The organism is Kribbella sp. NPDC056951 (genome assembly GCF_042674205.1).
Taxonomy (GTDB): domain Bacteria; phylum Actinomycetota; class Actinomycetes; order Propionibacteriales; family Kribbellaceae; genus Kribbella; species Kribbella yunnanensis.
Map to the genome: position 1 here is coordinate 85,820 of NZ_JBHUQZ010000019.1, position 56,770 is coordinate 142,589.

A 56,770-nucleotide genomic window follows, 5' to 3' on the forward strand; every position below is an offset into this window, starting at 1 on the left:
GGCGGTGGGTGTGGCGTCGAGTCGGCTGGGGGTGGGCTGGGTCAGGGGAGTTGCGCTCGGTGTCGACTCGGTCCGGGGGGACCCGAGGGAGGCGGATTCGCTCCAGGTGGAGGCGGTGGGTGTGGCGTCGAGTCGGCTGGGGGTGGGCTGGGTTAGGGGAGTTGCGCTCGGTGTCGACTCGGTCCGGGGGGACCCGAGGGAGGCGGACTCGCTCCAGGTGGAAGCGGTTTGCGCGGGGTTGGCGGTTGGGCGCTCGGGGGGTGTGGTGGCCCAGGCGCCTAGACCTGCGAGGTCCTCGGCCGGCGTCGATTGGCGGGATCGACGGGTCGGGGCGGGCTCGGGGGCCGGTGCCGGCGTGGGGGCGGCGGACTGGGTGACCCAGCCGCGTGAGCTTGTGCTGTCCGCTGCACTCGTCCCGAGCGGCTCGGTGCCGGCACCAGAACGCGTGGGACCGGCGAAGGCGTCATCACTCCCGAGCCGGCTCGTGCCGCCGAACGCGTCCCCACCGCGAGGTGCGTACTGCGGGGTGGAGTCGGTGCGGGTGCGGGCCTCCAGGTGGGCTTGGGTGTCGGCCCAGGCTTGGCTGTCGGTGCGGGGCTGGGCGTTGGCCCAGAAGGGGGACTCGCCGCCTCGCGGGGCGTAGCGGGGTGGTTCGGGTGGGGGCGTGGGTGCCGGTTCCGGGGCGTTCGGCCGGGAGCCCCGGGCACGCGTCGCCTTCCTGCGTGGTTTCTGCCGGCCACTGCCGGAATCGGACGACATTATGTCGTTGTTCCCTTCACTGTCTCGCCCCCAAGACGTGCCTCATCAGTCGTCGCGTCCGGCTCGGTAGAGCGTGGACGGTGCGACAAGGACGGATCTACCCGCCGTGACCGGCCGGAAATCTGCCGGACGTTGTGGCATTCGAACAACGTCTTCGCCACTGTCGGTGCCTTCGACACAATGACAACCTGTACGACGGCCTAGCTGCGGCCGAAGTCCTGCACCCAGCTTCCGGGGCCCCAGTCGGACTTGACGCGTCCGGGGTCGTAGCCGACGCCGAGCAGGTTGAACTTGCAGTTCAGGATGTTCGCCCGGTGGCCTTCGCTCTTCATCCAGGCAGCGACCACCTTCTGTGCGGTCGGGTATCCGGCCGCGATGTTCTCGCCCCAGCTGCCACCGTCGTACCCGGCGGCGCGCATCCGGTCGCCCGGGTCCTGGCCTTCGGGGTTGGTGTGGTCCATGTAGTGCCGGCGGACCATGTCGGAGGCGTGCCGGCCGGCTGCCTCGACGAGGGCGCTGTTCAGCCGCAGCGGGCCGCAGCCGTTCTGCTGGCGGACCTGGTTGGTCAGCTCGAGCACCTCGCGCTCCTGCGCGTTGGTCCCACCACCGTCGTTCGTGGGCGGCGGCTCAGGCGTGTTGCTCGGCGGCTTGCTGGTCGTGGTCTTCGTCGGGGTCGGCCGGGGCGGCGGCTTCGGCTTACCCGGCTTCCCTTCGGTCGTCCGCGGCTTGCCCGGGGTGACGGTGACCGTGGTGACGCCGGTGGTCGGCGCGGTCGGCGTCGTCAGCGTGTTCGACGGTGTACCGGTCGGGGTGACTCCCGGCGTACCGGTGGTGCCCGGCGTCGAGGTCGTCGACGTGCCGTTCGCACCGGCGCCGATGACGGCGGTGGTGACCTTGCCGTTGGCCAGCGTCTTGGTGACGGTCTTCAGCGGGACGCTGTGCGCGCCGTCGACGAGTGAAGCACCGGAGTCGTCCCGGGTGTCCTCGGAGACGTTCAGAACCTTGGTCGCGTCGCTGACGGTCGAGTTGTCCCGCGACATCAGATAGATCACCGGGCCGATGGCAACGAGCACCGACAATGCGCTGACGATCGGGCCGACCAGGCCGCGTTTGTTCTTCTGCGCGCGTCGGGTACCGCGGTGCCGCCGGGGGGTTGGCGCATCCGTCATGGGTGGGCGAATCCTCTTCGTGTGCGTCGTGCCGAGTACTGCGTCGTTCCCCTCGGTCCTTCCAGGTCCCCCCTGGTTACCGAACAGCGACCTTAACCGATACGCCGGGTCACCGTTACAGTTCCGCGACCCGCCTTAACCATCTCTGAAGATTCACAGCACACTCCCCGAAGGTTGCGGTCAGCCACCGAAGTCCTGGACCCAGGATCCCTTGCCCCATTCGGGTTTCACCTGTCCCGAGGAGTAACCGACACCGAGCATTGTGTAGTCACAGTTCAGGATGTTGGCCCGGTGTCCCGGGCTGTTCATCCAGCCCTTAACGACCGCCGCCGGACTGGTGTAACCGACAGCGATGTTCTCGGCCATCGCGCCGCCCTGGAAGCCGGCGGCCTTCATCCGGGCGAACGGCGTCCGCCCGTCCTGGCTGTTGTGCGCGAAGTAGTGGTTGACCACCATGTCCGACGCATGCGCCTCGGCGGCCTTCGCCAACGCGCTGTTCGTCCGCAGTGCACCGCATCCGTTCTTCTTCCGCTCGGCGTTGGTCAACGTGAGCACCTGAGCCTCGGGACTACCGGAGGCGATCGTCGTGGTCGACTTCGTCGGCTTCGACGCCCGCGGGGTCGCGGTGTGGCTCGGCGTAGTGGTCGGCTTCCGCGTGCCTTCGCGACTCGGCGCCGTACTCGACCGGGTCGGTGTCGGCTTGACCGTTTTCGCGGGAGTCGGCGTGGGGGTGACAGACGCCGTACGGCGTGGTGTCGCGGACGGACTGGTCGGCCGGATCGGGGTCGGAGTGACCGATGCGTCATCGACCGGCGTGGAGACCGCAGTCAGCGGCTCCTCCTGGCCCGTCACCTTCTGACCGTCCACATCCCGCAGTACGAACCACCCGATCCCTGTGAGCACGACCAGCGCGGACAGGGAAGCGAGCAGTGGACCGGCCACACGGGAACGCCGCGACCGTCGGGGGTTCGTCATGGTGAGCAGCCTTGCCCACCCGATCGTTGCCTGACTCCTCCGGAGACCGGCCTTAACGGATGTCTGACAATCAGAACTGGTCTAGCAGCGTGCCGTGACCACGTCGGCAATGACCTTCCAGCCCAGGCTGCGATACAGCCGGAGACCGTCGATCGACGCGATCAGGATGCCGCGCTTGGCGCCCTGGGCCGCGGCGGTCTCGACCAGCGAGGCCATCACCGCACTGCCGAGTCCGCGCCGCCGGTGCGCCGGGTCGGTCTCGATCCGGTCCGCGACGGCATCCGGCCCTACGACCGCCATCCGGCCGCTCGACACGACCCCGCCGTGCAACGTGGCACGGGTGATGATCAGGTCGTCCTCGAGCTCGGTGTGCAGCGCGTACCGCTCGTGCAGCTTGAGGGCAGGCTGCTCCGACAACTGGATCGTCATCAACCAGTCCTGGTCGCGCTGCACCTCCAGACCGAGGTCCTCGAGCTGCTCGATCCGGGCTTCCTTGTCGTCGGTCGCCAGGGTGATCCAGCCGGCCCCGCGACCACCGGGCGCGGCCAAGGCCAGCTCGGCGGCTCGCTCGACCCGCTCGGGTTTGTCGTCCGCGTCCAGGACGACGTACTCCATGGCGCGGTTCTCCTCACCCGCGCGGACGGTCAATATGCCGTCCAGATCATCCTCAACCGTCGTCCAGCCCCTCGAGACGGACCACCCGGCCTGCCAGCGGCGGACGAGCTCCTCACGATCTCTCACCAGTCGATTCAACCAGCCGAATGCCGAGACGGCGAGGGGAACGGTGTCGCATGACACAAACTCGCCGTCCCGAACCGGTCACGGACGGGGGTCGGTGGGCAGCAGATCGAAGATGTAGTCGTCGTCCCAGCGCCCGTCCCGGCCGGGTGCCCCGGCGCGCCCGATGCCGACCTTGTTGAAGCCGTTGGCCTCGGCAACATGGGCGGACGCGGTGTTCTCGACCGCGGCGAGCAGGGTCAGCCGACGGCGTCCGAGACCACCCTTCTCGATCGGTGTGAAGGCGTGTTCGATCACCAGCCGGACCGCGTTCGTCATCACGTTCTTGCCGCGGCCAGATGGGTGCATCCAGTACCCGATCTCGCCGGGTCGCGTGTTCAGCCGGTCGTTCATGCCGAAGATGCTGACGTTGCCGATCAGCTCGTCGGTGCCCGGATCCGCGATCACCCACGACACGCCTTCACCCGAAGCCCGTGCTTCGTTCCGGCTCTCGATGAACCCTTCCGCGTGGTGCAACTCGTACGGCGACGGGAGGCCCGCCAGCCAGTACTGCGTCCGCTCGTCGCTGCAGGCTTCCTGGACCCGCTTGGCGTCATCGGGCCGAGGCGCCCGCATGCGGAACGTGCCACCGCCGAACTCCGGTACCGTCCACCAGTTGCCCTGCGGCTCCAGTTCGTCATCGCGGCCGACGGTTGCCACCCATTCGTCGTACCGGACGCCACGCGCCTGGGCAGCACCCGGTACGACGACCAGTCCGCGGAACCCGGCCTTCCAGGCGACCCGGCGTGAACCCCAGTTGCCGACGTGAGCCCGCCAGATCACCCGGTCCCAGTTCAGGTCGTCGAAGACGTGTCGCACGACCAGCTTGACCGCACGCGTCATCGCGCCCGCGCCGCGTGCCCACGGAGCGATCGCGAAACCGATCTCGCCGACACCACCGGAGATGTCGTGCAGGCTGATCGTCCCGGCGAACCGCCCGTCCACGTCGATCGCCCAGTGCCGCGAGCCGTTCTCGTCGCGCCAGCCATTAGGGACCAGTTCGGTGAGGAAGGAGACGGCGTCGGCGTGCGAGTACGGCACCGGAATCGTGGTCCAGCGCTGCATGACCGGGTCCTGGCACATCTCGTAGACCGCGTCGGCGTCAGCAGGCGTGTGCGCACGCAAAGTGATCGAATCGGCGGTCAGCACGGGCACGTCGTCGGGGAATCGCATGCTTCAGGGTGACAAGCTGCCACCGCCGCGGCAACGTCATTTCCCTGACAGCGCGCCGAACTCCGTTTAGTCTTGGCACGTGAATGCAGCCGGAGCGGAGCCGCAACGCGGCCGGGGTGGACAGCTGGCCGCGCAACGACAGGCCACAATCGTTGCCGAGGTCAACAGTCGCGGCGCGATCACGGTCGCCGAACTGGTCGAACGCTTCGGCGTGTCGGACATGACGATCCGGCGCGACCTGGACGCCCTCGACTCCAGCGGCCTCCTCCACAAGGTCCACGGCGGCGCGACCTCAGTCGGCCTCCGCAGCGCCCACGAGCCCGGGTTCGACGCCAAACTCACCCAGGAGTCCGCCGCCAAACAAGCCATCGCCGCCGAAGCAGCCGGCCGCGTCCAACCCGACAGCGCCATCGGCATCGGCGCCGGTACGACGACCTACGCGCTCGCCCGGCAGTTGCTCCGCGTCGAGAACTTGACGGTTGTCACGAACTCGGCCCGCATCGCCGACGTCTTCCACGGCAACTCGCGCTCCGACCGAACCGTCGTACTGATCGGCGGCATCCGCACACCATCGGACGCTTTGGTCGGCCCGATCGCCACCGCCGCCCTAGGCTCCCTCCACCTAGACCTACTCTTCCTCGGCGCCCACGGCGTAGACGCCGAACACGGCCTCAGCACCCCGAACCTGATGGAAGCCGAAACCAACCGCTCCTTCATCGCCGCCAGCCGCGAAGTCGTCGTAGTAGCCGACCACACCAAGTGGGGCACCGTAGGCCTCAGCACCTTCGCCACCTGGGCCGACCTGGACGTCATAGTCACCGACGGCGGTCTGTCGGCCGGCGCCCGCAAAGCCATGCGAGACACAGGCTGCGAACTAGTAATCACCTCCTGACCGAACCCGCATCCCCGTCCAACCGCGGTTGAAGAGGCGGTCGCTGGCGGTCCACCCCTCGCTCCGAGCACGCGCGCTCCTACGTCGCGTGCTCCGCTCGTGCGCCCCACCCACCCCTCCCACGCGGCTACCGCCGCTTCCTGCGAGAACACTTCCGCCGACCGCACATTCGCAACCGCCGCCGCTAAGCCCGCTCCTGCGTCGCGTGCACGCGGCTTGCTGAACTGGATGGCGTGGAGACTGCGACCCGGCATCGACCTGCGGATTCGGGCAATCGCGTTGCGGGGCAAACGGGTTGATCCTCAGCCGCAGGCGGACCGCCCCCACTCATCAACCCCCTTGCATCGGCGAGCTCCACGCTTGGAGCCACTCGAAAACCGCAGTTGATGAGTGGCGCACGTCCGCGCCACCCACACATTGCGTCCGTTCGATTCAGGGACGGGCGATCCGAATCCCGAGGTCGGCCACCAATGCCGCGGTCAAGTCGGCCAACTGATCTGCCGTCAAGGTGACGCCGCGCAGCGAGCCGACACCTCGGACCGTCGCCAGCGAATTACCCCGCAGGTCGGACCCCCGCAGATCGCAATGATCCAGTTCCAGCCCCGACAATCGGCAGCCGTCGATGACAGCCTTGTCCCACCGACAGCCAACCAGGCTTGTTTCGCGCATCGAGCAGTTCACGAACCCCAGTGCACCGGCCGTCCGCACCGTGTCGAACGTCGCGTAGTCGAGCCTGCAATCCTCGAAGATCACGTTCTCGCAGGCAACTCCACTCAGCGACTGCTCTCCCGAGACATCTGGCGGATCTACTTGTGCCTTGTCCAGTTGTTCCACGAAGGACGGTTGCCCCCACGTACACAACGATGGGCGTGTCTTAAAGCGGCGCGCGCCAAACCCACGCAATCCGGTTCAGCAAGCCGCGTGCACGCGACGTAGGAGCGGGCTTAGCGGCGGCGGTTGCGAATGTGCGGTCGGCGGAAGTGTTCTCGCAGGGAAGCGGCGGTAGCCGCGTGGGAGGGGCGCACGAGCGGAGCACGCGACGTAGGAGTGGGCGTGCTCGGAGCGAGGGCTAGGCGCGCGCGAGTGTGCCCGCAGCGAGGGGGGATCGCTGCGGGCTGGGTGAGGGCTGTTAGGAGTGCGCCTTCAGGATGTATTGCGGGCCGAAGAGTTTTTCGGCTTGTTTGGGGCCGATGTTGCCGTCGGCGGCTGGGGTGCCGGGTTTGCACTTGTCGATTTGGATCTGCCACTTGGTGGCTTCGTTCTTGGTGTTGATGTCGTAGTTGCCGCTGACGGCGAGGGTGCGGCCGCTGACCAGTTTGATGTGGTTCAGGACGAATTGCAGGCGCTTCACGCTGTCGGACTGTTTGACGCCGAACTTGAGCTTGTCCAGGAAGACATCGCCGCCGGCGAACGGGTTTCGCTCGGCTGGTTTGCCGGTGTAGACCTGGTCGGGCGGGAAGATGCAGATCTCGTTGGCTGCGGTGCCCTTCTTGGGGGCTTTTTCGTTCGCGCCGATGTTGATCAGGTAGTCGTAGCGGCTGTTGGCTGTGCGGTGGCCCCACATGGCTGCCAGGTGCAGGTGGGGGCCGGTGGCGTTGCCTGAGGAGCCGGACTTGCCGAGCGGGTCGCCGGCTTTGACCTGTTCGCCCTTCTTCACCTGCAATCCGGGTGACAGGTGCTGGTACAGGACGCTGGCCTTCTTGCCGGCGTGCCTGATGCCCAGCAGGACCCAGTTCGAATCTGCGCCCTGGACGCCCGGTTGCGGTTTGTTCGTCACGCCGTCGTTGCAGGCCAGGACGATACCGTCCTGGACCGCGAAGACCGTCGTACCGGTCGCCACCGGGTAGTCGAAGGCGGCGTGCTTACCGCCGCTGGAATAACGCCAACCGGTTCCTACCTTGAGTTTTCCGGCAGGCAAAGGCAGCGCCATCGCCCCCACCCCACTTCCCCCAAATTGTACTTTCCCCTTAAGGGAAAAGTACGCCTGGAGGCAAGGGCTGCACAGTCCTCAAAGGCAGTTCTGCACCTTGGGGCAGGAGGTCAATCAGTTGATTCTCGACGCACCGTCAGAAGGCGTTGCGGCGAGTGCACTAGGGGCCGTGAAACCCTTCTCAGCAAAGGCTTTCTCGATGGCGGACAGTACGGCGTCGGCCTCATCGGAAGCGGTCAGCGCGATGATGCAACCGCCGAAACCACCACCGGTCATCCGGGCTCCAACAGCACCTGCGGCGAGTGCGGTGTCGACGGCGACGTCGAGTTCCGGAACGGTGATCTCGAAGTCGTCGCGCAGCGATGCATGCGAGGCGTTGAACAGCGGTCCGACGTCACGCAGTCGGCCGGCCTTCATCAACGCGATCGCGTCCTCGGTCCGCTTGATCTCCGTCACCACGTGCCGAACCCGGCGACGATCCACTTCGTCGTCGAGCTTCGCCAGCGCAGCATCCAGCTCATCAACAGAAACCGAACGCAGAGCCGGTACGCCGAGTTGGGCCGCCGCGCGTTCGCAGCTCTGCCGACGTGCGGCGTACTCACCATCGGCGTGCCGATGCGGCGCCTTCACGTCGACCACGAGCAGCGTCAGCCCGTCAGCCGAAGGGTCGAACGGGATCTGGTCCAACGAGCCGGAGCGGATGTCGAACGCCAGCGCGTGCCCGGCCGTGCAGCACATCGAGGCGGTCTGATCCATCAGGCCGACCGGCGCACCGACGTACTGGTTCTCGGCGCGCTGCGCGAGTCGCGCAACCTCGGCCGGCTCGACCTCGACCTCGGCCAGACCCAGCAAAGCAACAAACGTGGCACACAGCAGTGCCGCCGACGACGACAGGCCCGCGCCGGTCGGGACGTCGGAATCGAAGAGCAGGTTCGCGCCGCCGATCGGGTAGCCCGACTCGCGCAGGATCCAGGCCGCGCCGGCCGGGTACGCCGCCCAGCCGTCGACGGAGTGCGGCGCCAGCTCGTCAATTGCGAACTCGATGACCGCATCGTGCCCGACGGATGACACCGCGATCCGGCCGTCAGCTCGCGCCGAAGCGTGCACCACGACCTCGACCGGCAGGGCGATCGGGAGGACGACACCGTCGTTGTAGTCGGTGTGTTCGCCGATCAGGTTGACCCGTCCGGGAGCACGCCAGGAACCGTCCGGCGCAGTACCGAAGATATCCGCGAAGCTCACGAGCTGGTCACCTTCCGAAGAGTCTCGGCCACGTCTTCCGGACGGGTGTCGCTGATGAAAGCGCCCATCCCGGATTCCGAACCGGCCAGGTACTTGATCTTGTCGGCCGCCCGTCGGATGGACAGCACTTCCAGGTGAAGGTAGCCGAGTTCGCGGTCGATCCGGACCGGGGCCTGGTGCCAGGCGGCGATGTAGGGCAACGGATCGCCGTACAGGCTGTCGAAACGGTTCAGTACGTCGAGGTAGAGCTGGGCGAAGTCGTCGCGCTCACCGATCGACAGGTCGTCGATCCCGGCCACCTGGCGGTGCGGGTAGAGGTGCACCTCGACCGGCCAGCGGGCGGCCTCGGGGACGAACGCCGTCCAGTTGCCGTTCTCGGCGACGACCCGGGTGCCTTCCTTGCGCTCGGCGGCCAGGACGTCGGCGAACAGGTTGCTACCGGCAACTTCCTGGTGCTCGCGGGCGCGGGCCATCAGGGTCCGGATCCGCGGCGGGAGGAACGGGTAGCCGTAGATCTGGCCGTGCGGATGGCTGAGCGTGACGCCGATCTCGCGGCCGCGGTTCTCGAACGGGAAGACGTACTCGATGTCGTCGCGGGCGCTGAGGTCGGCGTTCCGGTCGGCCCAGGCGTCCACGACCAGCCGCGCCTGACCCTGGGAGAGCTGGGTGAACGAGCTGTTGTGGTCGCTGGTGAAGCACAGCACCTCGGTCCGGCCGGGACCGGCGAACGACGGGAACCGGTTCTCGAAGACGGCCACGTTGTAGTCGTGGTCCGGGATCTCGGTCGGGTTGCCGGGCTTGCTGGCGCACAGCGGGCACTGGTCGGCCGGCGGCAGGTAGGTGCGGGTGTTGCGGTGCGTCGCGTAGGTGATCACGTCACCGGTCAGCGGGTCGGTCCGTAGGTCGACCTGCGGCTGCGGAGCGGGCAGGCCACGGGTGTCCTCGAGCGGAACCCGGGCCGGCGTGTCGGCCGGGTCGTAGTAGATCAGCTCTCGGCCGTCGGACAGGTGGGTGTCCGTCCGGCGCGCACCACGGGGTGTCTTCACGCTAATCATCGTAAACCAACAAACTCGAACATGCATCGTGGTGCGTCCCACCGGTACGCTGAGGAGATGGACGACCACGCCCAACGCCCGCCCTCTCGACATACGACGAGAGGGCTTTAGGACCTCCCCGACATGAACGAAACGCTCCTCAATATCGTTTTGATCCTGGTCTTCGTGCTGATCGGTGGGGTGTTCGCCGCCGCCGAGATGGCACTGGTCTCCCTGCGCGAGTCGCAGGTGAAGGCACTCGCCCACCGCGGTAAGCGGGGCGAAACGGTGGCCCGGGTGGCCGCCAACCCGAACCGGTTCCTGTCCGCCGTACAGATCGGCGTGACCCTGATGGGCTTCCTGTCCGCCGCCTTCGGTGGCGCGACGCTGGCCGACGCCTTGTCGCCGCACCTGGTGGACCTCGGGCTGCCCGAGGGCGTGGCCGGGACGGTCGCGCTGGTCCTGATCACGGTGCTCATCTCGTATGTCTCGATCGTGATCGGTGAGCTCGCGGCCAAGCGGCTCGCCCTGCAGCGGGCCGAGACGTTCGCGCTCGGCCTCGCCCCGCTGGTGGACCGGATCGCCTCCGGCGCCCGCCCGGTGATCTGGCTGCTCTCGAAGTCCACCGACCTCGTGGTCCGCGCGCTCGGCGGTGATCCGAACGCGAACCGCGAGGTGATGACCGACGAGGAGCTGCGCGATGTCATCTCCGCGCACGAGTCGCTCGGCGAGGAGGAGCGGCGGATCGTCGACGACGTGTTCGAGGCGGGCAGCCGGCAACTGCGGGAGCTGATGCTGCCCCGGACCGAGGTCGACTTCGTGGACGCGGAGATGCCGGCGTACAAGGCGGTCAAGTTCGCCGCCGAGCGCCCGCACTCGCGGTACCCGGTGATGAACGGCTCGGCCGACGACATCGTCGGGTTCGTGCACGTCCGGGACCTGTTCGACCCGGCGGTGGCGTCGCGTTCGGTCCGGGTCGGCGACCTGGCGCGTGAGGTGCTGATGCTGCCGGACACCGCCAAGCTGCTGCCGACGCTGACCGAGATGCGCCGCCGCAGCACCCACCTCGCGATCGTGCTGGACGAGTACGGCGGTACGGCGGGCATCGTCACGCTCGAGGATCTCGTCGAGGAGCTGATCGGCGACATCAAGGACGAGTACGACGAGGAGTCCACCGAGACCACGCGGTTCCGCAGCGGCGACATGGAGGTCGACGGGCTGTTGAACCTGGACGACTTCGCCGACGAGACCGGTCTTGAGCTGCCAGACGGGCCTTACGAAACCGTCGGTGGATTCCTCGCCGCCCAGCTCGGCAAGGTGCCTGCGGTCGGTGAGGAGGCCCAGGTCGACCACCACACGCTCACCGTGACCGAGATGGACGGTCGCCGGGTCGCGCGGGTCCGGGTGCACCGGGTCAGACCGGCAGGGGAGCAGCCGGTTCCGGACGAGGCTCCAGCACCCGTCGGCGACTGAGGATTACCGCGCCACCGACGACGTACCCGAGGCCCTGGAAGACCAGGAGCGGGATGATGCCGACCACCTCGCCGAGCAGGCCGGCGGCGGCGATACCGAGCAGGACGGTCACGCCTTCGGCGGCCATGATGGCGCCGAAGATGCGGCCGCGGGTGCCGTCGGTGGTCAGGCGCTGGAGGGTGGTCATCATGCCGGCGATCGCGAAGGCGCCGGGCAGGCCGACGACGATCATGCAGGCGAAAGCTGGGATCAGGCTGTCCCAGAAGAGTGGGTAGCAGAACAGCGTGAGGTCGATCAGGCCGAAGAGGAGCGCGCCCACTCCCCACATGGTTGCCGCAGGCAACCGTGAGCCGACGGCGGCGGCGACCAGACCGCCGACGATGCCGCCGATTGCTTGTGAGGACACGATCAAGCCGTAGGCCTTGCCGTCGCCGCCTAGTTCGGTGGAGACGAAGGGTGCGAAGAGGGTGCTCATCACGCCTTCGCCGAGCCCGGTCACCAGGCAGAACACGAACAGCAGTCGCATGCCGGATCCGCTGACGCAGAGCTTCAAGCCCTCGGTCCACTCTGTCTTCAGCCGGCGGATCGCGCCGCCGGCGGCCTCGGTGATCTCGCGGATCCGTTCGGTCCGATGCCGTACGGCGGCGAGTAGGGCGATCGCGATGAGGAAGGTGACCGCATCGGCGATCGCGAGCAGTGTCAGACCGCCGGTCGCGGCGAGGACACCGCCGATCGCGGCGCCGATCAACCGGGACAGGTCGCGGATCTGACTGTTCAATGCGTTGGCGGTGACGAGTTGCTTCGAGTCCACGAGAAGCGGGATCAGCGACTGCTCGGCCGGTTGGAAGAACTGTTGCAAACACGCTTGGGCGAGCACTACGCCGTACACGATCCAGATGGTGCCGGCGCCGCGAACCGCTAGCAGGGGAAGGAGAACTGCGGCGTTCAGGAGGTTCGCCACGATCATCGTTTTGCGCTGATCCCAGCGGTCGACGAAGACGCCGGCGAGCGAGCCGAGCAGGACGGTCGGGGCGAACGACGCCAGGAGTAGACCGCCCGAGGCGAGTGTTGATCCGGTCAGTACGTAGATCTGGAAGGCGAGGCCGGTGCGGAGTAGCCAGTCGCCGGTCATGGAGATCAGGCCGGCGCTGAGCACCAGCCGGTAGTCGCGCTGCCGCGCGAGGACGCCCCACAGGTCCTTCATTCCGTCTCCTCCGGGTCCACGGTGACGATCTGGGTGATGGAGACATAGCGGCTGCCGACCGGGCGGGTCGACTGATCGTCGATCGGGCGTTCCTCGACGTACCGCTCGACGAGGCTGTTGATCTGCTGGACGAGCTCGGCCAGCTCGTCACCGGTCAGGTAGATGCCGCTGCGGCCGATCCCGGCGTGATCGCGCCAGATCGGCTCCTCGTCGTTGCGTTGCTGCTGCCACTGAGCCAGCGACTCCAACGCTCGCTCAGCCAACAACTGCTCCAGTACGTCGGCCGCCGCCGCCCCCTCGGGAGTTCGGGCAGCATCCCGCCACGACTGCGAAGTCGACACCAACCGCCACGGCCGCTCGCGGTTGTCCTTCCCCGGCGCCGGCTCCACGAAGTCGTACTTCGCCAACTGCCGCAGATGATGCGAAGCCAGCGCCTGACTGATCCCCAACCGCCGAGCCGCATCAGCCGCCGTCATCGGCCCTTCCCGCCCCAGCAAGCTCTGCAGATCCAGCCGCACCGGATGCGCCATCGCCCGAATAGCCAACGGATCATCCAGCAACCGAGTCCGCTTCTCCAAAGACATGCTTGGAATATCCGCCGTACCCGACCCCCATGTCAAGCCATTGCTTGGAATACCCCACCTTGAGCACCGCTCAACCGTCGTACGAGCCGAAAGGTGGTTGGTGCGCGCTCCAAGTGGCGCCGACTGGTTGACCCGTGCCCAAAGGTGGGTCGGCTGCTCCTTGTGCACCGATCAGCACCTTGAGCACCGCCCAACCATCGTGCGGGCGGCAGAGCGGTTGGTGGGCGCTCAAGGTGCCGCTCGCCTACCACGTTGAGCACGGTTCAGTCGCGCGTGTGGGCGGATCGTGGTTGAGGGGTGCTCAAGGTGGGGGTCAGCCGGTGTGGTCTCGGATCCATTCGAGGGCTGGTTCGGACTGGGTGAGGATCGTGGTGTGGTCGAGGTGGGGGTGGAGGTCGAGGGTGGGGAGGGCCAGGCGGGTGGCTAGCCAGCGGCTGTTGGCGGGTGGGACGACTGTGTCGTTTAGGCCGTGACACAGGAGGACGGGACCGTCGACTGCGGTGAGGACGAACTCGGCGGGGAGGGTGCTGGCGAAGGTGACTACGGCTTCGACGCGGTCGCCGAGGAGGGCGGCGGTGCGGAGGGCTAAAGCGCCGCCTTCGGCGTGGCCCATCAGGGCGAAGCCTTCTACGCAGGCTGCGTCGACGACTGCGGCCAGGTCGGCGGCGGTGGTGGACGCGAGGTCGCAGGAGATCCAGCGGATGCCGAGCCACTCGCCGGCCTCGTACAGGTCGTCGGTCGGGACGCCGAGCGTGACGACGGCCAGGCGGCCGTCGTCGCAGGGCGCGCTGTCGTAGACGTGCAGCGCGCGGCCGTCCGTCAGCCGGAGGTCGGTCTCGAACATGTCACTCACCTTAAGAAGAGGAAGCTGCCCAGGTGAGCGATACGTCGGAGCCGACCCTTTCGGCTCGACAGGTTGTCCCTAACTGACCAAGCGGGTGTGGTTCGCCTCGTTCGCCAATGCGGGGTCGAGGGCGCCGAGGGCCAGCCAGGTGGCGCCGCTGACACCGTCGCGGGCGGTCAGGATCTCGCCTTCGAACTGCTCGTGAAAGGCCTCCCGGAGCAGGCGTCCGACCGGAGATTGTTCACCGGCGACACTGCCCGCGAGGATCAACGGGGTCGTGTCCTTCGTTGTCCTGATCCGGCCGACCGTCTCAATGAGCAGGTCGGCTGCGCGTTTCACCAAGGCGTGCGCGGTCTTGTCGCCTTGCTCGTACGACGAGACCACCGTGCGGGCCAGTTCGGCCAGCAGTACCGGTGGACGGTTGTTCACCACCCGAATCACGTCGTTACGCACGATTTCGTACCCATCACGCTGCGCAAAGATCGCCGAATCGTGGCCCGGCAGCAAAGCCTGCAGGACCGATTCGCCGAGCAGCCCGAGCGGCTCCTCCAGATCGAACGCGAGCAACACACTGCGAACGGCTTCGCGGCCCAGCCAGAAGCCGGAACCCTCGTCGCCGAGCAGCCAACCGTGCCCGCCGGCGGTCCGGACCAGTCGGTGGTCCACGACGAGCCCGGCATTGCTTCCCGTGCCCGAAATCAGCACGTGTCCGTCCGGTTCCGGCGTACCGGATGCGAAAGCGACCTCCAGATCGCCGAGGAACTGGGCCTCGGTGGCCAGTCCGGCACCTGACCAGGCCGCGTCGAACTGGGCCTTCACCTCCGGTACGGCGAGGGCCGAGCCGCCCGCGGCCCCGATCACGGCGGCCCCGACGCGGGCCGGGTCGAGCCCGGTCAGGGCGGTGTGAAGGGCCTGTCCGAAGTTGGCCGCGGCCGTCGTCGGGTGGCTGGTGGGGTTTCCGCCGGCAGCGGCCCCTCGGCCGACTACGTTGCCCTCAGGGTCGGCGATCACGATCCGGGTCGAGGTGCCACCGAGGTCACCGCCCAGGACCAGTGTCGAGGCTGGCATCAAGACCACTGAGTCCGCAGGTTCCGGCAGCGGGCGTTCAACCGACATACGCAATGCTCCAAACTGCTCGAAAGAGGCCTCAATGAACATCCATGGACAAGGTCACACAACGGTCCCGATCTGGGGGTCGTAGCGAGATGAGCCTTGACTTTAGCTGCCACTTGAGAAAAGTTCTGTCCAGCAAACCGCAAACTTGCGCAGTTGTCGGCATCAAGAGTGTCGCGATGAACAGATTGTTGAGGGGTGGGCCGGAAGATGGCCAGCAGTGACCAGGGCGGACCAGGGGAGAGCACCGCAGTGAGCGCGCAGAGTTTTGTTCACGCGCTGACTCCGATCCTCGCCGCCGTGACCGAGCAGATCGACGGCCCGATCCAGCAGGCGGCCGAACTGTTCGTCACCTCATTGCGCGCGAACGGCGTCATCCAGGCCTTCGGCTCCGGACACTCCGAAGCACTCGCGATGGAGATCGCCGGCCGCGCCGGCGGCCTGATCGCCACCAACCGGATCGCGCTGCGGGACCTCGTCCTGCTCGGCGGTGAACCGGCCGAGCTGCTGCGCAGTGCCGAGCTCGAGCGCGACCCGTCGTACAGCCGCAAGCTCTACGAACTGTCCGCCGCCCGCGAAGGCGACGTGTTCGTCATCGCCTCCAACTCCGGCGTGAACGGCTCGATCGTCGAACTCGCCAACGTGGTCAAGGAAAACGGCCACCCGCTGATCGCAATCACCTCGCTGCAGCACACCGCCGGAGTGGACTCGCGCCACCCGTCCGGCAAGAAACTCATCGACTTCGCGGACGTCGTCCTGGACAACCAGGCTCCGTACGGCGACTCCGTGCTGGACCTGCCCGGGGGTGGCAAGGTCTGTGCCGTGTCTTCGATCACGGCGGCGCTGATCGCGCAAATGCTGGTCGCAGAGGTTCTGCGCCGGCTCACGGCGGCGGGTGAGACCCCTCCGGTCTACCTGTCCGCAAACATCCCGGGCGGCGACGAGCACAACAACGCCCTCGAAGCACAGTACGCCGGCCGGATCCGGCGTACTGCCTGAAACACTCTCGGAAGGCGGGACCCATGACCACTCCCAACCCTCTGTCGCGGCGGCTGTTCCTGCAGCGCGCGGCGGTCGGCACCCTGCTGGCCACTGGCGGCAGCACGCTGCTGGCAGCATGTGCCAGCGGTGGTGGCGACGAAAACACTGGCGGCGGCGGCGCCAGCAAGACGGCGGAGAACCCCTTCGGCGTCAAGGCCGAGGACCCGCTCGACGTCGTCATCTTCAAGGGCGGCTACGGCGACGACTACGCGAAGTTCCACGAGTCGCTGTACAAGGAGAAGTTCGCCGCTTCGGCGATCAAGCACACCGGCACCACCGAGATCACGCCGCAGCTGCAGCCGCGCTTCAACGGCGGTAACCCGCCGGACGTGATCGACAACTCCGGCGCCAAGCTGCTGCCGGTCTCGACCCTGGCCAGCACCAACCAGCTCGCCGACCTGACCCCGCTGTTCGACGCGGCGTCGATCGACGACCCGAACATCAAGGTCAAGGACTCCGTCGAGCCGATCACCCTCGAGGCGGCCGAGCTCAACGGCAAGCCGCTGATCCTGAACTACGTCCTGACGGTCTACGGACTCTGGTACAACAAGGCGCTGTTCGAGAAGAACGGCTGGCAGCCGGCCAAGACCTGGGCCGAGTTCCTCACCCTGTGCGACACGATCCAGAAGGCCGGCATCGCGCCGCTGGCCCACCAGGGCAAGTACCCGTACTACATCGGTCAGGTCCTGCTGGACATGGCCGTCAAGCACGGTGGTGTCGAGGTCATCAAGGCCATCGACAGCCTGCAGCCGAACGCCTGGATGCACCCGTCGATCAAGGCTGCGGCCGAGGCGCTGCTCGAGCTGAAGAAGAAGGGCTACATCCTCAAGGGCACCGAGGGCCTGGACCACATCCAGTCCCAGACCGCCTGGAACCAGGGCAAGGCGGCCTTCATCCCGTCCGGTTCGTGGCTCGAGAACGAGCAGAAGCCGGTCGCGCCGAAGGACTTCCTCACCACGGTCACCTACACGCCGCTGCTCGACGGCGCCAAGCTCCCGGTCGACTGCACCGAGATCGCGGCCGGCGAGGGCTTCATCGTGCCGGAGAAGGCGAAGAACCGGGCCGGTGGCCTGGAGTACCTGCGCCTGATGCTGTCGAAGAAGGGCGCCGGCAAGTTCACCGAGCTGACCGGTTCGCCGACCGTCGTCAAGGGCGCCGCCGAGGGCCTGAAGCTGTCCCCGGGCGCCGAGTCGTCCAGCGCGCTGATCAAGTCCGGTGGCGAGAACAACTGGTCGACGTACTTCGCGACCTGGTACGCGCCGATGAACGACCCGCTGTACGCGATCGTCGGCGAGCTGGTGGCCGACCGGATCACGTCCGACGAGTTCCAGAAGCGGGCCCAGAAGCTGGCCGACGACACGGCCAAGGACCCGAAGACCGTCAAGCGCACCCGGAGCTGATGCTCCACCCCCGCCAGCAGTTGGCGTGAGCCCGTGGGGCATCCTCAAAGCAGAGGATGCCCCATCGGCTCGTAACACCAAGGAGAAAGATGCGGCACGGCAGCTACCGCTTCGTCGCGAGTTTCCTCGCGATCCCGCTCGCGTTGTACCTGATCTTCGTGATCTCGCCCTTCGGGCAGGCCTTCTACTACTCGTTGACGAACTGGACGGGCATCTCCCCGAAGTTCGACTTCGTCGGCCTGGACAACTTCAAGACCCTCGCGCACGACGCGACCTTCCGCACCGCGCTCGGTCACAACATCATCCTGCTGATCCTGATCCCGGTGATCGTGATCTTCCTGGCCCTGCTGTTCGCCTACCTGCTGAACGTCGGCGGCCGGTCGAACAGCGCCGGCGTCCAGGGTGTTCGCGGCAACGGCTTCTACAAGCTGGCGTTCTTCCTGCCGCAGGTGCTGTCGGTCCCGGTCATCGCGGTGATCTGGTCGGTGGTGATGACGTCCACCGACAACGGCCTGGCCAACACCGTCACCAAGAAGCTCGGACTCGGTACGTCGCAGTACCTGGCCAGCCCGGACATCGCCCTGTACTGCGTGATGTGGGTACTGATCTGGGGCAGCGTCGGGTTCTACCTGGTGATGTTCAACGCCGCCATGTCGGGCATCCCGAAGGACATCTTCGAGGCCGCGATCATCGACGGCGCGACCCGGTTCACGACGTTCTTCCGGATCACGCTGCCGCTGCTGTGGGACACCATCCAGACCGCCTGGGTCTACCTGGCCATCCTGGCCCTGGACGCCTACGCGCTGGTCGCCGTGATGACCGCCGGACCGGGCGGGCCGGACAACTCCACCCAGGTGATGGCACTGCAGATCGCCGACAACGGCTTCAAGTTCGGCCGCTCCGGCTACGCCTCGGCGATGGGCGTCGTGCTGTTCTTCCTGACCTTGCTGATCGCCGCCGTCATGCTCCGGGCCACGCGCCGCGAGCGGATCGAATACTGAGGGCCGTCTCATGACTGTGAACATCGACGTCAAGGGCGAGACCGCCGACGCACCCGCACCGATCCAGCCGGCCGGACCCAACGACCGCTCCTTCAGCCCCGTGAACGTGTTCTCGCACACGGTGCTGATCGGCTGGAGCGTCCTGGTCGTGGTCCCGTTCGTCTGGTCGCTGATCGCCTCGCTGAAGAGCACCGGCGAGATCTTCGGCGACAGCCCGTGGGCACTACCCAAGAAGCTGCTCTGGGGCAACTTCTCCAAGGCCTGGGAGAAGGGCGTCGGCGACTACCTCGGCAACAGCATCGTGGTCGTCGTCTTCGGCGTCCTCGGCACCATGCTGTTCGGCTCGATGGTGGCCTACGTCCTGGCCCGCTACGAGTTCCCCGGCAACCGCTTCATCTACTACCTGTTCGCGGCCGGGATGATGTTCCCGACGTTCCTCGCGATCGTCCCGCTGTTCTTCGTCGTCCAGAACTTCGGCATGATCTCGACGTACCAGGGCCTGATCCTGGTCTACATCGCGTACTCACTCCCGTTCACCGTGTTCTTCATGCACGCCTTCTTCCGAACCCTGCCCACCTCGATCGCCGAGGCGGCTCTGGTCGACGGCGCCGGCCACGCGACCACGTTCTTCCGCGTGATGCTCCCGATGGCCAAGCCCGGCCTGATCAGCGTCGGCATCTTCAACGTGCTCGGCCAGTGGAACCAGTTCGTGCTCCCGTCCTTCCTGTCCCCGGAGAAGCCGGTCCTGTCCCAGGGCATCGCGACCCTCCTGGGCAGCCAGCGCTACGAGAACGACTGGGGCACCCTGTTCGCCGCCCTGACCATCGCCATGGTCCCGGTAGTGGTCGTCTACCTGATCTTCTACCGCCAGGTCCAGGCCGGCCTCACCGGAGCGACCCTGAAGTAGTCCTGAGATCCCCGTGAAACGGTCAGGCACCACGCTGGGTGCCTGACCGAAACGGGGGTTCTGGTGGACTACGAACACGACGTACAAGCCCAGCCAGCACCCGCGGCCCGCCGTCCCGACGGCCCTGGGCCCGACCACCCGATGCTCGATCTCCAACGCAAGGCCGGCAACCGCGCGGTCGGCACCTTGGAGAACGACGCCGGCCGCCCAGGTCACCGGCCGAACCTGGGCCTGGGTGACAAAGGCCCCGCGGTGATGGTCCTGCAGCAGTTGATGAGTAGCCAAGGCGTCCCGCTACCCATCAACGGCAACTTCGACCCCACCACCGAAGCAGCCGTAGTCGCCTACCAAATGCGCCGCCCCGAACTCGGCGCCGCCACCGGCGGCGTGGGCGCAGGCACCTGGGCGGCACTCGATGCAGGCGTCACCCAGGCCCCGGTGGGCGTCGAACCCGCTGCGACCCAGACGGCTGCAGAGACGCCGCTGACCGATCCCGGCGCACCCGCCACGCGGCCGTCAACCATCAATCCACCCGGCGTAACCACCACGTCCAGCACAGTGGTCCAGGTCGAGACACGCTGGGTGGAGGACGCCGTCGGAACGTGGCCAGGCTGGGCGCGCGCACCCGTGATCGCGTTGCCGAGGTTCATCCTCCGGGTCTTGGCACAGAGTCCTCTGGGCCTGCAGGTGCAGGCGGTCGCACTGGCGTACGAGATGGTCAAGTCGGGTGAGTGGGAGGCTCTGAAGGCCGCCGACAAGTCGCCGATCATGACCTGGGCGGTGAGATGTGAGGTGAACACGACGATCGGGGGCATCGTCGACATCCTGGCTCCGGAGATCACGGACCTCGCGCGCCGGCACCTCGCCGACCTTCCGCATGCCCGGGACAGTCTCGAGCACTACCTGGCCGGAACTGGCGCGCCGAAGCGGTACTCGATGCAGGACTTCCATGACCAGTCGAAGTTTTCGTCGTTCGTGCACGACTACACACCGCTGAGCGGCGAGCCCTATGTGACCAGCTATGAAACCGAAGGCGTTGGGTTCGACTGGCAATACACCTTCGGCGGGATCGACTACCTCTCACTGCAGTTGGTCGACAAGAGCGATCCGGCCCGGGCAAAGGTGCGAGTGACCCTCAACGATCCGTACCAGTGGCACCCGGACGATCTGACGCGGGTGACGATGCCGGTGCACCTGGCGCTGGAGGTGATGAAGCAGTACGGCGCCAAGGAGTTCATGCAGTACGACGACGGCAAGTTGGTGGTGACCGACCTGTCGGACCGGATAAAGCACTAGTCTGCCGGGGTGCTGACTCGGAGGACCGTTCTGCAGGGTGCGCTGGCGGGTGCTGTCTTGTCCGGATGCTCGACCGGTACGCCGAAGAGTGTGCCGACCGTTGATCCCGGGGCGTTGCCGCTTGAGGTGGTGGCGGGGGCTGAGTATGGCGGGTTTGCGGCGGCGGCTTATCGGAAGAAGTATCCGAATGCGACGGTGACGTCGGTGGTGGAGCCGTTGTTGCGGGACAAGGTGCTGGCGCGGTTCCAGGCTGGTGGGCCGCCGGACGTCGTACTGAATGCTGGTGACAAGGCACTGGAGTTGCCACGGCTGGTGGCGCAGGGGCAGGTGGCGGATCTGCGGAGCGTGCTGGATGCGCCGGCTTGGGACAACGCGAAGGCCAAGGTCTCGGACGCGATTCTGCCGGGGATGTTGGAGTCCGGGCAGTACGACGGGACGCAGCGGACGATCAACTATGTCGCGACGGTGTACGGGCTCTGGTATTCGTCCGGCCTCTTTCAGCGGCGTGGTTGGGATGTGCCGCGGACGTGGCCGGAGTTGCTTGCCCTCGGCACCGAAATGAAGGGTGCCGGGTTGCCGGCGTTCGTGTATCCCGGCAACCATCCGTACTACGTGCTCGAGCTGATCCTCACGTTGGCGGCTAAGACCGGCGGGCATGACGTGGTGAAGCGGATCGACAACTTGGAGGACGGTGCCTGGCGCGACTCCAGTGTCGTGCGGGCGATCTCTGCGGTTGGTGAGCTGGTGAAGCGCGGGCTGATGGCTCCGGGTAGTGCGAAGTTCGACCATATCGCTGCCCAGAAACGCTTCCTGGCAAGCAAAGCCGGGATGCTCCCATGCGGGAACTGGCTCGAGAACGAGATGAAGACCTCGATCCCCGCCAACTTCGCGCTGACGATGTTCGCCGTACCGCCGCTGGACGGCTCGCCAGCGCTTCCGCGCGGGCTCCATGTCGCCGCGACCGCGCCGTACCTGGTGGGTGCGAAGGCTAAGAACAAGGCCGGTGGGCTGGAGTTCCTGCGTGCCGCGCTGTCGCGGGATGTCGCCGCGCAGGTGACGACGGAGGCCAATCAGCTCACGATCGTGCGTGGTGCGGCGGACGGGCTGGAGATCGGAACGGCGTTGCGGTCCGCTCGCGATCTGCTCGGTGCGGCGGGGGATCAGGCGATCACGTGGTACTTCGACAGCTGGTACCCGGCGTTCGCGACCGCCGCGGCTGAGGCGACTGGCGAGTTCCTGGCCGGCGGCGTACCGGTGTCGGACTGGAGCGGCAAGATCCAGGTCGCGGCGGACGATCTGAAGAAGGACAAGGCAGTCACGAAGTATCACCGAGCGTGAATAGGTTAGGTTAGGGCAACCTAATCGAATCACTCCCTGTGAGGTTCCGATGCGCCTGCTGCGCCCGCTCGTGCTGCTTGTCGTTCCCCTGCTCGTCCTGACCGCCTGCGGTGCCGAAACCAAGGAACCCGCGGCGGCCGGCGGCGGCCAGACGCAGGGTGGCGCGGAGGCGGGGGCATACCCCGTCACGATCAAGAACAAGTACGGGAACGCCGTGATCAAGGAGACGCCGAAGCGCGTCGTCGCGGTCGGTCTGGTCGAGCAGGACGCGCTGCTCGCGCTCGGCGTCGTACCGGTCGGGACCACCGAGTGGTTCGGCGAGAAGCCGGGCGCGATCTTCCCGTGGGCCAAGGACAAGCTGGGCTCGGCCGCGGTGCCGACGGTGCTGAGCGACAAGGACGGCATCCAGTTCGAGAAGATCGCCGGGCTGGCGCCGGACCTGATCATCGGCCTGTACTCCGGGATGACGGCCGCCGACTACAAGAAGCTCGAGGCGATCGCCCCGACCGTGGCCCAGCCGGCTGACGGCAGCGCGGACTACAGCGTCACCTGGCAGACCGTCACCAAGACGGTCGGGCAGGCGGTCGGCAAGCCGAAGGCCGCCGCCGTGCTGGTGGCCGAGGTCGAGAGGAAGTTCGCCGACGCGCGCGCCGCACACCCCGAGTTCCAGGGCAAGACCGGGCTGATGGCGTCGCCGTACGAGGGCTATTTCGTCTACGGACCGCAGGACCCGCGGGAGAAGCTGCTCACCGACCTCGGCTTCGTGCTGCCGGCCAACCTGGAGAAGGTCATCGGCGACAAGTTCGGCGCCAACATCAGCGCCGAGAAGATCGGCCTGCTCGACCAGCAGTTGCTCGTCTGGTTCCCGGAGAAGAACGGCACCGCCAAGCTCAAGGCCGACCCGCTCTACAAGAGCATGAAGGTCCGCACCGAGGGCCGCGACGTCTTCATCGAGGAAGACAACAACAGCGAGCTGTACGGCGCAACCAGCTTCGTCTCCGTCCTCAGCCTCTCGATCGTCCTCGACCAGCTGGTCCCCAAGCTCTCCGCCGCCGTAGACGGCAACCCAGCCACCAACGCCTAAGCGGGCCAGACAACCTCATCCAGGAAGTCCTCGACGGCCGTCGCCACCTGCCCCAGTACGGCGGCCGACGCCGCGAGCCGGCCCGGGACATACATCCCGTGGCCGGCTCCCGGCACCTCCAGCACGTACGGCGTGAGTTCGTGCGCAACCGCGGAGTCCCACGCAGAGTCCGCCGTACCGCCGACCAGCAGGAACGGTGCGGTGGATCTGGGCGCCGCGTGCCTCGGCTGCGTCGGCGGCGTACAGGGGTAGTGGGGCGGCTGGGCCGTACTGGCCGCCTGGGAAGACGACCGCGGTGCGTGAAGTCATAACGCGGACTGTATGACCGCCGAGGGTGACCCGGTGTGAACGAGGACCGGGGCGCTGGCAGAATCGGGGGTATGTCCCTCGCTGCCCCTGACCCCTCCGCAGCCGGAACCGAGCGGCGCCCCCGGGTGCTGTCCGGGATCCAGCCGACGGCGGACTCCTTCCACTTCGGCAACTACCTCGGGGCGGTGCGGCAGTGGGTGGCGCTGCAGGACGACCACGAGGCGTTCTACTGCGTGGTCGATCTGCATGCGATCACGGTGGAGTACGAGCCGAAGGCGTTGCGGGAGCGGACCCGGCGGTCGGTGGCTCAGTTGCTGGCGGCGGGGATCGACCCGGAGCGGTCGACGCTGTTCGTGCAGTCGCATGTGCCTGAGCACGCGCAGCTGGGGTGGGTGCTGGGGTGTATCACCGGGTTCGGTGAGGCCAGCCGGATGACGCAGTTCAAGGACAAGTCCGCCAAGGGTGGCGCCGACCGGGCGACGGTCGGGCTGTTCACGTACCCGATCCTGCAGGCTGCGGACATCCTGATCTATCAGGCCGACCGGGTCCCGGTCGGCGAGGACCAGCGCCAGCACCTGGAGCTGACCCGCGACCTGGCTGGGCGCTTCAACCACCGGTTCGGCAAGACCTTTCGGCTGCCTGAGCCGTACATCGTCAAGGAGACGGCGAAGATCGCCGACCTGCAGGACCCGACCGCGAAGATGAGCAAGTCGAGCTCGTCCCCGGCCGGCATCATCGACCTGCTCGACGACCCCAAGGTGAGCGCGAAGAAGATCCGCTCCGCGGTCACCGACTCCGGCCGCGACGTGATCTTCGACCCGGAGAACAAGGCCGGGGTGGCCAACCTGCTGACCATCTACTCGGCGCTGACCGGGAAGAAGATCAGCGAGCTCGAGGACGAGTACGCCGGCCGCGGCTACGGCGACTTCAAGAAGGACCTGGCCGAGATCGTGGTCGACTTCGTCACGCCGTTCCGTGAGCAGACGCTGGCTTACCTGGACGACAAGGCCCAGCTCGACGCGATCCTGGCGGCCGGGGCCGAGCGGGCGCGCGAGGTCACCGAGCGGACGCTGACCCGGGTGTACGACCGGCTCGGCTTCGTCCCCGGGGCAGGCAAGTAGTGGCGACGATCGGGGTTGCGATCCCGATCGCGGAACCGTACGGCTCGGAACTGCAGAAGTTCCGGGCCGAGTTCGGCGACCCGATGGCCGCCTCGATCCCGACCCACGTGACGCTGCTGCCGCCGACCGAGATCGACGATGCGGACCTGGCCACGATCGACGAGCACCTGCTCGCGGTGGCTGCCCGGTTCCCGAGCTTCCGGATCCGGCTCCGCGGTACGGCGACCTTCCGGCCGATCTCGCCGGTGGTCTTCGTGCCGCTGGCCGAGGGCATCTCGTCGTGCGAGGTCCTGCAGTCGCAGGTTCGGTCCGGGCCACTGGCGGTCGATCTGCGGTTCCCGTACCACCCGCATGTCACGGTCGCCCACGACCTCGAGAAGGACGCGCTCGACCGCGCGTACGACACGCTGTCGGAGTACGACTGCGCTTTCGACGTGGCCGCCTTCGACCGCTACGAACACGGCTCCGACGGCGTGTGGCGCCCGCAGCGCTCGTTCCCCCTGACAGGCTGAGTCTCCTTCCTCTGGGTACAGGAGTTTCATGAAGATCAAGGCTGTCTGGGCGCGGTTCGCACGCACCCAGATCTGGCGGGCGTGGCAACGGTACGGCGATCGCCGGGGTAACCGGTTGGCCGGGGCAACGAGTTTCTTCGGCTTCCTGTCGTTGTTCCCGCTGATCGTGCTGGCCGCGGCCGTCACCGGTCCGCTGCTCGGCAACGACGCGGTGCGCGACCTGAAGAAGGCCCTGCAGACGAACCTGCCGGGGATCGGCGACAAGATCGACATCGACGCGCTGATCGCCAACGCAGGCACGATCGGACTGATCTCCGGGGTCTCGCTGCTCTTCACCGGTCTCGGCTGGATCGACTCGCTGCGTGCCTCGATCCGCTCGATGCACGAGCTCGACGACCAGCCCGGTAACGCGATCCAGCTCAAGCTCGCGGATCTTGGTGCGCTGATCGGTCTCGGCGTGATCGGCGCCGTCGGCACCGGCGCGTCGTCGATCCTGACCGGGTTGTCGGAGCGGATCGTCGACGCCACCGACCTGGACGGGACCTGGCTGGCGAACTGGGGTCTGGATGCGATCAGCGTCGTACTCGGCATCGCCGCCGGCGCGCTCCTGTTCCTCTACCTGCAGACCGCGCTCCCGCGGATCATCCTGCCCCGCAAGGTGATGCTGATCGCCGCGCTGGCCGGCGGCATCCTGTTCTACCTCGCCCAGAAGCTCGGCGGCGCGTACGTGACCCACGTGCTCGGTGCCAACGCGGCGTACGGCGCCCTGGCCCTCCCGCTCGCGCTTCTCGTGTGGATCTACCTGATGACCCGCGTCATCATGCTGATCGCCGCCTGGACGAAGGAGGCCGGTCTCGACGCGATCGCCCGCGAGACCGACGAAGCCGCCCGCCTCCGCATCGCCGAGGCGCCGCTACCCGCCTTCGAGGAACCCCTTCTGCTAGGCCCACCCGGCAAGCGCTACAAGGTAGTCCCGATCCCGCAGAAGAAGGCCGACACAGTTGCGGTCGCGGCAGGCGCCGTACTGGGCATGGCTGCTACCACCATCGCCCTCCAGCTTGTGAAGGCTGCCCGCTCAGTACGTCGTTAGTGGCGGCGCCGGCGCGGCCGCTTCAGGAACAGGCCGAGGAGCAGCACCGGGGGTGCGGCCCAGAACCACACCGGTGTGCTCACGAAGAACGAATTCACGGTGCGGATCTGCTTGTCCGCCGTACGGCGGCTGGGTGGGATCGGACCGGCTGCTTGCGGCTTACCGTCGGACGGGCCGGTGGCTTCCTTCGGGGGCGCGACGGGCTTGACCAGGGAGCCGACCGGGCTGAGCTTGTCGTAGTTCCGGAAGGTCCAGGTGAGCAGGGTGCTCGCGTCCTCGGTGATGCCGTGCGGGGCGTTCAGCATCGTCACGACGAGGGTGTGACCGTCCCGCCGGGCCGCTCCGACGAACGTGTTCCGCGCGAGCGTGGTGTAACCGGTCTTGACGCCGAGAGCGCCGTCGTACTTGAAGAGCAGTTTGTTCTGGTTCGCGACCTGGTAGGTGCCCTTGGTGGTCAGTGGGAAGTTCGTGAACTTCGTCGAGGCGTACTTCGCGAAGTCCGGCCGCCCGAGTCCCGCCTGCGCGAACAGCGCGAGGTCGTAGGCGCTGGAGACCTGCCCGTCCGCGTCGAGGCCGGTCGGGTCCGTCACGTGGGTGTCGAGGGCGCCGAGTTCCTTGGCCTTCGCGTTCATCCGCTGGATGGTCCCCGCCGTACCGCCGTCGTCGTGCTCGCAGAGCGCGTGCACCGCGTCGTTCCCGGAGGCCAGGAACATCCCCTGGAAGAGCAGATCGACCGAGTACCGCAGCCCGGGTGAGACCCCGACCTTGCTGCCGACGATGTTCGCGTCGGCATCCGTCCCGGTCACCTGATCGGTCTTCTTCAGCCGCGGCAGCAGTACCAGCGCGGTCAGCGTCTTGAGCGTGCTGGCAGGCCGCATCTTCGCGTGCGGCGCCTTCGCGAGCAGCACCTGACCGGTGTCGATATCAGCGACGACGTACGCCGCCGCCTGCACGGTCGGTGGAGTCGGACCAGCGGTGACCACGGCCGGCTTCGCCGTCATCAGCTCGCCGCCGACCGGCCCTTGCCCGACGGCGGTGGCTGCCAACGGCTGCGCGACCACCAGGGCGGTGGTCGCGCAGGCCGTCAGAAGCAATCGCATCGGCGGCAGCCTAGTTGCCCGATGGGGCAGGCGCCATGTCGGCCCGGTCAGGCCCGGTACGCCGTCCACATGTTGCTGATCCGGGTGCTCTGCCCCGGGGTGAACTGGTTGTAGCAGGAGTCGTACGAGTAGTCCATGTAGTTGTGGATCGGGTCCAGCCCCGGCAGCGAGCAGGAGTTCCGCCCGGTCGGGCACCCGCTCGACGCGCTGCCCTGGGCAGGCGTGTCACTGACCGAGTCGTTCGTGCTCGTGCACCCACCCTGGAACGTGTGGTAGAGCCCGAACCAGTGTCCGGCCTCGTGCGTCGCGGTCTTGCCGAGGTTGAAGTTCGTCGACGAACCACCCGGCAGCGAGCTGTACTGCACCCGGATGCCGTCGATGCTCGGGTTCGAGGAGTAGTCCCACGGGAAGGTCGCGATCCCGAGGTACGAGAAGTTGACCAGCCAGATGTTCAGCGCGTTCTTGCCACCCTTACGGGTCTGCGACCGGTACGTCGTACTCTGACCGTCGGTGTGCCACGTGCTGTTGTTGTACCGGTACGTCCCGGCCAGCGTGAACGTGAACCCGGTGTTCGCAGCAGAGCTCGACTCACCACCGGCGAAGTCCTGGTTCAGCTCGGCGATCTGCTGATTGATCTGCGTCGCGGTGACGTCCCCAGCGCCACTGCTCGACCGCATCACGTGCACGTAAACCGGCACATTGGCCGCGGCAAGCGCACCGGCCTTCGGCGCCAACCCACGAGCAGCCTTGGCCTTCACCAGCGCCGCAGTCTTGGCCTCGATCGACTGCTGCTCCTTGAGCGACAGTTCCCGGTGGTCCTTCCCGAACCCACCACGAGCAGCCGGCCCCTCAGCCGGCGTCAAACACGGGTTGGCAGTCCGATCAACCGGCAGCTGCGCGGTCGCCGTACCACCAAGCGGACTGAAAGCAAGCGCCCCACCGGCCAGCAAAACAGCCAGAGCGCGGGGACGAGTGACGAAAGAGCGCATAAAGCGTCCTCCAGAACCGGGCCGCTGGGCGGTGCGGCCGAATCCCCCGATTTTCCGCACCACCCCGCACCCTGCCAACCGATTCTTTGTCCCCGCAGTGCCAAGGCACCACCACGCCGAGTGTCCGTCCTCGCATTGACATCCACGCCCGACCTTGAGTCAATGGATCGTTGGTAGACCATTGGATTGAGGAGCCGCCGTGACCGGACGACTGGGTGTGCAGGAGCTTCGGGATCTGGTGGGGACCGGGGAAGTGGACACGGTTCTGGTGGCTATCACCGATATGCAGGGGCGGTTGCAGGGGAAGCGGTGCGGGGGGCGGTACTTCGTGGAGGAGGTACTGCGGCACGGGACCGAGGGGTGTAACTACCTGCTGGCGGTTGATGTCGACATGAACACTGTCGACGGGTATGCGATGTCCTCGTGGGCCAGTGGGTACGGCGATCTGGTGATGGCGCCGGATCTGGACACGTTGAGGCTGGTGCCGTGGTTGGAGGGGACGGCCATGGTGCTTTGTGATGTGGAGTGGCTGGATGGGACGCCGGTGGTGGCGTCGCCGCGGCAGGTGTTGCGGAAGCAGTTGGAGCGGTTGGCGGCGCGGGGGATGGAGGCTTATGTCGGGACGGAGCTGGAGTTCATCGTCTTCGACGACACGTTCGAGGGGGCGTGGGACAAGCGGTACCAGGGGCTGACGCCGGGGAACCAGTACAACGTCGACTACTCACTGCTCGGTACGTCGCGCGTCGAGCCGCTGCTCCGCGCGATCCGGAACGGGATGACCGGGGCCGGTCTGTACGTCGAGTCGGCGAAGGGGGAGTGCAATCTCGGGCAGCACGAGATCGCGTTCCGGTTCGACAAGGCGCTGGCGACGTGTGACAACCACTCGATCTACAAGACCGGGGCGAAGGAGATTGCCGCGCAACAGGGCAAGAGCCTGACGTTCATGGCCAAGTACGACGAGCGCGAGGGTAACTCGTGTCACATCCACCTGAGCTTCCGGTCGACCGACGGTGAGGCGGTGCTCGCGGGGGACCGGGAGTACGGGTTCTCCGAGTTGATGGAGCGCTTCATCGCCGGCCAGCTCGCCTGTCTGTCGGAGTTCACGTATCTGCTGGCGCCGAATATCAACTCGTACAAGCGGTTCGTGAAAGGGAGCTTCGCGCCGACCGCGGTCGCGTGGGGGCTCGACAACCGGACGTGTTCGTTGCGCGTGGTCGGTCACGGGGAATCGCTCAGAGTAGAGAACCGTCTGCCCGGCGGTGACGTGAACCCGTACCTTGCCGTCGCCGCGATCATCGCCGCCGGTCTGCACGGTATCGAGAACGAACTGGAGCCCGAACCGCTGCTCGAGGGCAACGCGTACGAGTCCGACAAGGAGCACGTGCCGTCGACCCTCCGGGAGGCCGCAGCGTTGTTCACCGGTTCGCGGATCGCCCGCGAGGCCTTCGGTGACGAGATGGTCGACCACTACACGAACGCGGCGCGCGTCGAGCTCGATGCGTACGACGCCGTTGTCACCGACTGGGAGCGGATCCGTGGCTTCGAGCGCCTCTAGGCCGAGGATCGGGATCACCACCTACCTGGAACCAACTGTGTGGGGTGTGTGGCAGCGCGACGCCGCTCTCCTCCCGCGTGTCTACCTCGATGCGGTGGCGAATGCTGGCGGCGTACCGATTCTGCTTCCGCCTGTCGGCACCGACCCGTCCGTGCTCGACATCCTCGACGGGCTGATCATCGCGGGCGGGTGCGACGTCGACCCCGCCTCGTACGACGCGTTGCCGCACCCGGAGACCGTGGACACGCGCCCGGGCCGGGATCAGCACGAGACGATCCTGATCCAAGAAGCCCTCGCCAAAGACCTGCCGCTGCTAGCGATCTGCCGTGGTCTGCAGGTGCTCAACGTGGCACTCGGCGGCACGCTGCACCAGCACCTGCCCGAGGTGGTCGCACACGACCTGCACCGGCCGTCGCCCGCGGTATTCGGCCGCACGGACGTCAAGGTCGACCCCGGCAGCCTGACCGCGCGCCTGCTGGGTGATCGCAGCAGCGTGCACTGCTACCACCACCAAGCCATCGACGTCGTCGCGCCGACTCTCCAGGTCACCGCCCGCGCGGACGACGGCACGGTCGAGGCGGCCGAGGTCGAAGGGCATGAGTTCGCGCTCGGCGTGCAGTGGCACCCGGAGGAGAACCCCGAGGATCTGCGCTTGTTCACCGCGCTGATCGATGCATCCAGGAGACACCAGTCATGACGTACGACGTGATCAACCCGGCCACCGAGAAGGTCGTCCGCACGATCGAACTCGCCTCACAACAAGACACGGACAAGGCGATCGAACGAGCGGCCAAGGCGTTCGAGACCTGGCGGAACGTCACCCCGGCCGACCGCGGGCGACTGCTCAGAAGGTTCGCCGACGCGGTCGACTCCAACCTGGAATCCCTTGCAGCGCTGGAGGTTGAGAACGCCGGCCACACGATCGGCAACGCCCGCTGGGAAGCCGGCAACGTCCGCGACGTCCTCACCTACTACTCGGCCGCCCCGGAACGCCTGTTCGGCAAGCAGATTCCCGTTGCCGGCGGCATCGATGTCACCTTCCAGGAACCGCTGGGCGTCGTCGGCGTGATCGTCCCGTGGAACTTCCCGATGCCGATTGCCGGCTGGGGTTTCGCCCCTGCGCTTGCCGCAGGCAACACCGTCGTACTCAAACCCGCCGAGCTCACCCCGCTGACCGCGATCCGCCTCGGTGAGCTCGCGCTCGAAGCAGGCCTACCGCCCGGCGCCCTGGAAATCATCCCCGGCGCCGGCACGGTCGTCGGACAACGGTTCGTGACGCATCCCGCCGTACGGAAGGTGGTCTTCACCGGGTCGACCAAGGTCGGCAAGCAGATCATGGCCGGCTGCGCGGACCAGGTGAAGCGGGTGACGCTCGAGCTCGGCGGCAAGTCCGCCAACGTCGTGTTCGCCGACGCGGATCTCGAGAAGGCCGCGGCCCAGGCGCCGTACGGCGTCTTCGACAATGCCGGCCAGGATTGCTGTGCCCGCTCGCGGATCCTGGTCGAGCGCACAGTCCACGACCGTTTCCTCGAACTGCTCGAACCGGCCGTCAAGGCCTTCAAGGTCGGCGACCCGGCCGACCCCGCCACCGAGATGGGCCCGCTCATCTCGCAACAGCAGCACGACCGCGTCACGTCGTACGTCGACAACCCGCTCTTCCAGGGGACCAAGCCGACCGGCCCCGGGTTCTGGTTCCCGCCGACAGTGCTCGGTCATGACGTACCCGACGAGATCTTCGGGCCCGTGGTCAGCGTGATCCCGTTCGACGACGAGGCGGATGCGATCAAGCAGGCGAACGACTCGGAGTACGGCCTGTCCGGCTCGATCTGGACCCGCGACGTCGGCCGCGCGCTGCGCGTCAGCCGCGGTGTCGAGGCCGGCAACCTGTCGGTCAACTCGAACTCGTCGGTGCGGTACTCGACGCCGTTCGGCGGTTACAAGCAGTCCGGGCTCGGCCGTGAGCTCGGTCCGGACGCGCTGGCCGCGTTCACCGAAACCAAGAACATCTTCATCAGCACGGAGGACTGAATGACTGACGTCAAGGCGAGCCGCCTCGAGGGGCGCGTCGCGGTGGTGACCGGCGGCGCGAGCGGGATCGGTCTGGCGACGGTACGCCGGTTCGCGGCCGAAGGCGCCAAGGTCGTGATCGGTGATGTCGACCCGGCCGCCGGGAAGATCGCCGCGGACGAGGTCGGCGGGCTGTTCGTCGCCACCGATGTCACCGATCAGGCCGCGGTGGAGAACCTGTTCCAGCAGGCCTTCGACACCTACGGCAGTGTCGATATCGCGTTCAACAACGCGGGCATCTCGCCGCCCGACGACAACTCCATCCTGGACACCGGGCTGGAGGCGTGGCGCAAGGTGCAGGAGGTCAACCTGACCTCGGTCTACCTGTGTTGCAAGGCGGCGATCCCGTACATGCGGCGCCAGGGCAAGGGCTCCATCATCAACACCGCGTCGTTCGTCGCGGTGATGGGTGCGGCGACCTCGCAGATCTCGTACTCGGCCTCGAAGGGCGGCGTGCTCGCGATGAGCCGCGAGCTCGGCGTCGAGTTCGCCCGCGAGGGCATCCGGGTCAACGCACTCTGCCCAGGTCCGGTCAACACACCCCTACTGACCGAGTTGTTCGCGAAGGACCCGGAGCGGGCGCAGCGCCGGCTCGTACATGTCCCGATGGGCCGCTTCGGTGAGCCCGACGAGATCGCGGCCGCGGTTGCGTTCCTGGCCAGTGACGACTCGTCGTTCATCACCGCCAACACGTTCCTCGTCGACGGTGGCATCTCCGGCGCCTACGTGACTCCGCTCTAGGCTGCGCTCATGGTCACGCCTGCAGACGATGCCGTGTTCCGGCCGGTCCGGACCGGGAACCCGTTCGAGGAAACGGTCGAACGGTTGCTGCAGGCAATCAAGCTGGGCGTGGTCCGGCCGGGCGACCGGCTGCCCGCCGAGCGCGATCTCGCCACCCGGCTGAACGTCAGCCGGGTCACCCTGCGGGAGGCGATCCACGCCCTCACCGAGGCCGGGTACGTCGAATCCCGCCGCGGCCGGTACGGCGGTACGTTCGTCAACGAGCAGTTGCCGAAACCCCGCCGTACGCCGGCCAAACGGATCGCCCGCGAACTGGGTGACGGACTCGACGACGCCCTGATTCTGCGTGACGCGCTGGAAACCGGGGCGGCGGAAGCGGCCGCCGTACGGGCGTTGACGGCGGCTGAGGAAGCGCATCTGCGGAAGTGCCTGGCCGACACCGCGGCCGCGAAACTCACCGACTACCGCCGCTTCGATTCGCGGCTGCACCTGGCGATCGCCGAGGTCACCGGCTCGGCGTCACTCACCTCCGCGACGGCCGACGTACGGATGCGGCTGAACGAACTGCTGGACGCAATCCCTTTGCTGGAACGCAATATCGAGCACTCCAACGACCAGCACGCAGCGATCGTGGACGCGATTCTGAATGACGATCCGGCGGCTGCGCGGCAGGCGATGCAGGAACACCTCTCCGGTACGGCGGCCCTGTTGCGCGCCTTTCTTGTCTGACTCCTTGACTCTGTCAATCGGTCATGTCTCAATGTGTCAAAGGTCTGCCGGAAGACCATTGAGGAGGCCCTCGTGAGCCACGAAAAGACGCCGATGACCGATGACGAGCAACGCCTGCATCAGCTCGGATATGCGCAGGAACTCTCGCGGACGATGTCCGGGTTCTCGAACTTCGCGGTGTCGTTCACGATCATCTCGATCCTGTCCGGCTGCCTGACGCTCTACGGGTTCGGGATGAACACCGGCGGCCCGGCGATGATCGTCTGGGGCTGGCCGTTCGTCGGGCTGATGACGTTGTTCGTCGGGCTCGCGATGGCCGAGGTCTGCTCGAGCTACCCGACCGCGGGCGGTCTGTACTACTGGGCCGCCAAACTGGCCCCGTCGAACGGGCCAGCCTGGTCCTGGTTCACCGGTTGGTTCAACTTCCTCGGCCAGGTCGCCGTGACGGCCGGCATCGACTTCGGCGCCGCGTTCTTCCTGAACGCCTTCCTCGACCTGCAGTTCGGCTTCAGCGCGACACCCGGCCACACGATCCTGCTGTTCGGGCTCATCCTGCTGGTACACGGATTGCTGAACTCGCTCGGCGTGAAGCTGGTCGCCCGGCTGAACGACATCAGCGTCTGGTGGCACATCGTCGGCGTTCTGTTCATCGTCGGCGCGCTCGTTCTGCTGCCCGACAACCACCAGTCGGCCGGCTTCGTCTTCGGAAATTTCGTCAACAACACCGGCTGGGGCTCCACCTTGTACGTCGGCCTGCTCGGGCTGCTGCTCGCGCAGTACACCTTCACCGGGTACGACGCCTCCGCGCACATGACCGAGGAGACGCACGACGCGGCCCGCTCGGGTCCGCGCGGCATCGTGATGTCGATCCTGGTCTCGCTGGGTGCGGGCTGGGTACTGCTGATCGGCCTCACCTTCGCGATCCAGAGTTACGAAGGCGCCCTCGACAGCAAGACCGGCGTACCGCCTGCGCAGATCTTCATTGACGCGGTCGGCCTCACGATGGGCAAGGTCCTGCTACTGGTCGTCATCGGTGCCCAGCTCTTCTGCGGGATGTCCTCGGTGACCGCCAACTCCCGGATGATCTACGCCTTCTCCCGAGACGGCGCGCTGCCCGGCTCGTCGCTCTGGCACAAGATCAACTCCAAGACCCGCACGCCGACCAACGCCATCTGGCTGGCCGCCGGCGGCGCCTTCCTGCTCGGCCTGCCCTACCTCTGGAACGCCACCGCGTACGCCGCGGTCACGTCGATCGCGGTCATCGGCCTCTACATCGCCTACGTCCTGCCGACCCTGCTCCGGCTCGTCCAGGGCAAGAACTTCAAACCCGGCCCGTGGTCATTGGGGCGCTGGAGCAAGCCGATCGGCATCATCGCGATCGTCTGGGTGGCCTTCATCACCGTCCTGTTCATGCTCCCGCAGGCGAGTCCGGTCACCGGTAAGAACTTCAACTACACGCCGATCGCCGTCCTGGTGGTCCTCGGCTTCGCTGCCGGCTACTGGTTCCTGTCCGCCCGCCGCTGGTTCACCGGCCCCAAGGTCCAGGGCTCCGAAGCCGAACTGGCCGCCATCGAACGCGACCTCGACGTCATCTGATTCCACTCCTGAACGTTTCAGGTTTGCCGGGGCGCCATCTGGTGCCCCGGCACGATCGTGCCGTGCTGACCGCTCTGACGCGGCAGCATCGGGTGACAGGATGGTGTCGAGACGGTTTCCTCATGTGACACTCGCCGTGTCGGCCGGTCGTCGGCTGTGATAATCGGCGAGGGTAATCCTTCGAGGAGTTATGTGACTGACGACGAGCTGGTTGGCCGGAGCGGACTGGTCGAGCGTGCGAAGAAGCAGCTCGAGACCAGCGGCAGTGTGCTGCTCTACGGTCCGACCGGTATCGGCAAGTCGGCGATGGGGCGGGCGCTGGTCGCGGACCGGACCAAGGCCGGTTGCCGCGTTCTGAGCGCGGCTCCGTCACAGAGTGAAGCCGGGCTGCCGTATGTCACGCTGCTCGACCTGCTCTCGAACCAGCTCGAGCTGGCCTGGCAGGTGCTGCCGGACCACCTCCGCCAGCCGCTAGAGGTCGCTCTGCTCAAGGCGAGCGCTCCGGACACGGTCCGTGACGAGCTGGCCGTCCGCCTCGCCGTACTGCATGTACTGCGGCGCCTGGCGGCGAATGGGCCGGTGCTGCTCGTGGTCGACGATATCCAGTGGGTCGACCCGTCCAGTCTCGAAGTGCTCACGTTCTGTGCCCGGCGGCTGTCCGAGGGCGTGCATATGCTCGCCACCGAGCAGGTTGCCGACGGCGACCTCCCGGTGATGGCTGAGGCGTGCCCGGAGCCGGTGCTGCAGCTGGAAGTACCTCCGCTGACCGAGCCCGACGTACTGGGTCTGCTGCGCCAGCGGCTGTCCAGCCCGCTCCCGGTCCGGACTGCGCGCCGCATCTTCACTGCGAGCGCCGGCAACCCGTTCATGGCGCTGGAGCTCGGCCGCGCCGTGCTGCGGCACCCGCAGGGCGTCTCGCCGAATGACCCGCTGCCGGTGTCCAGCCGGCTCAAGACGCTGCTCGGCGACCGCTTGTCCGACCTGAGCCTCGGTGCGCACGAGCTGCTGCTGCACGCCGCCTCGTCCCCGCGCCCCACGACCACTCAGCTCGCACAGTCCCTCGACCGGCCGATCGAGACCGAGCTAGCCGAGGCCGAGGCACTGGGGCTCATCGACATCGCCTCCGAGCGACTGCGGTTCGCCCACCCGCTCCTGCGGGAGTACGTGTACGCCGAAGCCACGTCGGCCGCTCGCCGTCAGGCGCACGCCCAGCTAGCCGCAGTAGTCGACGAACCGGTCGAGAACGCGACCCACCGCGCCCTGGCCACCCAGGAGGCCGACGCTGACCTCGCGGTCGCCATCGAGGAGGCTGCTGCCGTTGCCGCCGGTCGTGGTGCGCCTGGCGCCGCCGCGACCCTCTGGCGACTCGCAGCCGAGCGGACACCGGGCAACCTCCCGGACGAGCGCGCTCGCCGCCTCACTCGGGCCTCGGACGACGCTGCGGCCGCCGGGCATCTGGCGGAATCCGCTGAGATGGCGCGGCTCGCCGTACAGGCTGCGACGCTTCCAGAGACCAAGGTTCCGGCGCTGCTACTGCAGGTCGACGCCGCCTGGCCGGACCGGGAGGTTCGAGTCGGTCTGCTGGCCGACGCCTTCGAGGCTGCCCAGGGCGACGACCGGCTCGAGGCGCGGGTCCGCATCGGGCTCAGCAACAGCGCGTACTTCGATCGCCGGCTGGACGAGGCGCAGGAGCACGCCCGGGTGGCCGAGAAGCTGGCCAGGGCGTCCGGCGACACCGAGGCGTTGGTCGACGCGCTGAGCGCGACCAGTTCGGTGCTGATGTCGCGCCGGGCCGACCAGAGCGCGGACTTCCTGTTGTCCCAGGCGGCCGAGCTCGCGCGCGACCTGCCGCTGTCCCAGGCGGTCGTGATCGCCCGCCAGATGGCGGCGATGAGTGAGCTGTTCCGCGGCCGGACCGACGAGGCGATCTGCGCGATCAGTGCCCTCGTCGAAGAGGTCCGCGACGGTGGGGCCATGCGCTGGCTGGCCTCGGTGCTGATCTCGGCGACCGCGATCTACGAGCGCAGCGGCCGCGGCCCGGAGGCCCTGAGCGCGGGCCACGAGTGCTATCAGCTCATGCAGGACATCGGCGAAGAGGCCGAGGTCGGGCTTATCATCGCCAGCCGCGCCGAGTGGGCCGGCGGTACGGCGGCCATGGCCCGCCAGCTCGCTGATGCGGCACTCGAGGGGGTCCGCCTGGTCGGCAACGACGAGTGGACGGGCCCGGCACTCGCCGTACAAGGACTGGTCGGCGTACTGACCGGTGATCCGCAGCGGGCCGTCGAGGCGTTTGACGCGATCGCGGATTCCGGCGAGGCCGCGATGCCGTTCGACCCCGCGATCATCCCCTGGCACGCGGACTACGCCGAAGCGCTGGTCGCCGCCGGCCGGCTCGACGACGCGGCCGCCCTGATCGCCGAGATCCGCTCCCGCGCCGCCACCTTGGACCGCCCGATCGTGCTGATCGGCCTGGCGCGTTCGGAGGCGCTCCTGATCGCCAAGCAGGGCGATCCGGCCGCGGCCCTCGACCTGCTGGAGCAGACGATCAGCGGTGCGGGCGACCGCGTGTACCCGCTGGATGTCGCCCGCTGCGAGCTGACCCGCGGCCGGGTCGCCCGGCAGGCCCGGCGTCGTTCGGTGGCGCGGACGGCGTTCCTGGACGCGATCGAGCAGTTCGAGACGTACGGCGCTCCCGCCTGGCGCGAGGTGGCCGAGACCGAGCTGGCCCGGCTGGACGTGCCGAGCCGCAGCCGGCAGCCGTCCGAGCTGACCGACAACGAGCAGCAGATCGTCGCGATGGTCCGCGACGGTTCCACGAACCGCGAGATCGCGGCCGCGCTCTACCTGTCGGTCAAGGCGGTCGAGTCCCAGCTGACCCGCCTCTACCGCCGCTTCGGAGTGGCGAACCGCACCCAGCTGCTGCGCATGGTCGACCGCCCGGGGTCATAACCTGGCGGGGTGAAACTCGAACGGAAGCACGCCTTCGTCCTGCTCGGCATCGCGATCTGGAACGTCGTCACCTACCTGCGCTTCATCAAAGCGCTGATCGACACCGAGGACCGCCCGACCGGGTATTACGTCGCCCACACGATCCTGATCGTGGTGAACCTGGTGATCGCAGCCGTCCTCGGTACCTGGGGAGTCCGTGCCTACAAGGCGGCCAAGGTCACCTCGTCGTGAAGGTCTACATCAGCGCGGACATGGAAGGCATCACCGGCCTGGTCGACGCCGAAGACGTACAACCGCCCGGCCGTGACTACGAACGTGGCCGCGTAATGATGACCGAGGACGTGAACGCCGCCATCCGCGGCGCCTACGCGGCCGGCGCAACCGCCGTACTGGTCAACGACGCCCACGGCCCGATGCGCAACCTGCTGCCCGACCAGCTGGACCCGCGCGCCACCCTGATCAAGGGCCGCCCGAAGCCGATGGGCATGATCGAAGGTCTGGATGATTCGTACGACGCCGTGCTGTGCGTCGGCTTCCACGCCCGCGCCGGCATCCTCGGCGTACTCAGCCACAGCTTCATGGGCCACGAGATCGAAGACATCTGGCTGGACGACCAAGTCACCGGCGAAATAGGCCTCTTCGAAGCAACAGCCGCGGCGTACGGCGTACCGCTGGTGCTGTTGACCGGCGACGACACCGCCTGCGCCGAGGCCGTGGCCTGGAACGACCGAATCCACACCGTCCCGGTGAAATACGCCAAGGACCGCTTCGCCGCCCAACTGGTCCCAGTCGCCGAAGCCCGCGCCGCCATCGAATCCGGAGCTGCTTCCGCGCTCCGCTCGGTGCCAACCGTCGCGGCCGCCGCAGATCGCCGTACCCTCACCGTCCGCTGGCAGTCCGCCTCAGTCGCCTCCCACCTCACCGCCATCCCCGGCGTCACCCGCCACGACGACCGCACGGTCACGGTCACCGACGACATGCTCCAGCTCTACCGCCTCTTCAACCTCTACCTCCGCGTCGCCTCCGCAGTCACCTCAAACCCGCCGTACTGCTAACGCCCGCGCAGCAGACGACAACTCAAGCCCCATACTCAACCGCTGCCAAGCCTGCGAGAACGACGACTGAAAGCTCCCGCGCACCGCGAGCGCAACAACCGAGATCAACGCCTGCCCAACCGCAAAGAACCCGATCCCCACCACCGTCCCCACGATCGAACCCCCAGCGAACTGGCCGACCAAGATCAATACAACGCCGACCAGCCACGCAACAAACCCCACCGCGTACGCCGCCGCCAACAACCGCCCGTTAGCCACCCTCGCCCAATCCATGCCCGCCAGTATGCAGCTAGCGCGGCTCCAGATAGTCCCAGGTCTTTCCGTGATCTGCGCTGTGCGCGACCTGGGTGAGCGCTCCGTGCGGTTGGGAGTTCGCGATGCCGTACAAAGGTTCGGACCCGCTTGCGAATCCCCACAAGAACTGTGGGGCGGTGCCCTTCGTCCGAACCTGGCCTTCGGAGATGGTGTACAGCGAGGCGCCGACGTCGTTGGGTTGCCGGCCGAGCAGGAGCACGGTGCCGTCGTCCAGTGCGGCAGGCTTACCGTCGACGGTGTACGGGAGACCGGAGACGGTGCGCCAGGTCGCTCCGGCGTCCGTCGAGACCTTCGTCGTCTCGAGCCGTTCAAGTGTGACGTTGCCGGCGGTGATGGACGAGGAGGTAGCCACGATGGTCCGGCCGTTCCGGCTCACCGCGAGCCAGTTGCCTGAGTGCTCCGCGTCGAGTAGTTCGTGCTGCCAGGACTTCCCGTGGTCATCGGTCCAGAGGATCCGGTCCGGACCGCGCCCGCCGAGGAACCACCATCGTCCGGTGTCGTCCCGGACCGGCTTCTGCGGCCCCGACATGCGGTCGGGGGAGTTCGGAAGGTCCAACCGCCGCAGGGTCGACTTCTTCAGGTTGAGAACGGCGATCTCACCTGGCATCACCTTGTCGGTCAGCAGCTCACCTTCCTCGAAGGTCCGAGTCGGCGCCGTATAACGCAAGGGCGTCTGCACCGCCCCACGGTCGGCGAATCGTAACAACAGCGCCTCCCCGGGCGTGGGGTCGTCGTCCCCCACGGTCGCGGGCAAGTGGGCGCCGTACACCGCGATCGGTTCCTTGCCGACCAGCAAGGTCGCCCACGGACCCGGCCGTACTGGTGTGATTACCTTCCTGCCGTTCGAGCTCAACACTGCTGCAGAGGAGCACTCGTTGTTCGGGCAGCGCGACCAGGCCGCCGCCCAGTGGCTGCTGTCGGAAGCCACGAACGACTCCACGTTGGCCCCGGGATCATGAATGAGCGCCTCGCCGTCGCGGTCCGAGTTGGAGACGGTCGGCTGGGGTGCGATCGGGACCTTCCGGGCGCCTCCGCCCGGCAGCGTTCCGATGATCAGTACGGCGGCCACGACCGCGGAGACTGCGGCAGCGATGGACAGCCGGCGGCGCGTGCGTCGGCGGGTGGCTCTGCGGCCTAGTGAGTCGAAGGAGGGGGCATCGACGGCTTGCTGGACTGTGAAGGCCAGGTCTTTGAGGTCAGACATGGTCGACCTCCTCTTCGGCGAAGGTTCGAATCAGGGGTGCCAGCCGGGCTCGGCCTCGGGTCAGGCGGGCTTTGACGGTGCCTTCGGGGATGCCTAGCTGGGCGGCGATCTCGCGGACGGAGAGGTCGACGATGTGGTGCAGGGTGATGGCCTCACGTTGGTCCCACGGCAGTCGGCGGAGGGCGTCTACGAGGGCGACGTGGTCGGGGGTGAGGCCGGGGACCGAGTCCGGTGGTGGGCCGGTGCGGCTGATGATGCGGTGGAACGTGGTGTTGCGGCGGAAGCGGCTGCGGGCGACGTTCAGGGCGACCATGCGGAGCCACGCTTCGGGGTTGTCGACGTGGGCGAAGCGCTGGGGCTTCTCGATTGCCCGGACGAAGGCTTCCTGGACGGCGTCCTCGGCCTCGCTCAGGCTCCCGCACAGCCCGTACAGCTGTCCGACCAGGCGGCGGTAGCAGCCGTCGTACACCTCGCGCAGGCTCTCCATCGCGACCCCCAGTCAGCACCCAGCCTCTGCCCGCACGACTCTTGGCGGGTAGGAGCCGGTTGCTGAATGTGTGCTAGATCACATTCGGTGAAATGAGAGCATTCGCCGTATGTGGCTCGACGTACGGCGGCAGTTGGTCGAGAACCGGTATCAGTTGGCCGTGGAAGCGGCGGGTGAGTTTCCGGCGGAGCGTAGAGTCGCGGGTACGCCGTTGCTGGCGGCGGCGTCTTGGATTCCGGCCGAGCCCATCCCGCTGGCCTCGGTGCGGCTCGAGTTCGATCCGGACGCGGTCTTCTCCGGAGTGACGGGACTTGAACCCGCTGCTCTGGAGTCCCTGCCGCCCGGCTACAGCTCGTACGCGGAGGCGATTCGCGGCCTGGCGGCGCCGGCGGTCTTCGAGGACCGGCCCACCTATCGGTTGATCTCGGCGGATCTGGCTGGAGCCGATCCGGTACTGCGCTTCGGTCGCGGTACCTACTTCGACAGCATCAACACGGGGGAGGCGGCCGCTCACGAGTACGCCGCCGGGGTCGGTGGTTTGCGGGCCGCGATCGGGGATCCGTGGAACCTGTCCCGGCGACCGGCCAACGTCGCGATCAGCACACTGACCCTTCGCGCCGAAGCCGGCGAATCAACCTTCTTCGTCCATTGGCGTGATCCGAAGAAGGTCGGCCACGCGGGCGGTCTCTACCAAGTCGTCCCCGTCGGCATCTTCCAGCCGAGCGCAGCCGCCGCATGGAACGAGCAGCGCGACTTCTCCCTCTGGCGGAACATCGTCCGCGAACTGGCCGAGGAGCTACTAGGCGAGTCCGAGGACTACGGAAGCGAGGCTGCCCCGATCGAGTACGACGATTGGCCGTTCGCGGCACGTCTCGAGGCAGGCCTGGACGACGGCTCGGTGCGGGCGCACTGCGTCGGTCTCGGCGTCGACCCACTCACCTTCGCAACTGACCTGCTCACCGTCGTGTCGATCGACGCACCCCTCTTCGACGACCTGTTCGCCAACCTGGTCGAACGAAACGACGAAGGTCGAGTCCTGGCCCCACAACCCTTCACCCCCGAGGTCGTCGACAACTTCGTCCACCACCAACCCATGCAAGCAGCCGGCGCCGCCCTCCTCCACCTAGCCCAAACCCACCACCTCGCCTAGCCGCGGCTCCCCTCCCATTCACCTCAACAGCCGAACCCAGGGCACTCCACAATTGCTCCCGGCGGCACCCGCCACGCCTGGGCACACCCCGCCAACGACAATTGATGAGCTGTCTGGGTCCGCGATCGTCCGCTCCGGCGCGCACAAAGGAACAGCCTCTGACCGCACAGGGCGGGCAGAGGCTGGTGAACCGATGGTCAGACTCGGCGGAAGATGAGGGCTCGTTTTACTTCTTGGATGGCCTTCGTGACTTCGATGCCTCGGGGGCAGGCGTCGGTGCAGTTGAAGGTGGTTCGGCAGCGCCAGACGCCTTCTTTGTCGTTCAGGATTTCGAGGCGCTGTTCGGTGCCTTCGTCGCGGCTGTCGAAGATGAAGCGGTGGGCGCCGACGATGGCTTGGGGGCCGAAGTACTGGCCGTCGGACCAGAAGACCGGACAGGACGTCGTACAGGCCGCGCAGAGGATGCACTTGGTGGTGTCGTCGAAGCGGTCGCGGTCGGCCTGCGACTGGATGCGTTCGCGGGTCGGTTCGTGGCCGCTGGTGACGAGGAAGGGCATCACCGAGCGGTAGGCGTCGAAGAAGGGCTCCATGTCGACGACGAGGTCCTTGAGCACCGGGAGGCCCTTGATGGGCTCGACGGTGATCTCCTTCTCCGGCGACAGGTCCTTGATCAGGGTTTTGCAGGCCAGGCGGTTGCGGCCGTTGATGCGCATCGCGTCGGAGCCGCAGACGCCGTGCGCGCAGGACCGGCGGAACGTCAACGTCCCGTCCTGTTCCCACTTGATCTTGTGCAGTGCGTCGAGGACCCGGTCGGTCGGCTGCAGGGTGACGGCGTACGTCTTCCACTCCGCCTCGTCGACGACCTCGGGGTTGTACCGGAGGATCTTGACCTTGACGTCCATCAGTACTTCCGCTCCATCGGCTTGTAGCGGGTCTGGATCACCGGCTTGTAGTCCAAACGGATATTGACGTTGCCTTCGGCATCGAGTTCGCGGTACGCCATGGTGTGCCGCATGAAGTTGACGTCGTCACGCTTGTCGTAGTCCTCGCGGAAGTGCCCGCCGCGAGATTCCTTACGAGCAAGGGCAGACACGACCAGTACTTCGGCCAGGTCGATCAGGAAGCCGAGTTCGACGGCCTCGAGCAGGTCGGTGTTGAACCGTTTCCCCTTGTCCTGCACGGAAACCTGGGCGAACCGCTCCTTCAGCGACTCGATGTCCATGAGCGCCTGCTTCAGCGAACCCTCGGTCCGGTACACCTGCGCGTTCAGGTCCATCGTCGCCTGCAGGTCGTTCCGGATCGCCGCCACCCGCTCCGAACCGGAAGCGTTCCGCATGCCCTCGATCAGGTCGACCACGAACGCCTCAGGCTCGGCCGGCAGCTCCTCGAAGGCAGCCGTCGCCGCGTACTCCGCAGCCGCGATACCCGCCCGCCGACCGAACACGTTGATGTCGAGCAACGAGTTCGTCCCAAGGCGGTTCGCGCCATGCACGGACACGCACGCGACCTCACCCGCGGCGTACAGGCCGGGGATCACGTCGTCGTTGTTGGCCAGCGCCTCGCCCTTGATGTTGGTCGGGATGCCGCCCATCGCGTAGTGCGCGGTCGGGAAGACCGGGATCTGCTCGGTATACGGCTCCACACCCAGGTAGGTCCGCGCGAACTCCGTGATGTCCGGCAGCTTCGCGTCGATGTGCGCAGGCTCGAGGTGTGTCAGGTCGAGCATCACGTAGGCCTTGTCGGGCCCACATCCACGCCCTTCACGCACCTCGTTCGCCATCGCGCGCGCAACCATGTCACGCGGCGCGAGGTCCTTCACGGTCGGTGCGTACCGCTCCATGAAGCGCTCGTTGTCGGCGTTGCGCAGGATGCCGCCCTCACCACGGGCCGCCTCCGACAGCAGTACGCCGAGACCCGCCAGACCGGTCGGGTGGAACTGGAAGAACTCCATGTCCTCCAGCGGCAGCCCCTTGCGCCACACGATCCCCATGCCGTCGCCGGTCAGGGTGTGCGCGTTGGACGTCGTACGGAAGACCTTGCCGAAGCCGCCGGAGGCGAACACGATCGACTTGGCGCTGAAGATGTGCAGCTCGCCGGTGGCCAGTTCGTAGGCGACGACGCCGGTGGCGCGGCCGCCGACCATCAGCAGGTCGAGGACGTAGAACTCGTTGAAGAACTCGACGTTCTGCTTGATGCACTGCTGGTACAGCGTCTGCAGGATCATGTGACCGGTACGGTCCGCGGCGAAACAGGAACGCCGTACGACGGCCTCGCCGTGGTTGCGGGTGTGGCCACCGAAGAACCGCTGGTCGATCTTGCCCTCGGCGGTCCGGTTGAACGGCAGGCCCATCTTCTCCAGGTCGAGGACCGCGTCGACGGCCTCGCGGCACATCACCTCGGCCGCGTCCTGGTCGACCAGGAAGTCACCACCCTTGACCGTGTCGAAGGTGTGCCACTCCCAGTTGTCCTCCTCGACGTTGGCCAGTGCGGCGCACATGCCGCCCTGGGCCGCGCCGGTGTGCGACCGGGTCGGGTAGAGCTTGGTGAGCACCGCGGTCCGGGTCCGCTTGCTGGACTCCAGGGCCGCGCGCATACCGGCCCCGCCGGCGCCGACGATGACCACGTCGTACTGATGCCGCTGCATCTGAGAACTGTCCTTACTTGCAGACCGACAGCGTGCTGCTGGGGTCGAGGCAGGGATCGAAGGTGAAGATGACCAGGGTGCCGAGGACGACGATCACGATCGACGCCGTGACCAGCAGTGCCTTCAGCCAGAACCGTGTCTGGTCCTTCTCGGCGTAGTCGTTGATGATCGTGCGCATCCCGTTGGTGCCGTGCAGCATCGCCAGCCACAGCATCAGCAGGTCCCAGACCTGCCAGAGCGGGTTGGCCCACTTGCCGGCCACGAAGGCGAAGTCGAGGGCGGTGATTCCGCCGCCGAGCATCAGGTTCACGAACAGGTGGCCGAGCACCAGTACGACGAGGGCCAGGCCGGACAGCCGCATGAACAGCCAGCTGTACAGCTCGAAGTTCGTCTGACCGGACCGGTTCCGGCCGCCGCCCTTCAGCGAACGGGCGCGGGTGCTTGAGCGCGGGGCCGCGATCTCGCTCATCTCAGCCTCCGAAGACGTGTGAGAGGTGCCGGATGACGAACGGCACGAAGAGCACGACCCAGACGACGCCGACGCCGATCATCAGCTTGCGCTGGTTGCGCGGGCCCTGGGCCCAGAAGTCGACCAGGATCAGCCGGATGCCGTTGAACGCGTGGAACAGGATGGCCCCGACCAGGCCGACCTCCATCAGGCCGACGATCGGGTTCTTGTAGGTGCCGATGACCTCGTTGTAGGCCTCCGGCGACACCCGGACCAGAGCGGTGTCGAGTACGTGCACGAGCAGGAAGAAGAAGATTCCCACGCCGGTGATCCGGTGCGCGACCCATGACCACATGCCCTCCCGGCCACGGTAGAGCGTGCCGGCTGGTTTGCTGGGCAAACCGATCCTCCGATCGGATCTCGGAAAAGAGAGCCGGTGCGGCTGCCGCGATTCGGCTCGGCCCGGCGAAAACCCGGCCGGGTTCGATGGTAGTCCTGCTGCCGTGGCGCTTTTGTCCTGACAGGTGTGACATCGCTCTCCCGCGTGTCGGAGCCTGCCCTTAATTGGCCCCGCGACCCGGGTCGGCAGTGGCCCTCGACCGGTGACCCCACCGTGTTCTTGACTTCAACTGAGCTTTAACCGCGAGAGTCCGGTGAAAAGACGATGGAGGGGAGATCACGGTGAGTTTCTGGATCTGTGCAACCTGTGCGGTCGAGCACTCCGAGCAGGTCGACGTGTGTGCGATCTGCGCCGACGAGCGGCAGTGGGTACCGGCCGACGGTCAGCACTGGACGACGCTGGAGGAGCTGGCCGCGGCGGGCACGTCGGTGGTCGTCGAGGAGGTCGAGACCGGCCTGTACGGCGTCACGTCGAAGCCGCCGGTGGGAATCGGCCAGCAGTCGATGCTGGTGACCACGTCCGAGGGCAACCTGCTGTGGGACCCGATCGGCTATCTGGACGACGACGCCGTACGGCGGATCCGGGAGCTCGGCGACGTGGTCGGGATCGTTGCCAGCCACCCCCATATGTACGGCGTCCAGGTCGAGTGGAGCCACCGCCTCGGCAACGTACCGGTGTATGTCTCCGAGGCCGATGCCCACTGGGTCGCCCGCCAGGATGCGGTGATCCAGACCTGGAAGGGCGTGCTGAACCCGTTGCCAGGCGTCACATTGATCCAGCCTGGCGGTCATTTCCCCGGCAGTGCGGTCGTGCACTGGGCGGATGGTGCCGAGGGCAAGGGTGTCGTGCTGTCCGGCGACACGATCTTCGCGAACCCCGACCGCACCTCGGTCAGCTTCATGCGCAGCTACCCCAACCGCATCCCGCTGTCCGGTGCGGTCGTCGACCGCGTGGCTCGCGCGCTAGACCCGTACGACTACGACCGCCTCTACAACAACTTCGGCTCGGTCATCCCGGTCGACGCCAAGGCCGTCGTACGGCGTTCTGCCGATCGCCACATGGCCTGGACCCGCGGCGACTACGACCACCTGACCTGAGGGCTCAGGCCGCCAGGCGGGACTGGGCGAGGCGGGTGTGCAGGGCGAGCATGTGGCGGATGCAGGTGTCCCAGTCGTAGAGCTCGGCCCGGCGACGGGCCGCGGCTCGGCGGTTGGGGACCTTGGCCAGCTGGAGTACGGCGTCGGCCAGGGCGACCGGATTGGCCTGGCCCCAGCGACCGCAGGTCTCGTCGACCAGCTCGCGGGCGCCACCCGTGTTCGCCGTGACCACCGGCGTACCGGCGGCGAGAGCCTCCAGTACGGCGAGGCCGAACGTCTCGCCGGGGCAGACCGACAAGGCGATGTCCGCCTCGGCCAGATGCCTGGCGAGGGTACGGCGGCCGTCGACGTACCCGTGGAACGTGATCGGCGCCGTACCGGCGATCTCGAGCAGTTCGTCGAGGTGCGGACCGGTGCCGTAGACGTCCATCTGCAGCTTGACGCCACGGCGGTGCAGCTCGGCGGCGGTGGCGACCGCGAGGTGCGGGCTCTTCTCGCGGGACAGCCGGCCGGCGTGGACGAGCTTCAGTACGCCGTCATCGGCCGGCTTGCCGAGTGATGGGTGGAAGGTGTCCAGGTCGACCCCGAGCGGGATCCGGACCAGGGGCGTGGTCACGTCGTCGAACTCGGCCGCCGCGTACCGCGACGTCACCACGACCGCGTCGTACGTGCGGCTGAGGATCTTGTAGAGCGCGGCCACGGTGGCGACCACATGCAGCTGGCTCGCCTTCACACCCTCGGCGCGCCGCTGGACGCTCTCACCGGTCCAGCGGCTGGTGTAGGTGGTGACCTCGCCGAGCATCCGTCCCGGACGCAGTACGTCGTGACCGCCCAGCTGACCGGGTCGCGCGGCACCGAGCGCGAGCATCGCGTCCAGGCGCTCGTGACTGAACAAGACGGTGCCGATGTCGTTCTTGCGCGCCCAGCGAGCGACCGGGAGCAGCGTCGACTTGTCGGAGATCTCGACCGTCGTCGGCTGGAACTTCTTCAGTACGTCGATCACGTTCCACGGCGTGGTGATCAGCCGGTAGCCGCCACTCACCTTCGGCGCCTTCACCCGGACGACCGTGCCGTAATCGGTCTCGATGATCGCGTCCCGCTCGCCCGGGGTGATGACGATCCGGTCCGCGCCGGCATCGACGTACCCCTGACCGATGTGCTCGATCGCGGTCCGCATGCCGCCGGAGGTCGGTCCGACGAAGTTCGCCAGCTGAGCGATTCGAAGGCTCCCCATGCTCAAGCCACCTGCCGTACGGCGGCGGCTTCGCGGAGGACTTGCGCGTAATGCCGGTCGACCAGGTCGTCGACCACCGCCGGCCATGTACGGGACTGGACTCGCTCGAGACCGCTGGCCGCCATCCGGGCGCGGGCCTCGGGGTGGTCGAGGAGCGTCTTGACGGCCTCGCGGAGTGATCCGGTCTGACCGGGTTCGAAGAGCAGCCCGTTGACGCCGGGGTGGATCAGGTCCAGCGGACCGCCCGCGGCCGGGCCGACGGTGGCGACACCAGAGGCCTGCGCCTCCTGGATCGTCTGGCAGAAGGTCTCGTGCTCACCGGTGTGCACGAACACATCCAGCCCGGCGAAGATCGCGGCCAGGTCAGCACCCCGGCGCATCCCGAGAAAGGTTGCCTGCGGCAACGCATGTTCCAGCGCGGCGCGGTCCGGGCCGTCGCCGACGATCACGATCCGGCAGTCCAGATCGGTCAGCTCGGCGAGTCGCCGAACCTTCTTCTCGGCTGCGAGGCGACCGACGTACCCGACGATCGGTTTGCCGTCCGGCGAGATCTCGCGCCGCCAGCCCTCATCACGGTGCTGCGGGTCGAACAGGTCGAGGTTCACACCGCGTCCCCAGTGATAGACCCGCGGTACGCCGCCCTGCACGAGCGCCTCGACCGACGCCGTCGATGGCGCGAGAGTGCGGTCGGCGCGCGAATGCGTCCGCCGTACCCAGCGCCAGATGCCACGATCCGCCGCGGCGAACCACGGGTACTGCCGAGCGAAACCGGCGATATCGGTCTGGAAGATCGCGACCGTCGGCAACCCCAACCGGCGCGCGGCGCGCAACCCGTAGGCCCCGATGATGAACGGCGAGGCGAGGTGCACGAGATCAGGCTTGAACTCGGCCATCGCCCGCTCGATCGACGGATCCGGCAACCCGACCGGAAACTCCTTGTACCCAGGCGTCCGGAAGCTCCGCGCCCGGATCACCTGTACGTCGCCATAGCTGTCCGGGCCCGGTCCGGGCGCGATGATGAGCAGCTCGTGCCCGCGGGCCCGAAGCCGGTCGGCGACATGGCGAGCCGTGTTCGCCACGCCATTGATCTGCGGCAGGAAGGTCTCGGCAACCATCACGATTCGCACGTTTGCAGGTTCCCGACCGCGCATGAACCCTCGGCGACACTCTCGTGACACGTTGTGGATTCCCTGTCGACGCCTTCAAGGCCGCTTGATGTCTGCCCGGTGACGTCCGGGCGTCGGCATGCTGCTGGAACGCGAACTGTGGGGGTGCGAGAAGTGATAGCAACATCTGGCATGGGTTGATATCATGTGCCCCATGAGACAGCTGCTACTTCGGGTTCCCGACGACCTGCACGCCAGGTTGACGGCTCGTGCCCAGCAAGAGGGCCAGTCGGTCAACGCGCTGGCGACCGAACTCCTCGACCACGTGATCGAGGAAGACTCCGCGTCGGTACGGCGCCGACTGCGAGCCAAGGCCCATCAGCTAGGGGTGCTGGCAGAACCGCATGCCCCGCGCCGGACGCTGTCTCCGGCAGCACGGCGAGCCGCGCTCGACTCGGCCCGCGGCTTGGGACAAGTTGTCGACGAGATCCTGGAAGACGGCCGCTGAATGATCATCTACGTCGACTCGTCCGTGCTGGTGCGCGCTTACCTGCCGGACGAAGACGGACACACGGCCGCAAACGACCTGTTGGTCGGCGAGGACGCGTTGGTGACATCCACCTGGACGCTGGTCGAGGTCACCAGCGCTCTGACGCGTGCAGCCCGTGGTGGTCGCGCGAACCTGGACGACCTCTTGGCCGCCTTCGAGGCGGACACGGCGGTCGATGGTCCCGTCACTCTGCTCCGCCCGGACGCGGTGGCGGTCGAGGCGCGGGCGATCGAGATCGTTCGCGACCACGCGATCAGGTCTTTGGACGCATTGCACCTGGCGGTAGCCGAGTTGGCCGCGCTGCCGCTGTCGTCTCCCGAGGACTGCGGATTCGCGAGCCGCGACTCAGCCCAGGCGGGAGTGGCCGCCAAGCTCGGTTTTCTGCTGCTCTGAGACCGCCGTCACGCGGGGTGCTGGATGTCACCCGGGTGGTGCATACCAGTGGAGGGGTGGTTCCGCCTACGGTGGGAAGATGAGTCATCGCAGTGAGTCCGGATTCGAGTTCGCGCCGGTGTACGACGCGGGCGCGCTGGACGGGTTCGAGCCGGCCGAGAAACTGGGGGAGCCGGGGAAGTTCCCGTTCACCCGTGGGGTCTACCCGACGATGTACACGCAGCGGCCGTGGACGATGCGCCAGTACGCCGGGTTCGGCACGGCCGCGGAGTCGAACCAGCGGTACCACCAGCTGATCGACGCCGGGACGATGGGGCTGTCGGTCGCCTTCGACCTGCCGACCCAGATGGGGTACGACTCCGACGCCCCGATCGCGTCCGGCGAGGTCGGCAAGGTCGGCGTGGCGATCGACTCGATCGACGACATGCGGGTGCTGTTCGACCGGATCCCGCTGGACCAGGTGTCCACCTCGATGACGATCAACGCGCCGGGATCGGTGCTCCTGCTGCTGTACCAACTCGTCGCGGAGGAGCAGGGGGTCGCCGGTGACAAACTCACCGGGACGATCCAGAACGACGTACTGAAGGAATACATCGCGCGGGGAACCTACATCTATCCGCCGAAGGAGTCGCTGCGGCTGATCAGCGACATCTTCGCGTACTGCAAGGCGGAACTGCCGCGCTGGAACACGATCTCGATCTCCGGCTACCACATGGCCGAGGCCGGGGCGACGCCTGCGCAGGAGATCGCTTTCACGCTGGCCGACGGGATCGAGTACGTCCGGGCCGCGGTCGCGTCCGGGCTGGATGTCGACGAGTTCGCACCGCGGTTGTCCTTCTTCTTCGTCGCTCGTACGACGTTGCTCGAAGAGGTCGCGAAGTTCCGCGCCGCGCGGCGGATCTGGGCTCGCGTGATGCGGGACGAGTTCGGCGCGAAGAACCCGAAGTCGCAGATGCTGCGGTTCCACACCCAGACCGCCGGCGTGCAGCTGACCGCGCAGCAGCCCGAAGTGAACCTCGTCCGAGTCGCCGTGCAGGGGCTGGCCGCCGTACTGGGTGGAACGCAGTCGCTGCACACCAACTCGTACGACGAAGCGATCGCCCTCCCGACCGAGAAGGCCGCCCGGCTGGCCCTGCGCACCCAGCAGGTCCTCGCCTACGAAACCGACATCACCGCGACCGTGGACCCGTTCGCCGGCTCGTACGTCGTCGAGGCGCTGACCGACAAGGTCGAAGGCGAAGCCGTCGAGCTGATGAACCAGGTCGAGGAGTACGGCGGTGCGGTCGCCGCGATCGAGAAGGGCTTCCAGAAACACGAGATCGAGCAGTCGGCGTACCGCATCTCCCTGGAGATCGACGCGGCCGAGCGCGTGGTCGTCGGCATGAACAAGTTCAAGATCACCGACGAAGAACCCTACGAACCCCTCCGCGTAGACCCCGCCATCGAAGCCCAGCAAGTAGCCCGACTAGCCACCCTCCGCACCGAACGCGACCAGACCGAGGTAGACGAGGCATTGGCCGACCTCAAGAAAGCCGCCGAAGGCACCGACAACTGCCTCTACCCCATGAAACGAGCCCTCAAAGCCCGAGCCACCGTAGGCGAAGTCTGCAACACCCTCCGCGAAGTCTGGGGCATCTACACCCCCGCCGACACCTTCTAAGGACACCGGCAAAAGGACACCGCTCCGCGGCGGCAGTCCTTTGCGCCTTCGGCGAGGCGCGCAACCCGCCGCGCCTACCAAGGCCGCCGGCGCGGCTGAAGGCAGGTGCCCCTCACCAGATCACGCTGGTTGGGCGCGCGAGCTAGCTGCCGGAACGCCCCAACGTCTCCTTGCCAGGCATGCCTCCATCTTCCTGCACCCGGACACCAGGGCCATCACAATTGCGTGCTGGATGGTCGCTTACGCGGTGAGCTTGGCGCGACGTGCAGTTGTGATGGGCTGCAGGTCCGGACCTGCCGACGTGGGCAACCTCGTGGCTCGCCGTGAGCCGGACGTGCGCCACTCACCAACTGCTTCTGAAGGCGGTTGGCGGCCGACGCTTGAGCGTGGGGGAGTTGGTGCGGCGGGAGTTGGTGAGTGTTGGCGGTCCGGGGTGCGGACGTGCACCACCCACTACTCCTCCGAATGCCCGTCGACGGAGTGCCGTCAGGCGTGGGACCGCGGTTGCGGTGCGGGTTGGTGGGTGATGGGAGTCCGCGGTGAGCGGACGCACGGGCCATCACAATCGCGTGCTGGACGCTCGCACGAGCGGTGAGGCTGGCCCCGGCGTGGAGTTGTGATGGGCCGGTGGTCCGCACCTGCCGCCGCGTAGCTCGCGGCAAGCCTGCCCCACCGTCCGCCGACGCCGAGCGCCACCTGCCGATCGCCGCCCCCTGGGTCCGCAGCAGCTTGCGGCAATCACTCTCCAACGCGATCACGTTGCGCACCCGCCGGAGGCGGCAAAGGGGTGTCGCCGCGGAGCGGTGTCCGAATTCAGTCGAGGAGGGCGGCGGAGGTCAACAACGTGGTGGCTAGGGAGATCGACTCTTCGGAGGGGTCGAAGGTGGGGGTGTGGAGGTCGCCGGTGGTGTCGAGGGTGGGTGGGCGGACTCCTAGGCGGGCCATGGCGCCAGGGACGTGTTCCAGGTACCAGGCGAAGTCTTCGCCGCCCAACGACTGATCCGTGGGGCTGATGGCGCCGGTGCCGAGGGTTTGCTGGGTGGCGTTGCGGAGGGTTTCGATGGCGGTGGGGTCGTTCATGACTGGGGGGACGCCGTGGGTTACTTCGGTGTCTACCTGGATGCCGTAGGGGGCGACGAGTTGGTTCGCCAAGGCTGGGATGAGGTCGGCGGCTTGGCGCCAGGCGTTGACGTCCAGGCAGCGGAGGGTGCCTTCGGCTTCGCCTCGGGAGGGGATGGCGTTGGCGGCGGAGCCGGAGGTGATGCGGCCCCAGACGAGGGACATGCCGGCGCGGGGGTCGACCCGGCGAGACAACGCGGCGGGGAGCTCGGTGACGAGGGTGGCGAGGGCGTAGACGAGGTCGCCGGTCAAATGCGGGCGGGAGGTGTGGCCGCCGGGGCCGCTCAGGCGGACGAGGATGCGGTCGGCGGCTGCGGTCAGGGCGCCGACACGCAGGCCGATCTGGCCTACCTGCAGGCGGGGGTCGCAGTGCACGCCATAGATACGCCGTACGCCGTCCAGTCCACCGGCCGCGATCACGCCGAGTGCACCACCGGGCATGACCTCCTCGGCCGGCTGGAAGATGAGGCGGACCCGGCGGTCCAACACGCCGTCCCGAGCCATCCCGGCCAGGACGAGTCCCGCGCCGACCAGGCCGGCGGTGTGGATGTCGTGACCGCAGGCGTGCGCGACGCCGTCGTTCGTCGACCGCCAAGGCGCCTCGACGCCGTCGGGGACCGGGAGCGCGTCGATGTCCGCGCGCAGCGCCACACAGGAGTCACCGGAACCGATGTCACAGATGAGTCCGGTCCCGGTCGGCAGCACGCGGGGTGACAGGCCGGCGTCCTTGAGGATGAGCTCGAGGATGTCGGTGGTCCGGACTTCGTGCCAGCCGAGCTCGGGGTGGGCGTGCAGGTCCCGGCGCAGCTCGACTGTGGTCTCGCGGACTTCCTCGACCCGGGCAAGGACATCCGCGACCAGCAGGTGATGACTCATGCCCGCGATTGTGACACGAGGCCTGAATCGTTCACTCTCCGTTACGGCGCCGGGCGGTCGGTGATCGTGCCGCAGGAGTTGCGGAAATGTGACGAAAGTGCCGGTCACTTTCCGGTATCGAGGTCATCTTGGCGTTCTAACTAACACTGGCCGCCCCTATAGTCTGCGGATGGCACGCAGGGGCAGGCGTGCGGGCAAACGATCTGGTACGACGAAGGAGACGTCCGGTGAAGAAGTTTGTGCGGGGAACCGCGATCGTGGGCGTACTGACGCTCGCTGTCGCAGCTTGTGGTAGCAAGCCGACGGAAAGCGGCAGCACCGGAGGGACCGACAACAAGGCCTTCAAGGCCTGCATGGTCTCCGACTCCGGCGGTTTCGACGACAAGTCGTTCAACCAGACGTCGTACAAGGGGCTGCAGGACGCGGTCAAGGCCAAGGGCCTCAGCGAGGTCAAGGCGGAGTCGAAGTCGGACAACGACTACCCGACCAACATGACCGCGATGGTCACCGCGAAGTGCAACGTGATCGTCGCCGTGGGCTTCAAGCTCGAGGACGCCACCGACAAGGCGGCGACCGACAACCCCGGGATCAAGTTCGCGATCGTCGACTCGGCCCCGGCCAAGCCGATCGCCAACGTGAAGCCGCTCGGCTTCAACACCGCGCAGTCCAGCTTCCAGGCCGGTTACCTGGCCGCGGCGCTGTCCAAGTCCGGCAAGGTCGGCACCTTCGGCGGCGTCAAGATCCCGCCGGTGACGATCTTCATGGACGGCTTCGCCGAGGGCGTGGCGTACTACAACAAGCAGAAGTCGAAGAACGTCACCCTGCTCGGCTGGGACGAGGCCAAGCAGGAGGGCCTGTTCACCGGTGACTTCGAGGACAAGGCGAAGGGCCAGAACAACGCCCAGAACCTGATCACCCAGGGTGCCGACATCATCTTCCCGGTCGCCGGCCCGTCGGGTCTGGGCGGTCTGCAGGCGGCCAAGGCCAGCAACGGCAAGGTCAACGCGATCTGGGTCGACACCGACGGCTGCGAGTCCGCCGCGGAGTACTGCTCGGTGCTGATCACCAGCGTCAAGAAGGGGATGGACGTCGCCGTCCAGGACGCGATCGTCTCCGTCGTCGACAACAAGTTCGACAACAAGCAGTTCATCGGCACGCTGGAGAACGGCGGTACGTCGCTGGCTCCGTTCCACGAGTTCGACAGCAAGGTCCCGGCCGAGCTGAAGACCGAGCTGGACCAGATCAAGACCGACATCATCGGCGGCAAGATCACCATCACGTCCCAGGCGCAGCCGAAGGCGTCCTGATCACCGCGTAACACGGTGCGAGCCAGGAAGGCAGACCGCAACAGGTCAAGCCTTCCTGGCTCTCGGTCTAAGGCCGCGGGCGATGGCCAAGCGCCTACTGCGCGGCACTCGGCACGGCACCTCGCCGCACGGATGCAAAGCGCACGATGCTCCGCATCGCACCCTCCGCCTCCGCGCACCGATGCACCGCACCGAGCACCTGCTCGCTACGGCGCTTGACCACCGCCCGCGACCTGAGGGGAGACTGCCTCACATGCATCTCGAGCTGTCCGGCCTGACGAAGAGCTTCGGTTCGCTGGTCGCCAACGATCACATCGACCTGGTCATCGAGCCGGGCGAGATCCACTGCCTGCTCGGTGAGAACGGCGCCGGCAAGAGCACGTTGATGAACATGCTCTACGGGCTGCTGCAGCCCGATTCCGGTGAGATCGTGATCGACGGCGAGAAGGTGACCATCACCTCGCCGAGTGACGCGATCAAGCACGGCATCGGCATGGTGCACCAGCACTTCATGCTGGTCCCGGTCTTCACCGTCGCGGAGAACATCATGCTCGGCCGGGAGAACACGCACCCCGGCGGCGTGCTGGACCGCAAGAAGGCGAACGCCCTCGTCACCGAGCTGTCCGAGCGGTACGGCTTCGAGGTGAATCCCGAGGCGCTGGTCGAGGACATCCCGGTCGGCGTTCAGCAGCGCGTCGAGATCATCAAGGCGCTCACGAACGACGCCAGTGTGCTGATCCTGGACGAGCCGACCGCCGTGCTGACGCCGGCTGAGATCGACGAGCTGATCGCGGTGATGCGGCAGCTCAAGGAGAACGGCACCTCGATCGTCTTCATCACCCACAAACTCAAAGAGGTCAAGGCGATCGCGGACAAGATCACCGTGATCCGCCGCGGCAAGGTGGTCGGCCAGGCCGAGCCTTCCGCGACCGAGGAAGAGCTGGCCGAGCTGATGGTCGGTCGCGCGGTCGACCTGGTGGTCGACAAGGAACCGGCACAGCCGAAGGACGCCGTACTGCGGGTGCAGGGTCTGACCGTGATCGACGAGCGCGGGTTCACCGCGGTCGACAACATCGACCTGGAGGTCCGGGCCGGCGAGATCCTCGCGGTGGCCGGTGTCCAGGGCAACGGTCAGACCGAGCTCGCCGAGGCGTTGCTCGGCCTCACCCCGATCGCCGCCGGGACGATCAGCCTGGGCGGCGAGGACCTGACCGGGAAGTCGACCCGGCACCGCCTCGAGGCCGGTATCGGGTACATCCCGGAGGACCGCGGCCACGACGGTTTCGTGGCCTCGTTCACGGTCGCCGAGAACCTGGTGCTCGACCTGTTCCGCAAGGCGCCGTTCGGCAACGGGCTGGCGCTGAACACCGACGAGATCGACAAGAACGCGCACGCCCGGGTGGAGGAGTTCGACATCCGCACCCAGGGCATCGACCTGACCGTGTCGTCGCTGTCCGGCGGTAACCAGCAGAAGGTCGTGCTCGCCCGCGAGCTGTCCCGGCCGCTGAAGCTGCTGGTCGCGTCGCAGCCGACCCGCGGGGTCGACGTCGGTTCGATCGAGTTCCTGCACAGCCGGATCGTGCGTGAGCGCGACCAGGGCACCGCCGTACTGATCGTGTCCACCGAGCTGGACGAGATCGCGGCGCTGGCCGACCGGGTCGCGGTGATGTACCGCGGCAAGGTGGTCGGCGTCGTACCGGCCGACACCCCCCGCGACGAGCTCGGCCTGAT

52 protein-coding genes (1 of these 52 only partly in view) are annotated in these 56,770 nt (G+C 67.3%); 28 read left to right on the plus strand and 24 right to left on the minus strand.

The genetic code is table 11. The features are described 5' to 3' along the window. Positions 1-959: 959 nt before the first annotated feature. From ACFTSF_RS39980 to ACFTSF_RS39995, 4 genes are all read right to left on the minus strand, one after another. Positions 960-1,928, minus strand: coding sequence for a CAP domain-containing protein (locus ACFTSF_RS39980; protein WP_344156742.1), 969 nt, complete (start codon positions 1,926-1,928; stop codon positions 960-962). A gap of 180 nt (positions 1,929-2,108) precedes the next feature. Next, positions 2,109-2,903 (minus strand): CAP domain-containing protein, encoded by a 795-nt coding sequence (locus ACFTSF_RS39985; RefSeq protein ID WP_380160636.1) that lies wholly within the window; start codon positions 2,901-2,903, stop codon positions 2,109-2,111. An 81-nt stretch (positions 2,904-2,984) separates the two neighbouring features. Then, on the minus strand, positions 2,985-3,644 hold the full coding sequence (locus ACFTSF_RS39990; RefSeq protein WP_132404878.1) for a GNAT family N-acetyltransferase: 660 nt from the start codon (positions 3,642-3,644) through the stop codon (positions 2,985-2,987). 78 nt (positions 3,645-3,722) lie between these two features. Continuing rightward, positions 3,723-4,853: a GNAT family N-acetyltransferase gene (locus ACFTSF_RS39995; protein ID WP_380160638.1), complete on the minus strand. Its 1,131-nt coding sequence runs from the start codon at positions 4,851-4,853 to the stop codon at positions 3,723-3,725. Positions 4,854-4,932: 79 nt separating this feature from the next. Here ACFTSF_RS39995 and ACFTSF_RS40000 point away from each other — a divergent pair, with 79 nt between their 5' ends. Further along, complete coding sequence (locus tag ACFTSF_RS40000) at positions 4,933-5,745, plus strand: DeoR/GlpR family DNA-binding transcription regulator (RefSeq protein ID WP_380160640.1); 813 nt, start codon at positions 4,933-4,935, stop codon at positions 5,743-5,745. Positions 5,746-6,177: 432 nt separating this feature from the next. On the opposite strand, the gene ACFTSF_RS40005 is transcribed toward ACFTSF_RS40000, so the two are convergent. The 4 genes from ACFTSF_RS40005 to galT all read right to left on the minus strand — a co-directional run bounded on the left by ACFTSF_RS40005 (position 6,178) and on the right by galT (position 9,963). Next, positions 6,178-6,579: a pentapeptide repeat-containing protein gene (locus ACFTSF_RS40005; RefSeq protein WP_380160642.1), complete on the minus strand. Its 402-nt coding sequence runs from the start codon at positions 6,577-6,579 to the stop codon at positions 6,178-6,180. A gap of 295 nt (positions 6,580-6,874) precedes the next feature. Further along, the gene (locus ACFTSF_RS40010) at positions 6,875-7,675 is read right to left on the minus strand and encodes a M23 family metallopeptidase (RefSeq protein WP_380160644.1); all 801 of its coding nucleotides are present in this window, start codon (positions 7,673-7,675) and stop codon (positions 6,875-6,877) included. Between the two features lie 114 nt (positions 7,676-7,789). Beyond that, entirely contained in the window at positions 7,790-8,917 is a 1,128-nt protein-coding gene (gene galK, locus ACFTSF_RS40015) for a galactokinase (protein ID WP_380160645.1), read from the minus strand. Further along, positions 8,914-9,963, minus strand: coding sequence for a galactose-1-phosphate uridylyltransferase (galT, locus tag ACFTSF_RS40020; RefSeq protein ID WP_380160646.1), 1,050 nt, complete (start codon positions 9,961-9,963; stop codon positions 8,914-8,916). Before galT ends, galK begins: the two co-directional genes overlap by 4 nt. A 132-nt stretch (positions 9,964-10,095) precedes the next feature. On the opposite strand from galT, the gene ACFTSF_RS40025 reads away from it, so the two are divergent. Continuing rightward, positions 10,096-11,424 (plus strand): hemolysin family protein, encoded by a 1,329-nt coding sequence (locus ACFTSF_RS40025; protein ID WP_380160648.1) that lies wholly within the window; start codon positions 10,096-10,098, stop codon positions 11,422-11,424. On the opposite strand, the gene ACFTSF_RS40030 is transcribed toward ACFTSF_RS40025, so the two are convergent. The 4 genes from ACFTSF_RS40030 to ACFTSF_RS40045 form a co-directional block, all read right to left on the minus strand. Further along, complete coding sequence (locus tag ACFTSF_RS40030; protein WP_380160650.1) at positions 11,366-12,628, minus strand: MFS transporter; 1,263 nt, start codon at positions 12,626-12,628, stop codon at positions 11,366-11,368. The genes ACFTSF_RS40025 and ACFTSF_RS40030 overlap by 59 nt on opposite strands. Continuing rightward, complete coding sequence (locus tag ACFTSF_RS40035; protein ID WP_380160652.1) at positions 12,625-13,212, minus strand: ArsR/SmtB family transcription factor; 588 nt, start codon at positions 13,210-13,212, stop codon at positions 12,625-12,627. The genes ACFTSF_RS40030 and ACFTSF_RS40035 overlap by 4 nt, the downstream gene beginning before the upstream one ends. A 313-nt stretch (positions 13,213-13,525) precedes the next feature. After that, positions 13,526-14,056 (minus strand): dienelactone hydrolase family protein, encoded by a 531-nt coding sequence (locus ACFTSF_RS40040; RefSeq protein ID WP_380160654.1) that lies wholly within the window; start codon positions 14,054-14,056, stop codon positions 13,526-13,528. Positions 14,057-14,134: 78 nt separating this feature from the next. Next, positions 14,135-15,124: an N-acetylglucosamine kinase gene (locus ACFTSF_RS40045; RefSeq protein WP_380160656.1), complete on the minus strand. Its 990-nt coding sequence runs from the start codon at positions 15,122-15,124 to the stop codon at positions 14,135-14,137. A 255-nt stretch (positions 15,125-15,379) separates the two neighbouring features. Here ACFTSF_RS40045 and ACFTSF_RS40050 point away from each other — a divergent pair, with 255 nt between their 5' ends. The 10 genes from ACFTSF_RS40050 to ACFTSF_RS40095 all read left to right on the plus strand — a co-directional run bounded on the left by ACFTSF_RS40050 (position 15,380) and on the right by ACFTSF_RS40095 (position 26,268). Beyond that, positions 15,380-16,168: an SIS domain-containing protein gene (locus ACFTSF_RS40050; RefSeq protein WP_344156783.1), complete on the plus strand. Its 789-nt coding sequence runs from the start codon at positions 15,380-15,382 to the stop codon at positions 16,166-16,168. Between the two features lie 23 nt (positions 16,169-16,191). Beyond that, positions 16,192-17,610 carry an N-acetylglucosamine/diacetylchitobiose ABC transporter substrate-binding protein gene (gene ngcE, locus ACFTSF_RS40055; RefSeq protein WP_344156786.1) on the plus strand — a complete coding sequence of 473 codons (1,419 nt, stop codon included), beginning with the start codon at positions 16,192-16,194 and terminating at the stop codon, positions 17,608-17,610. 89 nt (positions 17,611-17,699) lie between these two features. Next, positions 17,700-18,611, plus strand: coding sequence for a sugar ABC transporter permease (locus ACFTSF_RS40060; RefSeq protein WP_344156789.1), 912 nt, complete (start codon positions 17,700-17,702; stop codon positions 18,609-18,611). Positions 18,612-18,621: 10 nt separating this feature from the next. Continuing rightward, complete coding sequence (locus tag ACFTSF_RS40065) at positions 18,622-19,518, plus strand: carbohydrate ABC transporter permease (protein ID WP_380160659.1); 897 nt, start codon at positions 18,622-18,624, stop codon at positions 19,516-19,518. Positions 19,519-19,581: 63 nt separating this feature from the next. After that, positions 19,582-20,814 (plus strand): peptidoglycan-binding protein, encoded by a 1,233-nt coding sequence (locus ACFTSF_RS40070; RefSeq protein ID WP_380160661.1) that lies wholly within the window; start codon positions 19,582-19,584, stop codon positions 20,812-20,814. A 9-nt stretch (positions 20,815-20,823) separates the two neighbouring features. Next, the gene (gene ngcE, locus ACFTSF_RS40075; protein ID WP_380160662.1) at positions 20,824-22,152 is read left to right on the plus strand and encodes an N-acetylglucosamine/diacetylchitobiose ABC transporter substrate-binding protein; all 1,329 of its coding nucleotides are present in this window, start codon (positions 20,824-20,826) and stop codon (positions 22,150-22,152) included. A gap of 49 nt (positions 22,153-22,201) precedes the next feature. Continuing rightward, positions 22,202-23,236 (plus strand): iron-siderophore ABC transporter substrate-binding protein, encoded by a 1,035-nt coding sequence (locus tag ACFTSF_RS40080; protein ID WP_380160664.1) that lies wholly within the window; start codon positions 22,202-22,204, stop codon positions 23,234-23,236. 380 nt (positions 23,237-23,616) lie between these two features. Continuing rightward, a complete protein-coding gene (gene trpS, locus ACFTSF_RS40085) occupies positions 23,617-24,666 on the plus strand; it encodes a tryptophan--tRNA ligase (protein ID WP_380160665.1) in 1,050 nt (349 codons plus the stop codon). Continuing rightward, positions 24,666-25,178 (plus strand): 2'-5' RNA ligase family protein, encoded by a 513-nt coding sequence (locus tag ACFTSF_RS40090; protein WP_344156804.1) that lies wholly within the window; start codon positions 24,666-24,668, stop codon positions 25,176-25,178. Before trpS ends, ACFTSF_RS40090 begins: the two co-directional genes overlap by 1 nt. 28 nt (positions 25,179-25,206) lie before the next feature. Then, on the plus strand, positions 25,207-26,268 hold the full coding sequence (locus tag ACFTSF_RS40095) for a YihY/virulence factor BrkB family protein (protein ID WP_380160667.1): 1,062 nt from the start codon (positions 25,207-25,209) through the stop codon (positions 26,266-26,268). Here the strand turns inward: ACFTSF_RS40095 and ACFTSF_RS40100 are convergent. Both ACFTSF_RS40100 and ACFTSF_RS40105 read right to left on the minus strand, forming a co-directional pair. Beyond that, positions 26,265-27,368, minus strand: coding sequence for a D-alanyl-D-alanine carboxypeptidase family protein (locus ACFTSF_RS40100; RefSeq protein ID WP_344156809.1), 1,104 nt, complete (start codon positions 27,366-27,368; stop codon positions 26,265-26,267). The two genes, ACFTSF_RS40095 and ACFTSF_RS40100, sit on opposite strands and share 4 nt — an antisense overlap. Positions 27,369-27,415: 47 nt before the next feature. Further along, positions 27,416-28,357, minus strand: coding sequence for a zinc metalloprotease (locus ACFTSF_RS40105; RefSeq protein ID WP_380160669.1), 942 nt, complete (start codon positions 28,355-28,357; stop codon positions 27,416-27,418). Positions 28,358-28,556: 199 nt separating this feature from the next. Here ACFTSF_RS40105 and ACFTSF_RS40110 point away from each other — a divergent pair, with 199 nt between their 5' ends. The 9 genes from ACFTSF_RS40110 (at position 28,557) to ACFTSF_RS40150 (ending at position 39,049) form a co-directional block, all read left to right on the plus strand. Then, complete coding sequence (locus tag ACFTSF_RS40110; protein ID WP_380160671.1) at positions 28,557-29,912, plus strand: glutamine synthetase family protein; 1,356 nt, start codon at positions 28,557-28,559, stop codon at positions 29,910-29,912. Continuing rightward, entirely contained in the window at positions 29,854-30,609 is a 756-nt protein-coding gene (locus tag ACFTSF_RS40115) for a gamma-glutamyl-gamma-aminobutyrate hydrolase family protein (RefSeq protein ID WP_380160673.1), read from the plus strand. The genes ACFTSF_RS40110 and ACFTSF_RS40115 overlap by 59 nt, the downstream gene beginning before the upstream one ends. Further along, complete coding sequence (locus ACFTSF_RS40120) at positions 30,606-31,940, plus strand: aldehyde dehydrogenase family protein (protein ID WP_380160675.1); 1,335 nt, start codon at positions 30,606-30,608, stop codon at positions 31,938-31,940. The genes ACFTSF_RS40115 and ACFTSF_RS40120 overlap by 4 nt, the downstream gene beginning before the upstream one ends. Then, the gene (locus ACFTSF_RS40125) at positions 31,941-32,720 is read left to right on the plus strand and encodes a 3-oxoacyl-ACP reductase (protein ID WP_344156823.1); all 780 of its coding nucleotides are present in this window, start codon (positions 31,941-31,943) and stop codon (positions 32,718-32,720) included. It begins immediately after the preceding gene. 9 nt (positions 32,721-32,729) lie between these two features. Then, positions 32,730-33,449: a GntR family transcriptional regulator gene (locus ACFTSF_RS40130; protein WP_344156826.1), complete on the plus strand. Its 720-nt coding sequence runs from the start codon at positions 32,730-32,732 to the stop codon at positions 33,447-33,449. Between the two features lie 72 nt (positions 33,450-33,521). Continuing rightward, on the plus strand, positions 33,522-35,045 hold the full coding sequence (locus ACFTSF_RS40135; protein ID WP_380160678.1) for an amino acid permease: 1,524 nt from the start codon (positions 33,522-33,524) through the stop codon (positions 35,043-35,045). A gap of 192 nt (positions 35,046-35,237) precedes the next feature. Next, a complete protein-coding gene (locus tag ACFTSF_RS40140) occupies positions 35,238-37,994 on the plus strand; it encodes an AAA family ATPase (protein WP_380160680.1) in 2,757 nt (918 codons plus the stop codon). A gap of 9 nt (positions 37,995-38,003) precedes the next feature. Continuing rightward, a complete protein-coding gene (locus ACFTSF_RS40145; RefSeq protein ID WP_132404931.1) occupies positions 38,004-38,225 on the plus strand; it encodes an SCO4848 family membrane protein in 222 nt (73 codons plus the stop codon). After that, the gene (locus tag ACFTSF_RS40150; protein ID WP_380160682.1) at positions 38,222-39,049 is read left to right on the plus strand and encodes a M55 family metallopeptidase; all 828 of its coding nucleotides are present in this window, start codon (positions 38,222-38,224) and stop codon (positions 39,047-39,049) included. The genes ACFTSF_RS40145 and ACFTSF_RS40150 overlap by 4 nt, the downstream gene beginning before the upstream one ends. On the opposite strand, the gene ACFTSF_RS40155 is transcribed toward ACFTSF_RS40150, so the two are convergent. Genes ACFTSF_RS40155 through ACFTSF_RS40165 form a run of 3 tightly spaced genes read right to left on the minus strand, consistent with a single transcriptional unit; the run spans position 39,029 to position 41,055 of the window. Next, positions 39,029-39,322 carry a hypothetical protein gene (locus ACFTSF_RS40155; protein WP_380160684.1) on the minus strand — a complete coding sequence of 98 codons (294 nt, stop codon included), beginning with the start codon at positions 39,320-39,322 and terminating at the stop codon, positions 39,029-39,031. The genes ACFTSF_RS40150 and ACFTSF_RS40155 overlap by 21 nt on opposite strands. 16 nt (positions 39,323-39,338) lie before the next feature. After that, on the minus strand, positions 39,339-40,568 hold the full coding sequence (locus ACFTSF_RS40160; protein ID WP_380160685.1) for a hypothetical protein: 1,230 nt from the start codon (positions 40,566-40,568) through the stop codon (positions 39,339-39,341). Beyond that, positions 40,561-41,055: an RNA polymerase sigma factor gene (locus ACFTSF_RS40165; protein ID WP_380160687.1), complete on the minus strand. Its 495-nt coding sequence runs from the start codon at positions 41,053-41,055 to the stop codon at positions 40,561-40,563. Before ACFTSF_RS40165 ends, ACFTSF_RS40160 begins: the two co-directional genes overlap by 8 nt. 109 nt (positions 41,056-41,164) lie before the next feature. On the opposite strand from ACFTSF_RS40165, the gene ACFTSF_RS40170 reads away from it, so the two are divergent. Then, positions 41,165-42,205 (plus strand): hypothetical protein, encoded by a 1,041-nt coding sequence (locus ACFTSF_RS40170; protein WP_380160689.1) that lies wholly within the window; start codon positions 41,165-41,167, stop codon positions 42,203-42,205. A gap of 197 nt (positions 42,206-42,402) precedes the next feature. On the opposite strand, the gene ACFTSF_RS40175 is transcribed toward ACFTSF_RS40170, so the two are convergent. Genes ACFTSF_RS40175 through sdhC form a run of 4 tightly spaced genes read right to left on the minus strand, consistent with a single transcriptional unit; the run spans position 42,403 to position 45,652 of the window. Continuing rightward, positions 42,403-43,107 (minus strand): succinate dehydrogenase iron-sulfur subunit, encoded by a 705-nt coding sequence (locus tag ACFTSF_RS40175; protein WP_344156856.1) that lies wholly within the window; start codon positions 43,105-43,107, stop codon positions 42,403-42,405. Then, the gene (gene sdhA, locus ACFTSF_RS40180; protein WP_380160691.1) at positions 43,107-44,849 is read right to left on the minus strand and encodes a succinate dehydrogenase flavoprotein subunit; all 1,743 of its coding nucleotides are present in this window, start codon (positions 44,847-44,849) and stop codon (positions 43,107-43,109) included. The genes ACFTSF_RS40175 and sdhA overlap by 1 nt, the downstream gene beginning before the upstream one ends. Before the next feature lie 13 nt (positions 44,850-44,862). Next, entirely contained in the window at positions 44,863-45,318 is a 456-nt protein-coding gene (locus tag ACFTSF_RS40185; RefSeq protein WP_344156862.1) for a succinate dehydrogenase hydrophobic membrane anchor subunit, read from the minus strand. Between the two features lies 1 nt (position 45,319). Then, positions 45,320-45,652 carry a succinate dehydrogenase, cytochrome b556 subunit gene (gene sdhC, locus ACFTSF_RS40190; protein ID WP_380160714.1) on the minus strand — a complete coding sequence of 111 codons (333 nt, stop codon included), beginning with the start codon at positions 45,650-45,652 and terminating at the stop codon, positions 45,320-45,322. 326 nt (positions 45,653-45,978) lie between these two features. Between sdhC and ACFTSF_RS40195 the strand changes: the two genes are divergently transcribed. Beyond that, on the plus strand, positions 45,979-46,794 hold the full coding sequence (locus tag ACFTSF_RS40195; RefSeq protein WP_380160693.1) for an MBL fold metallo-hydrolase: 816 nt from the start codon (positions 45,979-45,981) through the stop codon (positions 46,792-46,794). Positions 46,795-46,798: 4 nt separating this feature from the next. Here ACFTSF_RS40195 and ACFTSF_RS40200 read toward each other — a convergent pair whose 3' ends face one another. After that, positions 46,799-48,028, minus strand: coding sequence for a glycosyltransferase (locus ACFTSF_RS40200; RefSeq protein ID WP_380160695.1), 1,230 nt, complete (start codon positions 48,026-48,028; stop codon positions 46,799-46,801). 2 nt (positions 48,029-48,030) lie between these two features. After that, positions 48,031-49,155: a glycosyltransferase family 4 protein gene (locus ACFTSF_RS40205; RefSeq protein ID WP_380160697.1), complete on the minus strand. Its 1,125-nt coding sequence runs from the start codon at positions 49,153-49,155 to the stop codon at positions 48,031-48,033. Between the two features lie 193 nt (positions 49,156-49,348). On the opposite strand from ACFTSF_RS40205, the gene ACFTSF_RS40210 reads away from it, so the two are divergent. The 3 genes from ACFTSF_RS40210 (at position 49,349) to ACFTSF_RS40220 (ending at position 51,737) form a co-directional block, all read left to right on the plus strand. Then, a complete protein-coding gene (locus ACFTSF_RS40210) occupies positions 49,349-49,642 on the plus strand; it encodes a toxin-antitoxin system HicB family antitoxin (RefSeq protein ID WP_380160699.1) in 294 nt (97 codons plus the stop codon). After that, on the plus strand, positions 49,643-50,077 hold the full coding sequence (locus tag ACFTSF_RS40215; protein ID WP_380160700.1) for a type II toxin-antitoxin system VapC family toxin: 435 nt from the start codon (positions 49,643-49,645) through the stop codon (positions 50,075-50,077). Positions 50,078-50,156: 79 nt separating this feature from the next. Continuing rightward, entirely contained in the window at positions 50,157-51,737 is a 1,581-nt protein-coding gene (locus tag ACFTSF_RS40220; RefSeq protein ID WP_380160702.1) for a methylmalonyl-CoA mutase, read from the plus strand. An 813-nt stretch (positions 51,738-52,550) separates the two neighbouring features. On the opposite strand, the gene ACFTSF_RS40225 is transcribed toward ACFTSF_RS40220, so the two are convergent. Further along, positions 52,551-53,732, minus strand: coding sequence for an amidohydrolase (locus ACFTSF_RS40225; RefSeq protein WP_380160704.1), 1,182 nt, complete (start codon positions 53,730-53,732; stop codon positions 52,551-52,553). Between the two features lie 227 nt (positions 53,733-53,959). Here ACFTSF_RS40225 and ACFTSF_RS40230 point away from each other — a divergent pair, with 227 nt between their 5' ends. Further along, positions 53,960-55,039: a BMP family ABC transporter substrate-binding protein gene (locus ACFTSF_RS40230; protein WP_344156885.1), complete on the plus strand. Its 1,080-nt coding sequence runs from the start codon at positions 53,960-53,962 to the stop codon at positions 55,037-55,039. A gap of 253 nt (positions 55,040-55,292) precedes the next feature. Continuing rightward, a protein-coding gene (locus tag ACFTSF_RS40235; RefSeq protein ID WP_380160706.1) for an ABC transporter ATP-binding protein crosses the window boundary here: on the plus strand, positions 55,293-56,770 show its 5' portion. The gene runs 73 nt beyond the window's last position; only the first 1,478 of its 1,551 coding nucleotides appear in the window; its start codon is at positions 55,293-55,295; its stop codon lies off the right edge, out of view.

Bases quoted from the DNA above. Each gene is read 5' to 3' on its own strand.
- sdhA (WP_380160691.1), bottom strand. From the start codon at position 44,849: ATGCAGCGGCATCAGTACGACGTGGTCATCGTCGGCGCCGGCGGGGCC.
- ACFTSF_RS40105 (WP_380160669.1), bottom strand. From the start codon at position 28,357: ATGCGCTCTTTCGTCACTCGTCCCCGCGCTCTGGCTGTTTTGCTGGCC.
- ACFTSF_RS40115 (WP_380160673.1), top strand. From the start codon at position 29,854: ATGCGTACGACGCCGTTGTCACCGACTGGGAGCGGATCCGTGGCTTCG.
- ACFTSF_RS40210 (WP_380160699.1), top strand. From the start codon at position 49,349: ATGAGACAGCTGCTACTTCGGGTTCCCGACGACCTGCACGCCAGGTTG.
- sdhC (WP_380160714.1), bottom strand. From the start codon at position 45,652: ATGTGGTCATGGGTCGCGCACCGGATCACCGGCGTGGGAATCTTCTTC.
- ACFTSF_RS40185 (WP_344156862.1), bottom strand. From the start codon at position 45,318: ATGAGCGAGATCGCGGCCCCGCGCTCAAGCACCCGCGCCCGTTCGCTG.
- ACFTSF_RS40215 (WP_380160700.1), top strand. From the start codon at position 49,643: ATGATCATCTACGTCGACTCGTCCGTGCTGGTGCGCGCTTACCTGCCG.
- ACFTSF_RS40155 (WP_380160684.1), bottom strand. From the start codon at position 39,322: ATGGATTGGGCGAGGGTGGCTAACGGGCGGTTGTTGGCGGCGGCGTAC.
- ACFTSF_RS40060 (WP_344156789.1), top strand. From the start codon at position 17,700: ATGCGGCACGGCAGCTACCGCTTCGTCGCGAGTTTCCTCGCGATCCCG.
- ACFTSF_RS40160 (WP_380160685.1), bottom strand. From the start codon at position 40,568: ATGTCTGACCTCAAAGACCTGGCCTTCACAGTCCAGCAAGCCGTCGAT.
- ngcE (WP_344156786.1), top strand. From the start codon at position 16,192: ATGACCACTCCCAACCCTCTGTCGCGGCGGCTGTTCCTGCAGCGCGCG.
- ACFTSF_RS40045 (WP_380160656.1), bottom strand. From the start codon at position 15,124: ATGCCAGCCTCGACACTGGTCCTGGGCGGTGACCTCGGTGGCACCTCG.
- ACFTSF_RS40040 (WP_380160654.1), bottom strand. From the start codon at position 14,056: ATGTTCGAGACCGACCTCCGGCTGACGGACGGCCGCGCGCTGCACGTC.
- ACFTSF_RS40050 (WP_344156783.1), top strand. From the start codon at position 15,380: ATGGCCAGCAGTGACCAGGGCGGACCAGGGGAGAGCACCGCAGTGAGC.
- ACFTSF_RS39985 (WP_380160636.1), bottom strand. From the start codon at position 2,903: ATGACGAACCCCCGACGGTCGCGGCGTTCCCGTGTGGCCGGTCCACTG.
- ACFTSF_RS40095 (WP_380160667.1), top strand. From the start codon at position 25,207: ATGAAGATCAAGGCTGTCTGGGCGCGGTTCGCACGCACCCAGATCTGG.
- ACFTSF_RS40035 (WP_380160652.1), bottom strand. From the start codon at position 13,212: ATGTCTTTGGAGAAGCGGACTCGGTTGCTGGATGATCCGTTGGCTATT.
- ACFTSF_RS40175 (WP_344156856.1), bottom strand. From the start codon at position 43,107: ATGGACGTCAAGGTCAAGATCCTCCGGTACAACCCCGAGGTCGTCGAC.
- ACFTSF_RS40010 (WP_380160644.1), bottom strand. From the start codon at position 7,675: ATGGCGCTGCCTTTGCCTGCCGGAAAACTCAAGGTAGGAACCGGTTGG.
- ACFTSF_RS40100 (WP_344156809.1), bottom strand. From the start codon at position 27,368: ATGCGATTGCTTCTGACGGCCTGCGCGACCACCGCCCTGGTGGTCGCG.
- ACFTSF_RS40125 (WP_344156823.1), top strand. From the start codon at position 31,941: ATGACTGACGTCAAGGCGAGCCGCCTCGAGGGGCGCGTCGCGGTGGTG.
- ACFTSF_RS40065 (WP_380160659.1), top strand. From the start codon at position 18,622: ATGACTGTGAACATCGACGTCAAGGGCGAGACCGCCGACGCACCCGCA.
- ACFTSF_RS40225 (WP_380160704.1), bottom strand. From the start codon at position 53,732: ATGAGTCATCACCTGCTGGTCGCGGATGTCCTTGCCCGGGTCGAGGAA.
- ACFTSF_RS39995 (WP_380160638.1), bottom strand. From the start codon at position 4,853: ATGCGATTCCCCGACGACGTGCCCGTGCTGACCGCCGATTCGATCACT.
- ACFTSF_RS40120 (WP_380160675.1), top strand. From the start codon at position 30,606: ATGACGTACGACGTGATCAACCCGGCCACCGAGAAGGTCGTCCGCACG.
- ACFTSF_RS40080 (WP_380160664.1), top strand. From the start codon at position 22,202: ATGCGCCTGCTGCGCCCGCTCGTGCTGCTTGTCGTTCCCCTGCTCGTC.
- ACFTSF_RS40200 (WP_380160695.1), bottom strand. From the start codon at position 48,028: ATGGGGAGCCTTCGAATCGCTCAGCTGGCGAACTTCGTCGGACCGACC.
- ACFTSF_RS40220 (WP_380160702.1), top strand. From the start codon at position 50,157: ATGAGTCATCGCAGTGAGTCCGGATTCGAGTTCGCGCCGGTGTACGAC.
- trpS (WP_380160665.1), top strand. From the start codon at position 23,617: ATGTCCCTCGCTGCCCCTGACCCCTCCGCAGCCGGAACCGAGCGGCGC.
- ACFTSF_RS40165 (WP_380160687.1), bottom strand. From the start codon at position 41,055: ATGGAGAGCCTGCGCGAGGTGTACGACGGCTGCTACCGCCGCCTGGTC.
- ACFTSF_RS40130 (WP_344156826.1), top strand. From the start codon at position 32,730: ATGGTCACGCCTGCAGACGATGCCGTGTTCCGGCCGGTCCGGACCGGG.
- ACFTSF_RS40170 (WP_380160689.1), top strand. From the start codon at position 41,165: ATGTGGCTCGACGTACGGCGGCAGTTGGTCGAGAACCGGTATCAGTTG.
- ACFTSF_RS40030 (WP_380160650.1), bottom strand. From the start codon at position 12,628: ATGAAGGACCTGTGGGGCGTCCTCGCGCGGCAGCGCGACTACCGGCTG.
- ACFTSF_RS39980 (WP_344156742.1), bottom strand. From the start codon at position 1,928: ATGACGGATGCGCCAACCCCCCGGCGGCACCGCGGTACCCGACGCGCG.
- ACFTSF_RS40025 (WP_380160648.1), top strand. From the start codon at position 10,096: ATGAACGAAACGCTCCTCAATATCGTTTTGATCCTGGTCTTCGTGCTG.